Below are 55,186 nucleotides of genomic sequence, written 5' to 3' on the forward strand. Positions count from 1 at the left end.
TTACTAGCCGCAGTCCACTATCCTTATTCCACAGGTCTATCACTCTCCGAGAATACTCGCCTCGCCTCTTTATCAGTAGCATCTTAGTTGTTTAAGCTCAACGAATACACAGAGTTCTACAACTCTATATTCTTCGTCATTTTCTTTTTTGTATGATAGACCGCTCATATATCTCTGGTCGGTGTATAAGATCGGCAGCGTCAGATGTGTATAAGAGGCGGCTGCCGCCCGAGCCGGTGATCGCGATGGGTGCGCCGTCGCCGGTTCATGGACGAACGGTGCCGGCTCACATGCTGGCGCCGGCGCACCCATCGCGATCACAGGCTCGGGCGGCAGCAGATGCTCGGCCAGGTCGAACCGTCCGGGCTGCGATTCGTCGGGCATGTCGAAGCCCAGGTCACGGACCGCGCGCAGCGGCTCGCGTGGCGGCGCATCGGGATGTGCGTCAGCCCGCCTTACACTCGGCACGCGCTCGATGGCCGGCGTTCCTCGCCGGATGAAGTCGGCCAGCGTGGAAAGGGCGAACCCCGCCAGCAGCGCGGTGCCGCATCCGGCACCCACCCCCAGGCACAGCCGCGCAGTAAAGCCGAGCGGCGGTTCGGCCGCGGGGATGAACGCGGCGATCCCGCTGCCCAGTATCAGCGGCTCGAGCCATCCGCTCGGCAGCAGCGCCGCAACCAGTGCGGCGAGCGTGCCGAACACGCCGGCGCCGATCAGCGCCGTATTCGGTGTTAGACGTTGGACAAGACTGTACGCGACCATGTTCCGTTCCCGCCACGCGTTGCGATCAAATCGTGGTAAACAGGTTCGTAGCGCGCAATGTTTGACGACCAGTTACGCTCGGTTTCGACAAATGCGCGCGCGCGTTCGCGCTGCGCCTCCCAAGCGTTGCGGTTCTCGAACGTCCTTGCGACGGCGTTCGCCAGCGCCTGCGGATCGTCCGGCGCGAACAGCGTGCCGGTCTCGCCGTCGCGGATCAGTTCGCGGTGCCCGCCGACGTCCGACGCCGCGACCAGCCGCCGCTGCGCCATCGCCTCGACCGGTTTGAGCGGCGTGACCAAGTCGGTCAGCCGCATATGCTTGCGTGGATAAACCAACAGGTCGATCACCGAATAATAGCGTTCGACCACCTCGTGCGGCACGCGCCCGACGAAGTGGATCGCGCTGGCGGCTGGTGAGGCAGCGGCTTGCGCGCGAAGCTGCTCCTCCATCGGACCGCCCCCCACCATCACCAGCTGCGCCTTGGGCCGCAGCGCCAGCAGCGCGGGCATCGCGGCGATCAGGTCGTCCAGCCCTTCATAATCGTAAAAGCTTCCGATGAACCCGATCGTGTCAGCTCCATCCAGGCCGAGTTGCGCCGCGATCTTTACGTCGCGTGGCGCTGGCTCGCCGAACAGATGCAGGTCGACGCCATTGGGCGAGATCATGATCTTTGCGCCATCGACCCCGCGCGCGATCAGGTCGCGTTTCAGCCCCTCGCAGATCACCGCCACCGCATCGGCCCGCTTGACTGCCCAGGTTTCCAGCGCGCGGGTCAGGCGATATTTCGCCGATCCCTCCCGTCCCGTGCCGTTGCCGACTGCGGCGTCCTCCCAAAAGGCGCGGATTTCGTAAAGGACCGGGATGTCGTGTTTTTTCGCGGCGCGCATCGCCGCGAGCGGGTCGATCACCGGCGAATGCGCATGAAGGATATCGGGGCGGAAACGCTGCACGACGGAATCGATCCGGCGCGCGAACGCGGCGATTTCGGCCGCCTCGCCGACCAGCGGCGGCAACCGGCGCATCTGCGGCGTGCGGTGAAAGTCGATGCCGTCGATCGTTTCGAACGGCGCGTCGCCGGTATGATAGCGTGGCCCGGTCACTCCCGCGACCGTCCACCCGCGCGCCATCTGCGCCTTCAGGATCGCGCGCGTGCGAAAGGTGTAGCCACTGTGCAGCGGCAGCGAATGGTCGAGAACGTGCAGGATGCGCATGACCTCTGTCGCCTAGCGCCAGAGCACTTAACGCCCCGTCAACCGGGGTGCATTTAGGAAGGCGGTGCCGGCCCGTCCCCCACCCGGCCACCCATCAGGATAGACTGGTCGGGGTGGCCGGGTGGGGGAACGGGCCGGCACCGCAACCCCAACAGAGGCGCAGGCCGTGATCGACAATCTGGTTCTCGGCCTGACGCACGGCTTGCTGCTGCTCACCGCCTGGCGGCTGATCAACCGGCCCGATCTCGATGACGAGCACGCGCCCCGGGATGCGAAGGACGGAAAGCCGCGATGGGGCCGCAAGCGTGCGTGACCTCGCCTTTATCGGTTTTCTCGCGGCGATCTTCGCGCTCGGCTTTCGCCGGCCGTTCATCTTCGTGCTGGCCTATGTCTATATCGACGTCGTCTCGCCGCAGCGGATGAGCTATTTCCTGCTCAACGCCTTTCCCATCTCGGCCATGGCGGTTGGCTTGGCGGTGCTCAGCTGGGCGGCGATGGACGACAAGAAGGACGTGCGGTTCGCGCCGCGGCAGGGCCTGATGCTGGCCCTCCTCGCCTGGTGCTTCTTCACCACGATACGCGCCGACTTTCCGATCGACGCCGCGTTCAAATGGGATTGGGTCTGGAAGGCGCTGGCCTTCGCGATCTTCCTGCCGCTGACTCTGCGCACCAAATTGCGGATCGAGGCGCTGCTCCTGTTCATGCTGCTCGCGGTGGCGACGATCATCATCGCGGGGGGTATGAAAACCGCGCTGGGTGGGGGTGGCTATGGCCAGCTCAAGCTCATCGTCGACAACAATAGCGGCCTGTTCGAAGGATCGATCATCTCGACCGTGGCGATCTGCATCATCCCGCTGATCCTGTGGTTCATGAAATTCGGCACGATCTTTCCGCCCGACTGGCGGGTGAAGCTGTTCGGCGCGGGGTTCATCCTGGGCTGTCTGCTGATGCCGATCGGGACGCAGGCGCGCACTGGCCTGGTCTGCGCCGGGTTGCTTGCGGTGCTGATGCTGCGCGACGTGAAACGACGGCTGGTCTATGTCGGTACCGCCGTCGCGTTGGGCGTTCTGGCGATCCCCTTCCTGCCGGCAAGCTTTACCGCGCGAATGGGTACGATCGGCACCTATCAGGCTGACGCGTCCGCCTCGACTCGGATCGAGGTCTGGAAATGGACTTGGCAGTACGTCAAGGATCACCCGCTCGGCGGCGGGTTCGAGGCCTATCGCCAGAACCAGATCAAGTACGACAAGATCGAAGTGGTCGGCGATGGCGCCAACCAGACCATTGTTCGTACACCCGAGATCGACAAGGCGCGCGCTTATCACTCCGCCTATTTCGAGATGCTGGGCGAACAGGGCTGGCCGGGCTTCATCCTCTGGGCGATGATCCACCTTGGCGGCATCTTCAGGATGGAGGTGCTGCGCCGGCGATATCGCAGGGCCGGGGATGAGCAGGCATGGATTGCGCCACTCGCCACCGCGCTACAGCATTCGCACATCGTGTATCTTTTCGGATCGACGTTCGTAGGCATCGCATTGAACCCCTTCTGCTACATGCTGGTCGGCGCGCAGATCGGGCTCGACACCTATCTCGGCCGAAAACGCGCGGAGGAGTCGCGCGTGCCGATGGGCAAGCGGCGCGGTTCGACCGAGCCTGTCGCGGTATGATCGGCTAGAGCGCACGCATGGCTGGCCTTTTCCTTGTCCGCAACGACGACCCGGCATTTGCCGCGCAGGCGCTCGGCGCAGCGCGCAGTGCCTTTACGATGCAGGGCTTCGCCTCGCCGATCGAGGCGGCGCTCCCTGGCTGGACGCTGCTCGCCTACCCGCATGTGATCGGCGGGCCGCAGGGCTGGCTGGACGATGGCAAGGTTCAAGTCGCGGCGGCAGGAACGCTGGCCGTCGACGGCCGGCTCGGGCGCGAGGCGCTGGCCGCGCTGGCGGGCATGGACCCGCTGGCGCTCGACTGGACACGGATCGCCGGACAGTTCGTCGCGCTGGTACGGCGGGATGGCCGCACCTTCCTGTTCGGCGACTATTTCTCGGCATTCCAGCTGTTCGGCGACACCCAGGATCGGGTCTTCTCGACCTCCTTGCTCGCTGCCACACAAGCATTGCCGCGGCTCAGCTTCGATCCCCAGGGCGTTTATGAGCTGGCGTTCAACGTCATGCCGATCGGCGACGATACGGTCTTCAACGAACTGAAGACGCTCCCGCCCGACAGGGTGGTCGAACTGACCGCAACCGGCGCGGTTCGGCACGCAGTGCCCAAGCCGCTGCCCGGCAGCCCAAGCGACCTCCCGCTCGCGGAACGGATCAAACGGCATCGCGCACGGCTGTCGCATGTCGTGGGCGCGCATGTCCGCGCCTTTGACGGCAAGATCTTCTGCCCCCTGTCGGGCGGACTCGATTCGCGGCTGGTGCTCGCCGCGCTGCGGGAACAGGGCGTCTCCCCGCACATCTATGTCTATGGCAATCCGGGCGATCCGGATGTCGAGATCGCGCAGGCGATCGGCGCGGCGTGCGGCTTCGCGATCGATTGGGTCGACAAGGACGAGGGCGATGTCGCACCGGACGCCTTTGCCGAATTGGTCGAGTGCAACTTCCATCAGTTCGACGGGCTGCCCACCTTCGGCAACATCTTCGACAATGGCGTGCACGGCGCGGCGCAGCTGGCGCGTCACGCCGGCGGGGCAATGGCGGTGTCGGGCGGCTGCGGCGAGATCTACCGCAACTTTTTCTACCTGCCCGACCGCCGCTTCACGGCCGCCGACATCGCCAGCACTTTCTTCGCGCGCTTCGACCAGGCCGATGCGACCGCTGCGTTCGATCCAGCCGCGTTCATGGCGGCGCTAACCGCCAAGATCAGCACCGCGATCGAGCCGCCTGCCGCCGATGGTCCGCTCGACCGGTCCCGGGTCGAGCATATCTACCCGCGCATCCGCTGCCGCGCGCTGTTCGGGCGAGAGATCAGCCTGGAAGGGCGGCTCAGCCCCTATCTCATGCCCTTCCTCGATCATCAGGTCGTGGCCGAAGCCATGACGCTGCCGCTCGCGCTCAAACATGCCGGGCGGTTCGAGGCGGCGTTGCTCAACGCGATCGATCCCGAACTCGCGCGCCAGCCTTCGGCCTATGGCCATGACTTCTCAGGGCCACCCAGCTTTCGCCACCGCTTCGGCGAATGGCAGAGCCGCATCCGCCCTGTCTGGTTGCGGCGGCGCAGCTATGCGCTGCGGCGAAGGCTGGGCGCGGTCGGCGACGAGCATGGCGGACTGCTGACTCCCGATTACATGAACCGTGTGATCGACCCCGACTTTCCGATCATGCGCCGCTTCTTTGCGGTCGATCACATCGTCGACCGCAGCCTGTGGCGGCGCGTCGCGAACCTCGAATATCTGGCGCAAAAGCTCGGTTCGAAGCTCGTCTAGCCCTCGAACAGGCTTTCCTGCGATCCCGCGGGCGGATTGAGCCCGAGATGCTTCCACCCCGCCGCGTTGAGGCAGCGGCCGCGCGCGGTACGAGCGATCAGGCCGAGCTGGATTAGATACGGCTCGATCACTTCCTCGATCGTGTCGCGCGGCTCGGACAGACCTGCGGCCAGCGTCTCCACGCCAACCGGGCCGCCACGGTAGATATCGGCGATCATCATGAGGTAGCGCCGGTCCATCGCGTCCAGGCCGAGCGCATCGACCTCAAGGCGGGTCAGCGCCGCGTCGGCTGCCTTGGCATGCACCGTCGTCTCGCCCAGCACATTGGCGAAATCGCGCACCCGCCGCAGCAGGCGGCCTGCGATACGCGGCGTGCCCCGTGAACGGCGCGCGATCTCCTGCGCACCATCGGGCGCGATGTGCAGGTCGAGCAGGTTCGCGGCGCGCGTCACGACGCGAGTGAGTTCCTCGACCGTGTAGAATTGCAGCCGCACCGGAATGCCGAAGCGGTCGCGCAGCGGCGTGGTCAACAGCCCCTGCCGCGTCGTCGCGCCGACCAGCGTGAAGCGCGGCAAGTCGATGCGCACGCTGCGCGCCGACGGCCCCTCCCCGATCATCAGGTCCAGCGCGCGATCCTCCATCGCGGGATACAGCACTTCCTCGACCGCCGGATTGAGGCGGTGGATCTCGTCGATGAACAGGACGTCGCCGTCTTCCAGATTGGTCAGCAGCGCGGCAAGATCGCCCGACTTGACGATCACCGGGCCGGATGTGGCGCGAAACCCCACGCCCATTTCCTTCGCGATGATCTGCGCCAGCGTCGTCTTGCCAAGACCCGGCGGACCGAAGAACAGCACATGGTCGAGTGCATCGCCCCGCTGCCGCGCGGCATCGATGAACACGCGCAGATTGTCGCGCGCCGCTCGTTGTCCGACAAACTCGTCCAGCGACTTGGGGCGCAGCGCCGCATCCACGTCCTCGGGGCGCCGCGCTGCGGTAAGGATGCGCTCGTCGCTCACTTCGCCGCCTTTCGCAGCGCCAGCCGGACGAGCGCGTCAAGCGTCGCGCCTGCCCCCAACTCGTCGTTGGCCGCATTCACCGCCGCGCTCGCCTCGGCCGGCTTGAAGCCCAGGTTGAGCAGCGCCGAAACCGCATCGTTCGCCGCGCCGGCAGCCGGCATCGGCACAGCCCCGCCGCCCAGCGCCACGCCGCCGGCCTTGTCCTTCAGTTCGTTGACGATGCGCTGCGCCAGCTTCGGCCCCACGCCGTTCGCGCGCGCGATCATCGCGGCGTCGCCCTTGGCAACGGCCGTCTGTACTTCGGCGGGCGAAAGGATCGACAGGATCGCCAGTGCGACCTTGGCCCCCACCCCCTGCACCCCGGTCAGCAGGCGGAACCAGTCCCGCTCGTCGGCCGAGGCAAAGCCCATCAGCCGCATCGAATCTTCGCTGACCAGCATTTCGGTGTGGATCGTGACGAACTCGCCCGGCGCGCCCAATGCCGCCAGCGTCTTGGCCGACACGCCGACCAGATAGCCGACGCCGTTCACGTCGATCACCGCATGGTCGATGCCAGTCGCGGCAAGATGGCCGTTCAGATGCGCAATCATCGGCGGTACATAAGCGGAACGGTCGGCTGGAGGAAAGCGAAAACGGCTAACGCTGCCGGCGCGCCAGCGATCGTGCGCTCGCCAGATGATGCGCGTGCGTGATCGCGACGGCCAGCGCATCGGCTGCGTCCGGCCCACTCAGTTTCACGCCCGGCAACAGGACGCCGACCATCGCCTGGATCTGCCGTTTTTCGGCCCCGCCGGTGCCGACAACCGCCTTCTTGACCGTGCTCGGGTGATACTCGCCGATGACCAGTCCTGCGGTGGCGGCGGCGAGCAGCACGACGCCGCGCGCCTGCCCCAGCTTCAGCGTCGATTGCGCGTTGCTGTTGCCCAGCACTTCCTCGGCCGCCGCCGTGTCGGGCCGTTCGGCCCGGATCACTTCGCCCAGCGCTTCATACAGGTTCGAGAGGCGGCGCGGCAGCGGCATCGCCGGTTCGGTCTTGATCTGCCCGTTGGCAAGGTGACGCAGCCGGTTGCCCTCGGCCGCGATGATCCCCCAGCCGGTGGTGCCCAACCCGGGGTCGAGGCCTAGGATGATCAACTTCCCTCTCCCATCGGGAGAGGGAGGGAGCCGCGAAGCGGCGGAAGGGTGAGGGCGAAGCGCGGATCGCCCTCACCCTTCCCACTCGCTGCGCGAGCAGGCCCCTCCCCTCTCCCAATGGGAGAGGGTACTGAGTTCAACCCAGCTTCTCCATGACCGCATCGGACACTTCGTAATTGCCCCACACGGTCTGCACGTCATCATCGTCGTCCAGTGCGTCGATCAGCTTGAACAGCGTCGCGGCATCGTCCTCGCTCACCTCGACCATCGTCTGCGGCTTCCAGGCGAGCTTTGCGCCCTCTGCCTCGCCCAGCACGGGCTCCAGCGCCTTGGCGACTTCATGCAGGTCGGCGGCAGCGGTCCAGATCTCGTGCCCGTCCTCGCTCGACGTCACGTCCTCGGCGCCCGCTTCCAGCGCCGCCTCGAACACCTTGTCGGCATCGCCCGCGCTGGCGGGATAGTTGATCAGGCCAACCCGGTCGAAGCCATGGCTGACCGATCCGCTCGCGCCCAGGTTGCCGCCATTCTTGCTGACGGCAGTGCGCACGTTGGTGGCGGTGCGGTTGCGATTGTCGGACAGCGCCTCGATGATCAGGCTGACGCCGCCGGGGCCGAAGCCTTCGTAGCGGATTTCCTCGTAATTCTCCGCATCGCCCTTGCTCGCCTTGTCGATCGCGCGGGCGATATTATCCTTGGGCATCGACTGCGCCTTGGCGGCATTGACCGCGGCGCGCAGACGCGGGTTCATGTCGGGATCGGGGCTGCCCATCTTGGCCGCGACGGTGATTTCGCGGCTGAGCTTTGAGAACATGCCCGAGCGCTTCTTATCCTGCGCGCCCTTGCGGTGCATGATGTTCTTGAATTTGGAATGGCCTGCCATCGGTCTTCTCTGTCGAGTTGCGTGGCGGCGTCTCTAGGCGAGTGAGGGCTTTTCGCGCAAGCCGTCACCCCGGCGTTGCCGGGGCGACCGGGCCGCGCAGTCTTACTGCATGCCCAATGCGGCGCGATAGGTTTCGAGCAGCGCATCCTGTTCGTCGAGCTGGTGCTTCTCCATCTTCCGCAGGCGGATGATGGTGCGCATGATCTTGGCGTCGAACCCGGTCGCCTTGGCCTCGCCATAGACGTCCTTGATGTCGTCGCTGATGCCCTTCTTCTCTTCTTCCAGCCGCTCGATCCGCTCGATCAGAAGACGCAGCTGCTCGGCCGAAATCGAGTCGCTCATGATGTGCTCCAAAGATGGTGCCAGAAATTGGTGAACGGGCGCCTCTAGGGCGTGTCCACCGGCCGCGCAACGGGCGCGCGGCACCATCTTGTGGATAGCTGTCTTTGCCGGCTCTGCGGGCAGGCGGTACCAGCCCGCTCCCCCACCCGGCCACCCATCGTCAGGATATTCTGGAATGGGTGGCCGGCTGGGGGAGCGGGCTGGTACTGACCAGACAATCAGCGCCGCCGTTCCATCGATCCGCTCGGCTTGTGTGCGTCGGACAGCTCCTCCGCCTCCGCCGGCGCGACGCCTTCGCGCGTCAGCGCTTCGACCAGCGCGCGTTCGGGCGCGACCGCGACGTCCGGCTTGACCCCGCTTCCCTCCCAGCCCTCGCCGCCCGGAAAATAGCTCCGGCCAAAGGGGATGAAGGCCGAATAGCCGCCGGGCAGTGGCGCATGCCCGCCATAATGGCCCGCGCCGGCGGTCGTCGCGCCGATCAGCGTCGCGCGCCCGGTCCCCTTGAACGTCGAGGCAAGGTGCTCGGCCGCTGAGGCCGTGCGCGGCGAAGTCAGATAGTAGATCCGCGCCTTGGTCCAGGGCGATGCGGGCGTGGCCGGCACCACCCGGTGTTCGGAGCGGAAGAATTCGGCCGGCGCATCGACCTTGACCAGGCTCTTGAACGGCAGCGGCCCGCCCTGCTCGGCGACCGAGGCGCGCGTGTCCATCACCATCGCCACGGTTGCCTTATCGAAGATGCGGGGGAACAGCACGTCCATCTCGTCCAGCCCGCCGCCGCGATGCGTCCGCGCATCGATGATCAGCGCTTTCGCGCCGGCATGGCCGTCGAGAAAGGCGGTGAACGCCCTCAGCGTGTCCGGTTCACCCATGAAGGCGTTGAAGCGAACATAGGCGATGCCCGGCGCGATCCAGCCGGCCTGCTCCATCAGCGGCGGATAGGCCGAAGCCCCCGTTCGCCCGCCCGAAGGCCCGTTCAGGCACGAGGCGCTGGGCGGGATCATCTTGAGGTGCCCGTCGGGCGCCACGGCCTGAAGGTCGGCGGTGACCGCCTTGGCATAGGATTCCGCATCGCTCAGACCGTCATAGCCGCCAGCGGCAAGCTTGGCACGCAGTGCCGCCGCATAGCGCTTTGCGACATCGGGAAAGACGAAATCCTTTTCGAGCTGATCGGCCAGTGCGCTGGTGGCTTGCTTGGCTTGCGTCAGGTCGAATGCCGCCGCGCTCGCTTGTACCGTCGCATCCGGTGGATTCGTCTGCGCCATCGCCAATGGCGTTGCACCCGCCAGGATAATCGCCGCCATGACCTTGCTCATTCCCATGCATCCCACGCTTGAACGGTCGGAGTGTTATACTTGAATAACACGCCTTTTGCAGCTTTTGTGAGGCCGCTATGCAACGAAAATCGGCAATGGCGGGGTGCGGCATGCGAATCATGGGCAAGCTCGATCGGTTTGACGCGCAATTGCTCAACCTGCTGCAGCAAGACGCGCTCGCAACCGCGGAGACGCTGGCGGCCAGCGTGCCGCTGTCAGCCTCGGCGATCACGCGCCGCGTCCGGCGGCTGCGCAGCGAAGGCTGGATCGCCGCCGATGTCGCGCTGCTCGCGCCCAGGCTGACCGCACGGCGCCTGCGCGCGCTGGTCACGGTTCAGGTGCACGAGCATGACGAGACGCGCGGCATCGCGGCGCTGCGCGAGCGGCTGGCGGCGGCGGACGAAGTGCAGATGATCCTGGACATCGCCGGCGCGGACGATCTGGCGGTGCTGGTCTGCGCGCGCGACATGGGGCACTATAACGAACTGGCCGAACGGCTTTTTCAGAACAATCCGGCGGTACGGCGCTACCAGACGAGCTTCGTCAAACGCGTGCACAAGCAAAGCGCGGCGACGATGCTGGATGGGGATGATGTCCGGGTTGAATGACCGCCACCCATGTGAGGGGGTGGCGCGAGTGACGGGGCTCGAACCCGCGACCTCCGGCGTGACAGGCCGGCGCTCTAACCAACTGAGCTACACCCGCTTGAACCCTGGCGAAGCGCCAATTCCCTTGCGAGAGCGCGGCACCTAGACGGGCCGTTTGGGGCTGTCAACCGCTCGTTTCGCGTTCCTGCATCGGACGCGGCGGCGGCGGCGCACCGCCCGCCACCAGCGTACCGTGCTCGAACAGGAAACCGGCGATGTCGGGCTTGCCCGCGGCGTTCAGCACGGTCTGGATGATGATGAGCAGCGGTACCGCCAGCAGCGCGCCTGGCGTGCCCCACACCCATCCCCAGAACGACAGGGAGACGAGGATCATGATCGGGTTGATCGTCAGGCGCCGCCCGACGACCAGCGGGGTCACCACGTTCGCCTCGATGAGATGCAGCCCGGCCATGATCGCAGCCGGGATCAGCGCGGTCCACACATCCTGGAACGTCATCAGCCCGCCGACCGCCAGCATCAGCGCGGCAAAGATCGGGCCGAGATAAGGGATATAGTTCAACAGCGCGACGATCCCGCCCCACATCAGCGGCGTGGGCATGTCGACCGCCCACAATGCTGCTGCGACCAGCAGACCGAGCGTCATATTGATCAGCGTGATGGTGCCAAGATAGGCCGAGGTGTCGTCGACGACGTCCTGGATCACCCGCGCGGTCGCCATCGCCCCGCCGAAACTGGTGCGACTGGTGATCGCGCGCCGCCGCAACCGGGTCCAGCCCGACAGGAAGAAATAGATGACGAGGACTGCGAACAGCATCTCGATGATCGCGGTCGGGGCAGACGTGGCGGCGAACTCCAGGATCGATCGTGGCGGCGTCGTCGCGGCAGCCTGCGCCGGACGGATCGGCCGCGACTGGGCGAGTTCCTCGATCGTGTGATTCACGAACCGCTCGAAATTCGCATAGAAGTCGATCAGCGGCTTTACGTTGGACTGGATGTTGTCGATCCGCTCCGGGATCGCGCTGACCCAGTCCCAGGCGGGCACGACGATCGACGCCAGCGCGACGTTCGCGGCGAGCAGGAACAGCAGCACGCAGATCAGCGAGGCGAGCGCCGCCGGTACGCCGCGCCGCTCGAGCCATTCCAGCACGGGCACCAGCGCGATGGCGATGACGATCGCGGCGGTCAGCGGCAGGAAGAAGGGCGAGGCTTCACGCAGCGCGAACGGTAGCGCAAGCACCAGCCCGACGCCGATCATCAGCGTCAGCCCGGCGAGCAGGCGGTCGCGGCGGTTCTCCGCCTCGCTCTCCTGCGGCAACGGTGTCACCATCGGGGCAGGCGGCGGCGACGGGTGCGACACCGCGCCCTGCCCGCTCCCCTCAATGTCGCCGATCCCGTCCACACGCCCGCCTTTCACCGCAAAGCCTAGCGCGATTTGCGGGTCTTGTAATCCTCGCTAACGTGGTGGCCATGGCAGAGACGATCCTGGTCATCGACGAAGGCACGACCTCGACTCGCGCCATGCTGTTCGCGCGCGACGGCCGCTGCCTCGGCAGCCGCGCCGAAGACCTGACCCAGCATTATCCGCAACCCGGCTGGGTCGAGCATGACGCGGCCGAGATCTGGGCCAAGACCGCCCGCTGCGCGCAGGCCATGGTCGACCAGGCGGGCGGCGCGGATCGCATTGCGGCAATCGGCATTACCAACCAGCGCGAGACGATCGTCTTCTGGGACAAGACGACCGGCGAGCCGCTCGCGCCTGCGATCGTATGGCAGGACCGCCGCACCGCCGATCTGTGCCGCATCCTCAAGGACCGCGGCGAAGAGCCGGGCGTGCAGGCGCGCACCGGCCTGCTGCTCGACCCCTATTTCAGCGGCACCAAGATCGCCTGGGGAATGGCGAACTGGCCGCAACTGCGCGAGGCGGGCGAGCGGCTGGCGATCGGCACGATCGAAAGCTGGCTGGTATGGAAATTGACCGGGGGCCTTCACGTCACCGACGCCACCAACGCCTCACGCACGCTGCTGATGGGGCTGGGCAGCGGCGGCTGGAGCGATGGGCTGATCGACCTCTTCGATGCGCCCCGCGACGCGCTGGCGACCATCGTCGATTGCGCCGGATCGTTCGGCGAGACGACGCTGTTCGGCGGCCGCATCCCCGTCTGCGGCCTCGCCGGCGATCAGCAGGCCGCGACGATCGGTCAGGCCTGCCTCACCCAGGGCGAGACCAAGGCGACTTACGGCACCGGAGCTTTCGTCCTCAGCAATGCCGGCAGCGCGCCGCCGACCTCGAAACACCGCCTGCTCTCGACCGTGCTGTGGCAACTGAATGGCCGGCGCACCTATGCGATCGAGGGATCGGTGTTCGTCGCGGGCAGCGTGGTCCAGTGGCTGCGCGATTCGCTCGGCCTGATCGCGCAGGCCGGCGAGACCGAGGCGCTGGCGCGGTCGGTTCCCGACAATGGCGGCGTCTATTTCGTGCCCGCACTGACCGGCCTCGGCGCCCCGTGGTGGGAACCGCAAGCGCGCGGCGCGATCAGCGGCCTCAGCCTTGCCAGCACCCGCGCGCATGTCGTCCGCGCCGCATTGGAGGCACAGGCGCATCAGAGCCACGACCTCAAGACCGCCTTCGCCGCCGATGGCTGTGACTGGGCGCGGCTGCGCGTCGATGGCGGCATGGTCGCCAATGACTGGATCGCGCAGGATCTGGCCGACATGCTGGCGCTTCCCGTCGAGCGCCCGGCGTTTACCGAAACGACGGCGCTGGGCGCGGCGATGCTGGCCGGGGTTGGCTGTGGCATGTTCGCCGACCTTTGCCAGGCGGCAACCGCGATGCGCGGCGAGGTACGGATGTTCGAACCGCAACTGGACGGCAACGCGCGTGAAGCCCGGCTGGCCGGTTGGCAGGCGGCGGTGAAGGCGGTGGCGGGTTAGGCCTATGCCACCCCGAACGGCACCACCCGGTTCAATGCGATATGGCCGATGCCCGATCGGCCAAGATAGGGCACGTCCATCTCGCGGCACCAACGGATGATGATCTGCTCGATCGATTCGCCGAATGGCACGTCGTTGTCGACCATGTCGGTCACCGCGCCGAGGCGCACGCCCGCGATCCCCTGCAGCTGAGTTGCATGCGCCATCTGGAACAGCATCCGGTCGATGCGGTACATCGGCTCGCCCACCTCCTCGATATGCAGGACATGGTCGGTAAGGTCGGGCAGCCACGGCGTGCCGATCATCGCGGTCAGGATGGCGAGGTTGAACGCCGCCGCGGGCCGCCCGTCCAGCGTCGGCTCCAGCCCGTCGCGCTTCCCGTCGATCAGCCAGCCGAGCACCCAGCCCGCATCGACGCCCTTGTCGTCGCGCCCGATCGCGCTCGCCATCGACCCGTGCGCCTGCCGCCCGATCCTGCGGGCATAAAGCGCGCCGAGCATGAAGCCCATGTCGCTATAGCCGATATAGGTCTTGTGCCGCGCCGCCGCCCCCAGCTGCGGCATCGCGCTTTCCAGAATGCGATTCGAGCCATAGCCCCCGCGTGCGAACCAGATCGCATCGAACGCGGCATCGTTGGCGAACTCCAGGAACGCGGCGGCGCGCACCTCGTCCGGCCCGGCGAAATGCCCCTCGGTCAAAAAGCATTGCGGGTGGAAGACGATCTCATGACGCGGCCAGGTCAGCGCCATGAATGCCTTCATCCGCGCGGCCGATTCCTCGCTGACTGTTCGTGCCGGTGCGACGACGCCGATCCGCATAACCCTAGCTTTGCTCCTTTGGACCGCCCCGGCCCGCGACCGGTTCGGCTTGCCGAACCGCGATCAAACGTCGATAGCCCGCCGCGATGCACAACGGCAAACCTCATTTTTTCGTTGGGATCGGCGGCAGCGGCATGATGCCGCTGGCGATGATCCTGGCCGGCCAAGGCGCGAAGGTTGCAGGGTCCGACCGCAGCCTCGATTCGGGCCGCCTGCCCGCCAAGTTCGACGCCCTGCGTGCGCTGGGGATCGACATGTTCGCGCAGGACGGCAGCGGCATCGTCTCGCCGGAGCAAGTCGTCGTCGCCTCCGCTGCAGTCGAGGCAAGCGTGCCCGACATGGTTCGCGCCGCCGACCTTGGCTGCCCGCGCCTCACCCGCGCCGAGCTGAACGCCCGGCTGTTCAACGCCGCGCGCATGTCGATCGGCATTGCCGGGACGAGCGGCAAGTCGACCGTTACCGGCATGATCGCCTGGATCCTGCATTCGCTCGGTCGCGATCCCACGGTGATGAACGGCGCGGTGATGAAGAATTTCGCGTCCCCGGACGCGCCCTTCGCCAGCGCGCTGGTCGGTGGCGACGAACTCTATGTCAGCGAGGTGGACGAGAGCGACGGCTCGATCGCGCTCTATTCGCCGCATGTCGCGGTGCTCAACAATATCAGCCTCGACCACAAGAGCCTTGACGAGCTGCGCGCGCTGTTCGGCGACTTCGCGGCAAAGGCGCGGGCCACCATCGTCAATGTCGGCGACGCCGAAAGCGCGGCGCTCGCCACGGCGCTGGACCGCAGTCGCACCACGACCTTCGCGGTCGAGGGCGAGGCCGATCTGTCCGCCCGCAACCTGTCGCCGGAAGCCTTTGCCATGCGCTTCGACCTCGTGACCGCCGACGCGACCCTGCCTGTTCGCCTCGCGGTGCCCGGCGCGCACAATGTCGCCAATGCGCTGGCGGCAATCGGTGCAGTCACCGCCGCCGGCATCGCCCTTCCCGACGCGGTGCGCGCGATCGAAGGCTTTACCGGGCTGCGCCGCCGCTTCGAATGGGTCGGGGAAGCGGGCGGCGTCGCGGTGATCGACGATTTCGGGCACAACCCGGACAAGATCGGCGCCACGCTCGACACGCTCCATGCCTTTCCTGGCCGCGTCCTCGCTTTCTTCCAGCCCCATGGCTTCGGCCCGCTCAAGGTCATGCGCCGCGAAATGGTCGAGATGTTCGTGAACAAGCTGCGGCCTGACGACCGGCTCGTCCTGTCCGACCCGGTCTATCAGGGCGGCACCGTCAACCGCGAGGTGACGAGCGGCGACATCGTTACCGACATTGCCGCATCGGGCCGCAACGCTCGCCACATTCCCGACCGCGACGCCGCGGCCGCGCATCTTGTCGCACAGGCGCAACCGGGCGACCGTATCGTGGTCATGGGCGCTCGCGACGACACGTTGAGTCAGCTGGCAGCCAGCATGTTGAGCCTATTGGAGCGCCGATGACTCGCGGATCTTCATGGCTGGCGACCGGCGCGCGTATCCTGTTCTGGGCCGCGCTGCTCTTCGCGCTCGTCATGTCGCTGCTGCCGCAGCCGCCGGTCCTGCCGATGCAACCGACCGACAAGGTGCAGCACATGCTTGCCTTTGGCACGTTGACGTTGCTGCTCAGCATCGGCTGGCCGCGCCTTGCCTGGTGGAGCACGGCGATTGTCATGGGCATCTTCGGCGCGCTGATCGAGGCTGCGCAATGGGCCCTGCCGACGCTAAACCGCGTTGCCGATGTTCAGGACTGGTATGCCGACATGATCGCCGTGGGCGCGGTGCTGCTGGTCCTCGGCCTGATCCGCTCCGGCCGCAACCGGCGCGACCCCGAACCAGCCGAATAGCCCCGCTTCCCTGCGGATTGCGGGCACCACGCTCGCAGCTCCGGACCCCAGCTTTCGCCGGGAGTCCGGAACCCGCCGGATAACTCAGCCGATCGTCTGGCCGGTCTTCGCCCAGTCGGCCATGAACGCGTCGATCCCCTTGTCGGTCAGCGGGTGCTTGACCAGCTGGCGGATCACGGCCGGCGGCGCGGTCATCACGTCCGCGCCCAGCTTCGCGCTTTCCAGGATGTGGATCGGGTGGCGCACGGACGCCACCAGGATCTGCGTCGCAAAATCGTAATTGTCATAGATCAGGCGGATGTCGCTGATCAGGTTCATCCCGTCATAGCCGGTGTCGTCGTGCCGGCCCACGAACGGCGAGATGAACGTCGCGCCGGCCTTCGCCGCCAGCAGCGCCTGGTTGGCCGAAAAGCACAGCGTGACATTCACCATCGTGCCGTCGTCGGTCAGCGCCTTGCAGGTCTTGAGGCCATCGATCGTCAGCGGCACCTTGACCGCGACATTGTCGGCGATCTTCCGTACGATCTCGGCCTCGCGCATCATGCCTTCATGATCGAGTGCAACGACCTCGGCCGATACCGGCATCCCCGGCACGATCTCGCAAATCTCGGCCACGACCTCCAGAAAGTTACGCCCCGCCTTGTGGATCAGCGACGGGTTGGTCGTCACACCGTCCAGCAGCCCGGCATCGGCCAGCTCGCGAATGTCGTTGGTGTCGGCGGTGTCGGCAAAGAACTTCATGCGGGCTCGGCCTTTTCTGATTGTGGTAATTGCTGGGCGGCACGATAAAGCGCGCCGGTTCGTCGCGGCTCCTAGCACCGGATTGTCATGCGCTCCATCCTTCTCGTCCCGTTCCTGCTCTTGGCCGCGCCTGCTCTGGCGCAGCAGGAGGATTCGCAGATCTGGTTTCAGGCCAATGGGCAGGTGCCGCTGGACGACAATCTGCGCCTGACGCTGGAAGGCATCATGCGCTGGAGCGACCGGCAGGACGGGCTGTTCCACACTGAAATCGGCGGCATTGTCAGCACCAAGATTGCCGACAATGTCGAAATCGGCTTCGGCTATCGCCATGTCGGCGCGCACGGCGGCAGCACCGCGGACGACGAGGATCGGCTGCGCCAGCATATCGTCGTGACGCTCGGCCGGTTCACCACCCGGCTGCGCGTCGACGAACGCTTCCACCCCGACGGGGACGAGATCGGCTTCCGGATCCGTCCGCTGGTCCGCTACAGCCATCCCGTCGGCAGCAAGGGCTATGCGCTGTTCGCGGTGCACGAAAGCTTCTTCATGGCGAACGACACGGACTGGGGGCAGCGCGCCGGCTATGACCGGGTGCGCCATACGCTCGGCGTGACCGTGCCGATGGCCAAGGGCATCAGCGCGGATATCGGCTACCTCAACCAGTATCGCTTTGCCCGCAACGGCGGCCGCGCGCAGATGGATCACGCGTTCAGCTACCAGATCACCCTTGCGCTTGGCGGCGGCAAGAAGCCGAAGCCGGAAGAGGAATAGCGGCGCAAAGGCGCTTCCCTAGCGACTCGGGAATGCCGATATGGCGGTCATGTCCCGTGCCCGTGTCGTCGTCCTCAATGCAGCGCTCGGCCCGCTCGATTATCGCGTGCCGCACGGCATGGCGGTCGAGCCGGGTTCGATCGTCGTCGCGCCGTTGGGTCCGCGCCAGCTGATCGGCGTGGTGTGGGAAGCCGACCGGCTGCCGACGCAGGAAGTGGGCGACAACCGGCTGCGCAACCTGATGGGGGTCGCCGACGCGCCGCCGATCCCCGCGCCCCTTCGCCGGCTTATCGAGTGGACGGCGGATTATTACCTCGCCCCGCTCGCTTCGGTGCTGCGCATGGCGCTCGCTTCGACCTCGGCGCTGGAGGGCGGCAAGACAATCGTCGAATATCGCGCGACGGGACAGGTGCCGCCGCGCCTGACGCCGCAGCGCGAACAGGCGCTTGAACGGATCGACGACCGGCAGGGTCTGATTCGCGAACTGGCGACCATTGCCGACGTGTCCGACGGCGTGATCCGCGGGCTGGTCAAGGCCGGCGCGATCGAAAGCGTGACGGTCGCGCTCGACACGCCCTACCCCCTGCCGGACCCGACCTTCGCGCCGCCTGAGCTGTCGCAGGTGCAATCCGATGTGGCCGCGATCCTGCGTCAGGCTGTCGGTGCCGGATCGTTTCAGCCGTTCCTTCTCGACGGCGTCACCGGCTCAGGCAAGACCGAGGTCTATTTCGAAGCCGTCGCTTCGGCGATTTCACAGCAGAAACAAAGCCTTGTGCTGCTCCCCGAGATTGCCCTGACCGAACCCTTCCTCAAACGCTTCCACGCTCGTTTCGGGGTCGAACCGATCGCCTGGCACTCGGGCCTGCGCCAATCGCAGCGCCGCCGCGCCTGGCGCGCGATCGCGACCGGTGAGGCGCTGGTGACCGTGGGTGCGCGATCTTCGCTATTTTTGCCCTATGCCAACCTCGGCCTGATCGTGGTCGACGAGGCACACGAAACCAGCTTCAAGCAGGAAGAGGGCGTCCACTACCATGCCCGCGACGTCGCGGTGATGCGCGGCCATTTCGAGCACTGCCCGGTCATCCTAGCCAGCGCGACGCCGGCGATCGAGACCCGCCAGCAAGTCGCACTCGGCCGCTATCGGGAACTCAAGCTGCCCGGCCGCTATGGCGCGGCGGAAATGCCGGCGATCGAGGCGATCGACCTGCTCGCCGAACAACCGCCACGCGGCCGCTGGCTCGCCCCGCGGCTGGTGAACGCGATCGAGGAAACGCTCGGGCGTAACGAGCAGGCGCTGCTGTTCCTCAACCGCCGCGGCTACGCCCCACTGACCCTTTGCCGCACCTGCAGTCATCGCTTTCAGTGTCCCAACTGCACCGCCTGGATGGTCGAGCACCGCCTGATCGCGCGCCTTGCCTGTCACCATTGCGGGCATACCGTGCCCACGCCGCGCGCCTGTCCGGAATGCGACAGCGAGGACAGCCTGGTCGCCTGCGGCCCCGGCGTCGAGCGCATCGCTGACGAGGTCGCGGCGCTGTTCCCGGAGGCGAAGACCGCCGTCGTCACCAGCGACACGATCTGGTCGCCCGCCAAGGCGGCCGAATTCGTCAACCGGATGGAGACGGGCGACATCGACATCGTCGTCGGCACGCAGCTGGTAACCAAGGGCTATCACTTTCCTAACCTGACGCTGGTCGGCGTGGTCGATGCCGATTTGGGGCTTGAGGGCGGCGACCTTCGAGCGGCCGAGCGCAGCTTCCAGCAGATCTGCCAGGTTGCCGGCCGCGCCGGCCGCGGCGAGAAGCCCGGAACCGTGCTCATCCAGACCCACAGCCCCAAGGCGCCGGTGATGCGCGCGCTGGTGAGCGGCGACGCGGAAAGTTTCTACGCCGCCGAAACCGACGCCCGGCGCGAGGCTGGCGCGCCGCCGTTCGGCCGTTTTGCCGCGATCATCGTGTCGAGCGAGGAGAAGGATGCCGCGCTCGAGACCGCCCGCGCCATCGGCCGCGCCGCGCCGCAGGTCGAGGCGATGCAGGTATTCGGCCCCGCCCCCGCGCCGCTCGCCATGCTGCGCGGCCGCCACCGCTTCCGCCTGCTGGTCCACGCCCGCCGCGCACTCGATGTGCAGGACGTGATCCGCGACTGGCTGGGTGGCCTGGACTGGCCGGCAAAGGTCCGCGTCGTCGTGGATATCGATCCTTACAACTTCCTGTGAACGCACGACGGCGCGCTTGCGCTTCGCTGCCGCTTTGGCGAATGAGGCCATGCGGAGGTGCTGCGTGATACGATTGCTGCTGGGACTGGCGATGCTGCTGGCGTGGGTCGCCCCGGCACGGGCCGACGACATCTCGGCGGCCGGTCGCGGCGTAGTGCGCGTCGTGACGATTGCCATCGTGGATGGCGAAGTCGTCGGCTTCGGCCACGGCAGCGGTTTTGCCGTCGCGCCAAATCGCATCGTGACCAACGCCCATGTGGTCGAGGCGGCGGAACGCTACCCCGGCAACGTGCTGATCGGCGTGGTGCCGTCGGAAGGCGACAAAAGCTATCAGGGCCGCCTTATCGCGGTGGATGCGGATCGCGACCTGGCCTTGATAGAGTTCAGCGGGATCCGCCTGCCCTCGCTCACCTTCTACAACGGCCCGGTGAACGAAGGCGATGCGATGATCGCGCTCGGCTATCCCGGCAATGTCGATCTGGCGACGGCTCGTTCATCCGCGGACTTCATCACGCCGCTCTCGCCCGTTCGATCGCAGGGTGTCTTCTCCGGCCGTCGCAATCTTCAGGGCGTCAGCGTATTGCTGCACACCGCCGGCATCGCGCGCGGCAATAGCGGCGGCCCACTGCTCGATGGCTGTGGGCGGGTACTCGGCGTCAACTCGGCGATCACGCGCGCCGACGATGGTGACGCAAGCTTCGGCTTTGCCATCGGCAATGACGAGGTCGCGGCCTTCCTGCGCGAGGCGAGGCAGCCGATGCCGGTCAACGGCGTCGCCTGCACCAGCATCGCCGATCGGCTGGCGGCAGACCGCAGCGAGGCCGAACAGTCTCGCGCCGCCGAAGAGGCGCGTCAGCGCGAGGCCGCAGCCAAGGCGGCGGCAGAGCGCGAGAATGCGATGGACCAGGCGCTGGTCGACAATTTCGCGATGCGCGAGAATTACCTGGGCGCGGCGGCGCTGTTGCTCGTGCTGGGGGCGCTCGGCCTGGGCGCGGGCGGCCTGTTCTACAGCCGCGGGCAGCAGCGCGAGGCGGTCTGGGCAGCGGCCGGCGGCGGGGTGCTGATCGTGGGCGCATTCGTCACCTTCTTCACCCGCCCGGCGTTCGATCCTGGCGCGATTGAGGGCGCGGCGCGAGTCGTCGTGCCGCCGCCAGCTGCCGTTGCAGGCGGTATCGGCAAGATGATCTGTACAATCGACCCAGCCCGCTCGCGCGTCACAGTGTCGAGTACGCAAGATGTCGCCATCGATGTCAGCCCCGAGGGCTGCGTCAACGGGCGCACGCAATATGCCGAGACGAGCCAACAGAACTGGCAGCGCATCCTGGTGCCGGACGAGGAGCAGACGGTCTCCGTGCTGGAATATGCGCCGGCGACACGCACCTATTCGACCACTCGCTACCTGCTTTCCGCGTCGCAGATGGACGCGGCACGCAAGCTGCGCGCGCAAGTTAAGATCAAGGCCTGCTCGACCGATCCGGCGTCACGCGCCAACCTGGCGCAGACTCAGCAAGCCATCCGCACCGCATTGCCGCAGGTGTTCAACGAGCGGCTGGTCTATCGCTGCAAGCCGGGCGGATGAGTATGGGCGAATGGCGCCCGATGCTCACGGCGGACCTGCCGGCTGTCACTGCGCTTTCCGCTGCCGTGCATGGCGTCTACGCCGAGCCACAAGCAGTCTATACCGAGCGGCTGACGCTCTTTCCGGCGGGCTGTTTCACATGGGTTCGTGATGACAGCATCGACGGCTTTCTGGTCACGCATCCGTGGCGCGGCGACGAACCGCCGGCGCTCGGTGCCATGCTGGGTTCGATCCCGCGAAACCCCGATCGCTATTATCTGCACGACATCGCCCTTGCCGCAACGGCGCGGAATACGGGTGCCGGCCGGGCTGCCATCGCGCTGGTCGATGATCTGGCTCGGCAAGCCGGCCTGCGTCAAGTGACGCTCGTAGCAGTCAATGGTGCCGATCGTTACTGGGCAGCCAATGGCTTCAGCTACGTGCCCGGCCAGAGCGGCAGCTACGGCGCGGGCAGCTTCGCGATGCGTCGCGAAATCGGCTGATCCTCCACCCCCTCGCGCTGGCGCAGCACCACCTTGCGATCGAGCCCATAGGCATAGCCACCCATGCTGCCATCACTGCGCTGCGCGCGGTGGCAGGGGATGGCGATCGCAACCTGGTTCGCGCCGCACGCGGTGCCAGCGGCCCGCACGGCACGCGGATTGCCGGCGGCGATGGCCAATTGCGCATAGCTGCGGGTCTCACCTGGCGGAATGGAACGGAGTGCCTGCCACACCGCCTCCTGGAACGCCGTCCCGCGCACATCGAGCGGCAGGTCGGTGTGGCGACCCGGCTGCTCGACTTCGGCGACCACTCGCGCGGCAAGGTCGGCCAGCGCAGCCCCGCCACGCACGATCTCGGCACGGGGAAAACGCGCGGCGAGGCTGAGGCTGTCTTCATCGAAGGCGACGCGGCACAGCCCCTTATCGGTCGCGGCGATCAGCAGCGGGCCCAGGCTGGTGGATGCGACGGTCCAGCGGATCGTCACCCCCGCACCGCCGTCGCGCCAGGCGCTGGGCGTCATGCCGAGCCGCGCGTTGCTCGTTTCGTAGAAGCGGCTGGGCGCGGAATATCCTGCCTCATAGATCGCGTCGGTCACCTTTTCCTCCTCGGTCAGCGCGGCGGCGGCGCGGCTCGCTCGGCGTCCGCGCGCATAAGCGGCGGGAGTCACGCCGGTGGCGCGCTTGAACAGCCGCTGGAAATGATGCGGCGCGTAGCCGACTTGCGCCGCAAGCCAGGTCAGGCCTAGCGCTTCGTCGGCCGCGTCCAGCAACGCGATCGCCCGCGCCACGGCGACTCGCTCGCGGCCGATCTCGTCCGGCTTGCAGCGCAGGCAGGCGCGCAGCCCCGTAGCCCGGGCACTGCCGGCATCGAAAAAAAAGACGACATTGGTGCGCTTGGGATGCCGCGCCGGACAACTCGGCTTGCAATAGATGCCGGTGGTCAGCACGCCGGCGATCACTCGCCCGTCATAAGCGCCATCGCGCCGCTCGAACGCGGCCCAGGCTTCCTCGTCAGAGATCGCATCGGTCATGAGGCGGATATAGACGCTTCGCATGCGCTTCGCTTCCCGCCTTTTGTGGTCAAAGCTTGCTGGACGGGGCGGCGCTGACTAGGGACGCCTTTCCTGCGGCAACGGGACGGAAAATGGCGGACTTACCTCTGGTCGGCATCATCATGGGCAGCACCTCCGATTGGGAGACGATGCGCCATGCCGTCGATGTGCTCGCCGAACTGGGCGTGCCGTACGAAACGCGCGTCGTTTCGGCCCATCGTACGCCGCAACGGCTGTACGATTACGCTACCGGTGCAGCGGATCGGGGCCTCAAGGTCCTTATTGCCGGCGCTGGCGGCGCGGCTCATCTGCCGGGCATGGCGGCTTCGATGACGCACCTGCCGGTGCTGGGCGTGCCCGTCGAATCGAAGGCGCTGAAGGGCATGGATAGCCTGCTTTCGATCGTGCAGATGCCGGGCGGCATTCCGGTCGGGACGCTGGCGATCGGCAAGGCCGGCGCCATTAATGCCGGGTTGCTCGCCGCCGCGATCCTGGCGACATCGGATAGGCCGCTGGCCGAGCGGCTGAAGGCGTGGCGCGCGGCTCAGACCGACAGCGTCGCGCAAATGCCCGAATGAGCGCATGGGCATGATCGCGCCCGGCAGTACGCTCGGCATTCTGGGCAGCGGCCAGCTCGGCCGCATGCTGGCGATAGCGGCCGCGCAGCTCGGCTATCGCTGCCATATCTACGCTCCCGAAAGCGGGCCGGCCTGCGATGTGGCAGCAGCGTTTACCAGCGGCGCCTATGACGACGCGGCGGCGCTGGCAGCGTTCGCCCAAGGCTGCGCGGCGGTTACCTACGAGTTCGAGAATATCGATCCCGCGGCGATCGATGTCGTTGCCCGCCACGCTCGCGTCGCGCCGAGGCGCAAGTCGCTCGAAACCGCCGCGCATCGGGCGAGGGAAAAGGCGTTGGCAGAGGCGTGCGGCGGACGGCCCGCGCCATGGCGGACGGTGACGTCACTTGCCATGCTCGAGACCGCGCTGAACGAGATCGGCACGCCCGCCATCTTGAAGACCGCGACCGAAGGTTATGACGGCAAGGGCCAGATCCGCCTGACAGCGGCGCATGAGGCGAGTGCTGCCTGGGCAGCCATCGGCGAGCGCGAATGCGTGCTGGAGGCCATGGTGGCATTCGAGCATGAATTCTCGATCCTGCTCGTTCGCGGAATCGACGGATCGAGCGTTGCTTACCCGCCGCCGCTCAACGAACATCGCGACGGCATTCTCGCCCGTTCCAGCGTGCCGGCGCCCGACGCGATCGAAGCGCAGGCGCAGGCGGCAACTGCGTTGGCGCGGCGGCTTGCGGATGAACTCGATCACGTGGGCGTGCTGACGTGCGAGTTCTTTGCGACGGCCGACGGTCCCGTGTTCAACGAAATGGCGCCTCGCGTGCACAATAGCGGCCACTGGACGATCGAAGGCGCGGTAACCTCGCAGTTCGAAAATCATGTCCGCGCGGTACTCGGCCTGCCGCTCGGCTCGACCGCGCTGACAGGCACGGCGGCTGAAATGGTCAATTTGATCGGCGAGGACGCCGCTATCTGGCCATCCCTGCTCGCCGAACCAGGTGCGCATCTGCACCTCTACGGCAAGGACGAAGCGCGTCCCGGGCGCAAGATGGGGCATGTGACCCGCGTCACGCGCTGAACGTCCTGTTCAACTCGACTGTCAATCCTGATGTCCGCTCGTCGTCTAAGTAACTGAAAGCATAGCAGCGGTCGCCCGATTGATGCGCCCGCGTAAGGAACTAATCTGGATTAATCCTGTTCATCATCACCAAGTTGCCGGGAGCCAAGCTCCCCCCAAAAAGGTGAGAAATTGCGATGATCAAGGGCAGAACGATCCTGATTGTCGAGGACGAGCCGCTCGTCGCGCTCGACCTGGCCGACCTGGTCGAGCATCAAGGCGGCAACGTCGTCGGACCGGTTCATACCGTTCGTGAAGGTCTGGCACTGGCGGACAGCAACGACGCGGCCGGTGCGATCCTCGACGCCAATCTGGAAGACAGCGACGTTACCCAGCTCGCCTTGGCGCTGATCGAGAAAGGCACGCCGTTCGTGATCTACACGGGCACGGGCCTCCCCGACGCGCCCGCTCGGTTGCACCCCGATCTGCCGGTCGTCATGAAGCCCGCGCAGACGCGCGTGGTGCTGGATGCGCTCGATCAGCGGATCGAGATGGACAACAAGGTGAGGTAGGAACCGGCCTGCCTCACCCCCTCGACGCTTGCTCCCTCTCCCACCGGGAGAGGGAAGCTTGCTCAGGCCCGCGTGCCTTCCAGTGGAAAGCTGCCGAACGCGCCGGCCGTAACCGTGCCCTTGATGCTATCACCATCGACCGTCGCTTCGCAGGTCAGCGTCATCGGCATCGGCACGGTGATGTCGATCGTCCACATCAGCGTGTCGCCATCGACCTTGCCATTTTGAACTTCGGTCGAACCGAGCGCGCCGGAATAGCTTCCGGTGAAGCTATCGCCCGCGATGTTGACCGTCAGCGTCGCCTGCTGATCGCCCATCGGCGTGTGGGCGACCGTGTTCCAGCTGCCATCGACATTCGCCATCTTACTCTCTCCAGTCACTTCGCGGCCGTTTTGGGGGCAGCGGCCGCCGGGGCTGCGGGCACGACTTCGACAGGCAGGCCAAGGCTGTCAAGCTGGGGCCGAACCTTACCGGCATCGCCGACGACGACCCAGACGAAACGGTTGGGGTCGATCGCCGCGCGTGCCGCAGCGTCAACCTGTGCCGGCGTGAGGGCGCGATATTTTTTCGCAAGCTCGTCCTGCCACTCGTCCGGACGGCGCATGAAGTCGTTCGACTGCATGGCGCCCAGCACCGCGCCGGCCGTTTCGTACTGGCCCGACATCTTGCGAATCGCACTCGTCACCGAACGGTCGAACTCGGCCTTCGTCACGCCCCTGGTGGACAGATAGTCGCGAACCTCCTTTTGCAGCTCCAGGATCGCAGGCCCGGTCTTGTCAGCCTGAACCGGTGCCGAAATCGTGTACGGCACGGCATGTTCCAGGCGGCTCAGGCTGTTGCGCACGCCATAGGACCAGCTCTTGTCCTCACGCAGGTTCATGTTGATGCGCGAGAGGAAGTCCCCGCCCAGCACCTCGCTCGCGGTGGCGAGCGGAAGGGGGGCGCCGAATGGATCGACCGGCGTCATCTGCGCGGCATAGATGATCGACTGCGGCGAATCCGGGCGATCGATCAGCACGATGCGCGGGGTGGCCTGTTGCGGGCGCGCCGCAAAGGTCTTGGTTCCGGCCGGCCCCTCGCCCTTCCAGTCGCCAAAGCGTGCATCGAACGCTGCCTTGATCTCGGCGAGCGGGCGATCCGAAACGACGAAGATCTTCGCCTTTTCCGGGCGGATCCACGCCTTGTAATAGTTCATTAGATCATCGCGAGTCAGCCGGCGTACCGCCGCCTCACCGCCACCGATCGCGGCCAGCTTCGCATAGGGCGAATCCTTGCCATACAGCAGCGGCGGCATCGCCATCTGCGCCAGACCATTGGGGTTCGACTTGACCTGCGCGATCTGCGCGAGCGTCTGGTTGCGCACGCGCTCAAGCTCGGCCGGCGGAAAGGCCGGATTGCGCGTAATATCCGCCATCAGCTCCAGCGAGCCGGCAAGGTTCGGGCTTGGCGTCTGCATCGAGACATAAGCGCGATCCGGGCTGCTGCCCGCACCGATGCCCGCGCCCAGCCGCTCCTGCGCCTCGGCGATCGCGATGGAGTTGCGGGTCTTCGTCCCCTCCTCCATCAGCGACAGCGTCATGTTCTCGGTGCCGAGGGCGGTCGGCACATCCGATGCGACGCCCGCATCGAAGCTGATGACCGCCTGCGTAACCGGCACTGCATCGCGCTGGGCATAGATCAGCTCGATACCGTTGGAGAGCTTCGTGCGGGTAACCGTCGGGAAGTCGATGTCCTTGACCTCCGCCACCGGCGGCAGCGGCCCGCGCGTACCCTTCACCGCCGTTTCCGGCGCCTTGGCCACCGGCTTGGCGGCCGCCGTCGCCGCCGCTTCGGCATAGGCGGCGCGCTGGCCTGGCTCGATCGTCAGCGAATAAACCGGGCGCGACAGCCATTTGGCGGTGACCGCGCGCGCCTGCTCCGGCGTCACGGCGGCGAGCCGCGCGAGGTCCTTCTTATACGCACCGGGATCGTTCATGTAGAGCGCGCCCGAAGCGAGCGTCACGGCCTTGCCGCCGAACCCGCCAACCGATTCCAGTCCGCGAATGCGCGAAGCTGCGGTGCGCGTCTTGTAGCGCTCCAGCTCGTCCTTGGTCGGGCCGTTCTTCATATAGTCGGCGACGATCTCGTCGAGCCGCTTGCCGACCAGCGCCGGATCAACGCCCGGCCGCACATCGGCTGACAGCGCCACCACACCCACCTGCGAATAGCTCTGGTTGAACGCGCCGACGCTGACTGCCAGCTTCTCCTTGCGCACCAGCGCATTGTCGAGCCGTGAGCTGGACAGGCCGCCCAGCACGCCCATCGATGCATCGAGCACGGTCGAGTCCGCATCGCGCATGCCCGGCACCGCCCACATGCGATAGATGCGCGTGACCGCGACCCGGTCCTTCATCACCTCGACCTTCGGCGCTGCGAGCGTCGGCACGACCACCTTGGGCTCCGCCGTTTTGGGGCCGGCCTTGATCGCACCGAAATATTTCTCGACCAACGGACGCGCAGTCGCGGCGTCGATGTCGCCCGCCAGCACCAGCACGGCGTTGTTCGGACCGTAATATTGGCGGAACCAGTTCTTGACGTCCTCAAGGCTGGCGGCATCCAGATCGGCCATCGAGCCGATCGTCGAGTGATGATAAGGATGCCCTTCCGGGAACAGCCCCTCCATCATGCGATAGCGCAGCAGACCATAGGGCTGATTGTCGCCCTGACGCTTTTCGTTCTGAACGACGCCGCGCTGCTCGTCGAGCTTCGCCTGCGTCACCGCGCCGAGCAGGTAGCCCATGCGGTCGCTTTCCAGGAACAGCGCGCGTTCCAGCGCGGCGCGCGGCACGGTCTGGAAATAGTTGGTGCGGTCGGCGCTGGTGGTGCCGTTATAGTCGGTGGCGCCGACTTCCTTGAGCGGCTCGAAGAACTCGCCCGGCGAATTCTCGCTGCCGTTGAACATCAGATGCTCGAACAGATGCGCAAAGCCGGTCTTGCCCTTGGGCTCGTGCTTCGATCCGACGTCATACCAGACGGCGACGCCGACGATCGGCGCTTTGCGATCGGTATGGACAACGACGCGCAAGCCATTGGCAAGGCGGAACTCTTCATAGGGAATGTCGACTCGCTTGACGAGTTCGGCGACCGGCACCGGCGCAGGTGCCTGCTGTGCATTGGCAGGGGCGGCGAGCACGACCGCGACCGCGGTCAGGCTGGCGAGATGCGATTTCATGAGGGGAGCGGTTCCGGAACTGATTACGACCGCGACAACATAGGCGGGACAGTTTCATGTGCAACGGACTTGTCACGCATCCTCACCGCGTTACGCTCCCCGATTGATAGGGGAATCAACGCATGCGACTGATGATCGCCGCGGGGCTGCTGCTCGCGGCCGCGGCACCGACCTTGGCACAGGATGCCGAGCCACGTTTCTCGCCTGATCGCGTGCGCGCTGACGTCCAGTTCCTGGCCGACGACCTGCTTGAAGGACGCGACGCGGGTACGCGCGGCTATGACATTGCGGCATTGTATGTCGCGTCACGGTTCGAAGCGCTTGGTCTCAGGCCGGGCGGGACCAGCGGGTGGTATCAGCCGATCGATTTCGCCCGCGCCCGGTTCAAGGACGGCGCGCCCGCCACATTGACCATCGGCGGCAAGCGCTTTGCCAATGGCGGAGACGTCATGATGACGGCAAATGCTCGCTATCCCGATCAGCTGGTGTCGGGCGGCGCGGTCTTTGTGGGGTATGGCCTCGATGCGCCAGACAAGGGCTTCGACGATTATTCGGGGCTGGACGTGCGCGGCAAGTTCGTCGTGATGCTGGAAGGCCTGCCCGAAGGGCGCGCGACGGGTGAGATCGCGGCTCATCTTGCGCAACAGAAGGCGTCCATGGCGCAGCGGCGCGGCGCGATCGGCACGATCACCATACCCACGCGACGCAGCCTGGCGGCAACACCCTGGTCGCGGACGGTGCGCTACGCCGCATCGACGCGGCTGGTCTGGGTCGATACGGACGGTCGTCCATGGTCATCGACGCCGGGTATCCAGATCGGCGGCTATGCCAACGGGCCGGCGGCCGAAGCGCTCTTCACGGGATCGCGCGGCTCGCTCAAGCGCGTGCTCGACCAGGCGGCGGTCAAAGGTGCGATGCCGCAAGGCTTCCCGCTCGCCGCGCCGATCCGGGCCGAGCGGCACAGCGTGGTCGAGCGGATGCTCAGTTCCAATGTCGTTGGCATGATCCCCGGCAGCGATCCGGCGCTGGCGAAGGAAGTCGTGATGATCACCGCGCATCTCGACCATGACGGCGTCAATCCCAAGCTGGATGGCGATCGGATCTTCAATGGCGCGATGGACAACGCCGCCGGCATCGCGACCATGCTGGAGGTTGCGCGCGCGTTCGCGATCACGGGGCAGGCGCCCCGGCGCACCGTGATGTTCGCGGCTGTGACGGCGGAAGAGGATGGGCTGCTCGGCTCGCAATATCTGGCCAAGCATCCGCTCGCCCCGGCGGGCGGCAGGGTGGTCGGCGTCGTCAACCTCGACATGCCGGTGCTGACCTATGATTTCACCGACGTAATCGCGTTCGGTGCCGAACATTCAACGCTGGGGCCGATCGCCGAGCGCGCGCTGACCAGCGCGGGGATCAAGGTATCGCCCGACCCGATGCCCGAACAGGGCATCTTCACCCGATCGGATCATTACAGCTTCGTGGTGGAGGGCGTGCCGTCGATCATGCTGGCGACAGGCTTCGCCGGCGAGGGCCGCGACAAGTTCACTACCTTCCTGGCCAAGACCTATCACCGGCCGAACGACGACCTCAGCCAAGCCTTCAACTGGCAGGCGGGCGCCAAGTTCGCGCGCGTTAACTACCTGATCGCACGGGCTGTGGCGAACGCGACCGAAGCGCCGCGATGGAATCCTGGCAATTTCTTCGGTGAGACGTTCGGCAGGAAGACAGCACCGGCGGTTCCCTCAACGCGAGAACGTAAATCACGTCGTAAATAGTCGTTACGGCCCTTGTGTTGCTGAAATACCACACCATCTTTCCGGCAAGACTGGACAGGGGCTGACATGAACCTCGAGAAATTTACCGATCGCGCCAAGGGCTTCCTGCAATCGGCGCAAACCGTGGCGATCCGCATGAACCATCAGCGGATCTCGCCCGAGCATCTGCTGAAGGCACTGCTGGAGGACGAGCAAGGCATGGCCGCCGGGCTTATCCAGGCGGCCGGCGGCGACGCCCGTGCGGCGGTCCGCGAAGTCGATGCGGCGCTCGCGCGCATTCCGGCCGTGACCGGCGGCGGCGCGCAGCAGGCGCCGGGCCTGGACAATGACAGCGTGCGCCTGCTCGATTCCGCTGAACAGATCGCGCAAAAGGCCGGCGATAGCTTCGTTTCCGTCCAGCGTATGTTGCAGGCGCTCCTGCTGGCAAGCACCACTGCCGCCGGCCGTGCGCTGGCGACTGCGGGCGTGAAGCCCGATGCACTCAACACCGCGATCAACCAGCTGACCGGCGGGCGCAGCGCGGATACGGCGGGCGCCGAGGATCGCTATGACGCATTGAAGAAGTTCGCACGCGACCTGACTGAGGCGGCAAAAGCCGGTAAGCTCGATCCGGTGATCGGCCGCGACGAGGAAATCCGTCGCACGATCCAGATCCTGGCGCGGCGCACCAAGAACAATCCCGTGCTGATCGGTGATCCCGGCGTTGGCAAGACCGCGATCGCCGAAGGCCTGGCGCTGCGCATCGCCAATGGCGACGTGCCCGATACGCTGAAGGACCGCACGCTCATGTCGCTCGACATGGGCAGCCTGATCGCCGGCGCGAAATATCGCGGCGAGTTCGAGGAGCGGCTGAAAGGCGTGCTGGACGAGGTGAAAGCCGCGGAAGGCCATATCATCCTCTTCATCGACGAGATGCACACGCTGATCGGAGCGGGCAAGTCGGAAGGCGCGATGGACGCGGGGAATCTGCTGAAGCCCGCCTTGGCGCGCGGCGAGCTGCATTGCATCGGCGCGACGACGCTCGACGAATATCGCAAGCATGTCGAAAAGGACCCCGCGCTGCAGCGGCGGTTCCAGCCGGTGTTCGTCGGCGAGCCGACGGTCGAGGATACCATCTCGATCCTGCGCGGGCTGAAGGAGAAATATGAGCTGCACCATGGCGTGCGGATCACGGACGGCGCGTTGGTCTCGGCGGCGACGCTGTCCAACCGCTACATCTCCGACCGCTTCCTGCCCGACAAGGCGATCGACCTGATGGACGAGGCAGCGAGCCGGATCCGTATGGAGGTGGAAAGCAAGCCCGAGGAAATCGAAAATCTCGACCGCCGCATCATGCAGCTGCAGATCGAGCGCGAGGCGCTGCGCAAGGAAAGCGATCAGGCGTCGAAAGATCGCCTCGCGAACCTGGAGGCCGAACTTGCCAACCTGCAGCAGCAGTCGAGCGAATTGACGCAGCGTTGGCAGGCCGAAAAGGACAAGATTGCGGGCGAAGCGAAGATCAAGGAACAGCTTGACGCCGCGCGGCTTGAGCTCGAGCAGGCGCAGCGCGCCGGCGATCTCGCGAAGATGGCCGAGCTGAACTACGGCACGATCCCCTCGCTCACCAAGCAGTTGGAGGAGGCGCAGGCCGCAGCCGGCCCGGCGATGCTGCGCGAGGAAGTCACCGCCGACGACATCGCCGCCGTGGTCAGCCGCTGGACGGGCATTCCGGTGGACCGGATGCTGGAGGGCGAGCGCGAGAAGCTGCTCGCGATGGAAGAAAAGCTTGGCGAGCGCGTCATCGGTCAGGCGGCGGCGGTGAAGGCCGTCGCGACCGCCGTGCGGCGCTCGCGCGCCGGGCTGCAGGACCCCAACCGCCCGCTCGGCTCGTTCCTGTTTCTTGGCCCCACGGGTGTCGGCAAGACCGAGCTGACGAAAGCGCTCGCCGGCTTCCTGTTCGACGATGACGCCGCGATGGTTCGCATCGACATGAGCGAATTCATGGAGAAGCATTCGGTCGCACGGCTGATCGGCGCGCCCCCGGGCTATGTCGGCTATGAGGAAGGCGGCGTGCTGACCGAAGCGGTGCGGCGGCGGCCCTATCAGGTCGTGCTGTTCGACGAGGTCGAGAAGGCGCATGGCGACGTGTTCAACATCCTGCTTCAGGTGCTGGACGATGGCCGCCTGACCGATGGTCAGGGCCGCACGGTCGATTTCACCAACACGATCATCGTGCTGACGTCGAACCTGGGCAGCCAGTTCCTGACGCAACTGGACGAAGGGCAGGACGTCGCCACCGTCGAGCCGCAGGTGATGGAGATCGTCCGCGCGCATTTCCGGCCGGAATTCCTCAACCGGCTGGACGAGATCGTGCTGTTCCACCGCCTGGGGCGCAGCGAGATGGCGCCGATCGTGGATATTCAGGTCGCGCGCTTGGGCAAGCTGCTCAAGGATCGCAAGATCACGCTCGACCTGACGCCGGAGGCGCGCGCGTGGCTCGGCCGCGTCGGCTACGACCCGGTCTATGGCGCACGGCCGCTGAAGCGTGCGGTGCAGCGTTACCTGCAGGACCCACTCGCCGACGCGATCCTGCGCGGCGACGTCAAGGATGGTTCCACGGTCAAGGTCGGCGAGGGCGACGGCGCGCTGACGTTAAGCCCCGCTTGACGCGTTCTGCCCGCACCCATCCCAACGCCTAACAGCGGCGAGCCCCTTCCCTCTCCCGTCGGGAGAGGGAGGGAGGCGCGTAGCGCCGGAAGGGTGAGGGCAGAACCTTAGTCGGTCTCGATCCGCGCCACGCCCAGCCGCGGAATTTCGATCGCCGGGCAACGGTCCATTACGACCTTCAGCCCCGCCGCCTCGGCGCGCGCGGCGGCTTCGTCGTTGATGACGCCTAGTTGCATCCACACTGCCTTCGCGCCGACCGCGATTGCCTCATCCACCGCTTCGCCGGCAGCTTGGGGCCGGCGAAAGATGTCTACGATGTCGATCGGCTCACCGATCTGCGCCAGTTCGCGGAACACGAACTCGCCATGAACATGCTCGCCGGTGATCTGCGGATTGACCGGAATTACGCGGTAGCCATGGCCCTGCAACATTCGCATGACGCCATAGCTCGGCCGGTCGGGGCGGTCGGATGCGCCGACCATCGCAATGGTGCGCGCGCTTTCCAGCAGCGCCTTGATCTCGTCTCCGCTGGTGAGCGGCATGTCAGCCTCCGTTCGAGTCGAGCCAATCCTTCCCCTGGCCCGCCAGCGAAATGAACGCTGCGCCTTCCGCCCCGTTCCCCGCCGCCGGCGGCGTGCCCGCATCCGATGCGGTTCGAATCGCGATGTCGAGCGGGATACGACCCAGGAACGGGATGCCGAGCTTGCCCGCCGCCGCCTCTGCCCCGCCCTGCCCGAACGGATCCGACACCTCGCCGCAATGCGGGCAGGCATAGCCCGACATATTCTCGACGATGCCGATGATCGGCACGCCTGCTTTCTGGAACAGGTCGATCGCGCGGGCCGCGTCGATCAGCGCCAAGTCCTGCGGCGTCGAAACGATCACCGCGCCGGCCGGGCGATGCTTCTGGATCATGGTCAGCTGCACGTCGCCCGTGCCTGGCGGCAAATCCAGGATCAACGTGTCGGCCGCGCCCCAATTGGCATCGACCAACTGCCCCAGCGCACCCGCCGCCATTGGGCCACGCCACGCGATCGCCTGCCCCTCGGCGACCAGGCCGCCCATGGACAGCAACGGCACGCCGTGCGGCGTCGCGAGCGGCACCAGCTTGCTGTCATGCGCCTCCGGCTTGCGGCCTTCGATGCCCATGATCTTGGGCTGTGAAGGCCCGTAGATATCAGCGTCGACCAGCCCCACGCGCCGGCCCGTGCGCGCCAGCGCAATCGCCAGGTTGGCCGAGACGGTGGACTTGCCCACTCCACCCTTTCCACTCGCAACCGCGATTAGCTTGCGCTCGATCCGCTGTGCCGTGCGGGCGATGCGAATCTCGTCGATCCCTGGCAGCGATGCGGCGCGAATATCCGCTTCCAGCGCGTCCTGCGCAGCGGGCGGCAGGCCGGTGACATCCAGGATGATGCTGGCCCGCCGCCCGTCGACCCGGGCGGTGGCACGCCCCGCGGCGAGCGGGGCAAGAAGGGCTTCGATCGCAGCTTTGTCGGTCATGAGCGGGCACATAGGCCGGCTTTTACGCCACGCCACTGTAAATCCCGCGCGCGGCCCCTATAAAGACGGATATGGCAAGAATGAGTGGCTGGATTTCGCGCGTCCCCGGTTTGGGCAACGTGCTGTCGAACGAGAATAAGGGACCCCAAAGCCCCTGGGGCGGTGGCGGTGCCGGCGGCGATGGTGACGGGGACAAACCCGGCAACGGCGGCCCGCGCAATCCCTGGTCCTTTCCCCCCGAGGGTCGCCGTGGCGGCAAGAGCGGCGTGACCAGCCTGGACGATTTCCTGAAGCGCGCGCGCAAGGGGTCGGGCGGCGGAGGCGGAGGCTTCGGCGGCGGACTGCCGACGGGCATGCCGGGCAAGCCGGTGATCGTCGCCGGCGTGGCCGTGCTGATCCTGCTCTGGATCGCCTTCACCAGCTTCCATGTCATCGCGCCGGAGCAGCGCGGTGTGGTCGCCTTCTTCGGCAAATATTCCGGCACGATGGAACCGGGCGTCCGATTTACCCTGCCCGCGCCGATCGCCAGCGTGAAGAAGATCGACGTGCAGGCGATCCGGACCGAGGATTTCCCGGCCACGGCGGGTGAGAATCTGATGCTGACTCAGGATCAGAATATCGTCGACCTCGCCTATTCGGTGCGCTGGGACATTCAGAATCCGGAGGATTTCGCCTTTCAGATCGCCAACCCCGAACAGACGGTGCGCGCGACGGCCGAGAGCGCGATGCGCGCCGCGGTCGCCGGCGTGAACCTAAACGACGCGATCGGCCCCGGCCGCACCGTGATCGAGGCGCGCGTGCAGCAATCCACTCAGGCGATCCTGGACGAATATAATTCCGGCATCCGCATCCAGAGCGTCGCGATCCGCAATGCGTCGGCACCGGGCGCGGTGGACGAGGCGTTCAAGCAGGTGACCGCCGCGCAGCAGGAATCGGAAGGCGCGCGCAATCAGGCCCGCGCCTATGCCCAGCAGATCATCGCATTGGCGCAGGGTGAAGCCGCGCAGTTCGACAAGATCTATGAACAGTACAGGCTGGCGCCGGACGTGACTCGCCGCCGCCTCTACTATGAAACGATGGAGGCCGTGCTGGCCAAGTCAAACAAGACGATCGTGGAGACGCCCGGCGTCACCTCCTACCTCCCCCTGCCGGTCGCGCGCGGCAATCCGCAGAGCGCCCAGCCTCAGACTCAGGCCCAGCAAGCGACCAATCAGGGAGGCGGGCAATGAACGGCGTCATGACTCGTCCGATGTGGTTCGGCGCCGCTGCGCTGGTTATCTTGTTCCTGCTGCTCAACACGGTCTCGATCGTGCCGGAGACCAAGCAGGCGGTGATCCTGCAGCTGGAACAGCCGGTGCGCACGATCAACCAGTGGCAGCGCGGCGAACAATTCGGCCGCACCACCGGCGCGGGCCTGATCGCCAAGGTGCCGTTCCTTCAGCGCATTGTCTGGGTCGACAAGCGCGTGCTGGACATTGAGCTTGAGAACCAGCCGGTGCTCTCGACCGATCAGCTGCGGCTTGAAGTCGATGCCTTCGCCCGGTTCCGTGTCATCGATCCGCTGCGCATGGTGGTGACCGCCGGTACCGAGCAGCGCGTCGCCGATCAGTTGAAGCCACTGTTCGGGTCGGCCCTGCGCGCCGAGCTCGGCAAGCGCCCCTTCGCCTCGCTGCTCAGCCCCGAGCGGACGGCGGTGATGGACAATATCCAGAACGGCCTGCAGCGCTATGCCAGCCAATATGGCGTTCAGATCGTCGACGTGCGCATCAAGCATGCCGACCTGCCCGACGGCAGCCCGCTTGAATCCGCGCTGCAACGGATGCGCACCGCGCGCCAGCAGGAAGCGACTACGATCCGGGCCAACGGACAGAAGGATGCTCAGATCATCCGCGCCGAGGCGGACGCCCGCGCGGCGCAGATTTATGCGCAAAGCTTCAATAAGGACCCGCAGTTCTACGATTTCTGGCGGGCGATGCAGTCGTATCGGACGACGTTCATCGGCGATCCCAACCAGAAGCAGGGCGATACCTCGATCATCCTTTCGCCGGACAATGACTATCTGCGGGAATTCAGGGGGAAGAGCAGATAAGCACGGCGGATCGACTGGCCTTGCGCTTCGTTCATATTCAATCGCCGTTCAGGTAACTTAGGCGAGCAATACACCATCACTTGACCCCTCCTTGCGGCAAAGGTTTCATGAACAAAGGAAAAACCCCCGTGCGTTACGCCTATGCGATCACTTCCGCGCTGCTGGTCGGCGGCGCGAGCGCGGCGCTGGTGCTTCAGAACCCCGCCGGCGCACAGACCGCGCAAAACGAACCGGGCGCCATCGCTGCCACGGTGCCGCGCACCGGAGCGCCGATGAGCTTTGCCGACATGGTCGCAAAGCTTCAGCCCGCTGTCGTCAACATCTCGACGACGCAGCGTGTTCAGGTGCAGAGTAACCCGTTCGCGGGCACGCCGTTCGGCGATCTGTTCGGTGGCCAGCAGGGCGGTGGCCGCCCGGTAACGCGCCAGGCTGAATCGCTCGGCTCGGGCTTTATCATTTCGGCGGACGGCTATGTCGTCACCAACAACCATGTGATCAGCGCAGGCCAGCGCGGCGCGGTGGTCGAATCGATCAAGGTGACGCTGGCCGACCGCCGCGAATATACCGCCAAGCTGATCGGGCGTGACGTCGCGACCGACCTTGCGGTGCTGAAGATCGAGGGCGCAAACCTGCCGTTCGTGCGGCTGGGCGATTCAGATCGCTCGCGCGTCGGCGACTGGGTCGTGGCGATCGGCAACCCGTTCGGGCTTGGCGGATCGGTGACGGCGGGCATCATCTCGGCGCTGCATCGTGCGACTGGACAGGGCGGCCCGCTCGACCGCTTCATCCAGACCGATGCCTCGATCAACCGGGGCAACTCGGGCGGCCCGCTGTTCGACCTGAACGGCAACGTCATCGGCATCAACTCGCAGATTCTCTCGCCCACTGGCGGCAATGTCGGCATCGGCCTCGCCATCCCATCGACCGAGGCGCGGCCGATCATCGACCGGCTGATGAAGGGTCAGCCGATCCAGCGCGGCTATCTGGGGGTCGGCATCCAGCCGCTGACCGAGGACCTGGCACGTTCGTTCGGCGTGCCCAAGGGGCGCGGCGAGTTGATCTCGCGTGTCGAACCGGGCGAGGCGGCGGCCAGGGCCGGGATCAAGCAGGGCGACATCATCGTGCGGATCGGCGGCAAGGACGTGACGCCGGATCAGACGCTGTCCTATCTCGCCGCCAACCTCGCGCCGGGCGCACGTGTGCCGGTGGAGCTGATCCGCGACGGCAAGCCGGTGACGGTTCAGCTGACCATGGGCACTCGTCCGCCTGAAGATCAGATCGCCGGCTTCGACCCGGACGCTGACGAAGGTGCCCCGGGCGGCAACCAGGGTGCGCAGAGCGTATCGGCCGGCCTCAGCGTCGCCGCGCTGACGCCGCAGATTGCGCGCACGGTCGGCGTCGATCCCGCAACGCAGGGCGTGGTCGTGGTGGGCGTCGATCCCTCCAGTGACGCCGCGGCCAAGCAGATCGCGCGCGGCTTCGTCATCACCTCGGTCAATCGCCAGCCGGTAACGTCGCCGGCAGCGTTCAACGCGGCGATCGCGGCCGCCAAGCGCTCGGGATCGAACCAGGTCGTGCTGTACGTCCTCCGTCGCGGCGGCGTTGGCGGCTATATCGCGGTCGATATCGGTAGCTGATTTTCCGCTGACATAGGTTGGTTACCCGCTATGCTGCGGCCCTGTAGTTCAGGAGCGTGGCATGGCGGGTGACGGCGAACTCTTCATCGGTGCGGGCGCGGGCGGCGCGCAACCGCAGGCGCTGGTCCTCAGGCGCGCCAACCGCCACGGACTGATCGCGGGCGCGACCGGCACTGGCAAGACGGTGACGTTGCAGGGCCTTGCCGAAAGCTTCAGCCGCGCCGGCGTGCCGGTGTTCGCGGCTGATGTTAAGGGCGACCTGTCCGGCCTCGGCATGCCTGGCTCACCCACCGCAAAAACGCACGAGATCTTCGCCGCGCGGGCGGCCGAAATCGGCGACACCGACTGGAAATATGCCGCTGCGCCGGTGCAGTTCTGGGACCTGTTCGGCGAACAGGGTCACCCGATCCGCACCACGGTGAGCGAGATGGGTCCGCTGCTGCTCGCGCGCCTGCTCGGCCTCAACGACGTGCAGGAAGGCGTGTTGGCGATCGCGTTCCAGGTCGCCGACGATGACGGGCTGCTGCTGCTCGACCTTGACGATTTGCAGGCGATGCTCGCGCATTGCAGCGAGCGCGCGGACGAACTGACCGCACGCTATGGCAACGTCGCCAAGACGAGCGTCGGCGCAATCCAGCGCCAGCTGCTCCAGTTGCGCGCGCAGGGCGGCACGCATTTCTTCGGCGAACCCGCGCTCGACATTCACGACTTCATCAAGACGGACGAGAATGGCGCGGGCATCGTGAACGTGCTCGCCGCCGACAAGCTGATGGCCTCGCCCCAGCTTTACGCCACCTTCCTGCTCTGGCTGCTGTCGGAGCTGTTCGAGACGCTTCCCGAAGTCGGCGACCCCGACAAGCCGAAGCTCGTCTTCTTCTTCGACGAGGCGCATCTGCTGTTCGACGAAGCGCCCAAGGCGCTGCTCGACAAGGTGGAGCAGGTCGTGCGCTTGATCCGGTCGAAGGGCGTCGGCGTCTATTTCGTGACCCAGAACCCGATCGACATTCCCGAGGATATTGCCGGCCAGCTTGGCAACCGCGTCCAGCACGCGCTTCGCGCCTTCACTCCGCGCGAGCAGAAGGCGATCAAATCCGCCGCAGAGACCTTCCGCGCCAACCCCGGCGTGGATGTCGCAACGGCAATCACGCAGTTGAAGGTCGGTGAGGCGCTGGTCTCGCTGCTTCAGGCGGACGGTGCCCCCTCCCCGGTCGAACGCACGCTCATCAAACCGCCCATGTCGCGAACCGGTCCGGTCACCGCCGAAGAGCGCAAGGTGCTGATTCAAACCGATGCCGTCGGCAGCAAATATGACGAGCTGGTCGATCGTGAATCGGCCGAAGAGTTGCTGAGCGCCAAGGCGAGCGAGGCGGCCGCTGCCGCAGCCGAAGCCAAGGCGGCAAGCGAGGCGGAAAAGACCGCGGCGGCCCAGGCGAAGGAGAACGCACGGCTGGCCAAGGAGGCCGAACGTCAGCGGCTAGCAGCCCAGCGGGAGGCCGATCGCCAGGCACGGCTCGAGGCACAGGCGCAGCGGCAGGCCGAGCGCGAGGCCGCGAAAAACCCCTGGAACCGCGCGATCAAGTCAGCGACTCAGTCGGCATCCTCCGCCGCCGGGCGCGCCGTCGCCGGCGAGGTATCGAAAGCGATCTTTGGCAAGAAGAGCAGCGCCGGCGCTGGCATCGTCGGCGGCATCGTTCGCGGCATCCTGGGCGGGCTGTTCAAGGGCTAGGCGCCCGCCCCATCGAACTTCGCCTACATCACTCCCAGCAGCGACTTGATCGACACGAACGCGAACGCGACCGAGCTGTCCGCCACCCCATAGGGAATGAACAGCTTGTCGCCGTGCCGCAGCGCGCCGCACGAATAAACGACGTTGGGTACATAGCCTTCGCGATCCTGATCCGCTGCCGCCAGGATCGGCTGCGACGTCCGGCCGATCACTTTGGACGGATCGTTCTTGTCCAGCAGCGCCGCGCCGATCGAATATTTGCGCATCGCGCCGACGCCATGGGTCAGCATCAGCCAGCCTTCGTCCAGTTCGATCGGCGGACCGCAATTGCCCATCTGCACCAGCTCCCACGGGTATTTCGGCGTGATCAGCTTCACGCCCTCGTCCCAATGGGTCAGGCTGTCGGATTCGATCAGGAAGATGTTCTCGCCGTCTTGTCGGCCGATCATCATATACTTGCCGTTCACCTTGCGCGGGAACAGGCCCATGCCCTTGTTGCGCGCCGCGCTGCCGGTCATCGGCACCAGGTCGAACTCGCGCCAGTCGCGCGTGCGCAGCATTTCCGACTGGATCACCGATCCGTTATAGGCCGTATAGGTGCCGAGCCATTCCGCACTCCCATCGTCATGGGTGAAGTGCGTCAGCCGCATGTCCTCCAGCCCGTTCGACTGGGCCTTGGTGATCGGGAACAACAGCGTGCCGGACAGGGTGGAGTCGCGGTGGCGATAGACGGTCACCGCGCCTTCCGGCATCTCCAGCTCGTCGCCGATCGCATCGGCGGCGGTGCAGAAGGGCGGCTCGGGCGCGAGCACCAGATCGTTGGTGTCGGTGATGATGCCTTCGCGAAACGCGACGGACGAGATGTGCCCCTCCCCCACCGCGCGCAGGCTCATCAGGATGCGCATGCTGCCCTTGGGCATCCCCGATTGGTCATGGTGCGGCACGGCGCTGGGATTCATGAGCGCCGCGGCGGCATAGCTGTATTCGTGGCAGAAATAGGCGCCGATCAGCTGCCGCTTCTCGTCCCCGATCTGGCTGCCATCGAGGCCCATCTGCGCCTCGATCTCGTCATAGCGCGTCATGAAAACGCGCCGCGTCTGCCAGTGGCGCGCCTCGAAATCCTTGAGCACGATCGCCAGCTGAGCGCGCGTCTCGGCGGGCGAAAGTTCCAGCACGGCCTTCACCAGCCGCTCGGTGCGACTGGGCATCCCGTTCACCGCCTGCCAGGCAATATGGAACGGACGCACCACGACGCGCGACGGATCGGCATGCAGCCGCATCGGGTGGTTGAACAGGTCGAGCATTCGGCCCCCAGGCAGGTGTGAAAGGGCCGTCGCGGCGCGTGAAGCTATGCGACGGCTTGTTTCGGTCCTGCCACGATTTGCGCGCGCTTTGAAAGAGCCGAAATTGCGCAATTCGCCAGTTGCAGCGCCAGGATCGACTCCGCCCCCTGGTTGCGGTTGAGCCCGGCCGGGGTCAGGCCGTCGAAACAGCCGCCATCCTGCGCGCTGGCAAGCGGCAGGCTCAGATCGTTCTGGCCGAGATACCAGCGATAGGCACGCTCGGCCTCCAGCGCCCAGCGCTCGTCCGCCGTCACGTCATAAGCGGCGACGCACGCATCGACCGTGGCCTGCGCCTCCAGCGGCTGCTGGTCGAACTGCATCGGCGCGGCATATTCGCGGCCGAAGCTTTCGGAACCGACCGCGCGGAACTTGCCCTCGGGCGAGGTCTGCTGCGCCACGATCCAGTCCAGAGTCTTGAGTCCGCACTCGATGAAATCCCGGCGGCCCAGCGCACGACCGGCGCGAAGCAGCGCTTCGGGCAAACGGGCATTGTCGTACGCCAGCACGATCTCGAACCATTCCCACTCGGGACGGCGAGCCTCTTCGAGCAGGCTCAGCAACTCGTCGCCGAACCGCTCCAGGATCTGCAGCGAGACGGCATGGCCAGGATGCGCCTCGAGCATCGCTGCGGCTCCCAGCATGGCAAAGCCCATTGCGCGCGGCGACCCGAATTCGAAGCTGATCGCGGCCGTTTCATCGAACAGCACGCGCGCCCAGTCGCGATATTTGCGTTCGCGCGCCTCCGACGCGGTGACGCCCAGCGCCCACAGCGCGCGCCCGTTCGAATCTTCGGACCCGACATCCTCGCACCAGCTGCGGTCGAAGCGCATGAAGTTGCGGAAACGGCGCTCGTCCGGGTTCCAGGCGAACTGCACGAACGCAGCGTAGATGCTGGTCCACTTGTCGCGTTCATCGTCGCTTAGCGGATCGATGCGGTGCATCAGGATCAGCGCGCGAGCGTTGTCGTCGATGCAATAGCCGTGGCGACGGTCCGGCACGGCATAGATCGAATGCTGGAGCATGCCGGTCGCGTCGCTCATCCGCTCGACCGCGCGGAAATCGGGCTGCAGTGGCTCGAGCGCCTGCGGACGATCGGGTGCGATACTGCGCGGCCGCGCGCCGCGGATCGCGCCGAACTGCGCCATCGCCGCTTCGGCCGTGCGCTCCCACAACATGGTACGGCCGCGTGCATAGGCTTTGGCGGCAAGCTGGCCGCGCCGCTCATCGCTGTTCAACAGACCGTTGATGTGGCGCGCAAACGCGTCGCTGTCGCCGAAATCGACCAGCACGCCATGGCCATCCGCCAGGATCTCGGTTGCGTGAACATAGGGTGTCGAGATGACCGGCTTGCCCATCGCGACGGCATAGGACAGCGTGCCCGACGTGATCTGCGCCGCACCGGGATAGGGCGTGGCATAGATGTCCGCCGCCTGCAGGTAATCCAGCAGTTCGTCCTGCTCAACGAACCCGTCGATGAACTGGACATTGTCCGCAACGCCAAGCTCGGCGGTCAGCGCCTGAAGCCGCTCGCGATAAGCTTCGCCCTCATGCGCGACCAGGTTGGGATGCGACGCGCCGAGTACGACGTACAGCGCATTCGGGTGCCGCTCGACCACCGCCGGCATCGCGCGGATGACCGTCTCGATCCCCTTGCTGGGCGCGAGCAGGCCAAAGGTCAGAACGACGTCGCGTCCCTGCCAGCCAAAGCGCGGCTTGAAGGCCTCGGTTTGCGCCAAAGCCCGGTCGGGCACGCCGTGCGGGATCATCACGACCTTGCGGTCGTCGACGCCGTGTACGCGGCGCAGGATCTGCCGCCCCTTCTGCGCCATCACGATCACGCGCGACGCGCGGCGCAGCAGCGCCTCCATCACGCGGCGCTCGTCGGCGCTGGGATTTTCCAGGATGGTATGAAGCGTCGCGATGACCGGCAGCGTCGTGCGGTCGAGCAGCGCGATCAGGTGTTCGCCAGCCGCGCCGCCATAGATGCCATATTCGTGCTGAACCCAGATCGCCTGCGCGCCCGATGCCTCGATGGTGCGGGCCGCGTCGAGATAGGCGGCACGTTCGTGCTGCGGGATGGTGCCGGTGACTTCGGCCGGATAGTCGTAGCTGCCCGGGCGGTCGTCCATGGCGTAGACGTCGACCTGCGTGTCCGGAAAGCGCGCCTTGAACGCGTTGAACGTGTGGGTGGTGAATGTCGCGAGGCCGCATTTGCGCGGCAGGAAATTGCCGATCAGCGCCAGGTGTTCGATTTGAGCAGGCAGCGCCGCGCCACGTGTCATTCCCAACTCCTTCGCAAAAGCAACATGTATCAGCTGATAGCAGCGTCGGAACGCCGCCTACGCACCTCCAAACGACAGTAAATCAATATGGTTGCATCGATGCTGCACTGCAACATCGAACTTTTGCGCCAAAGCGAAATTAATCTGCCGTTCAGCCGCGCCCGCGATAGCCGGGCACGTCCTGCGCAGGGATCCAGACGCCCGCCGGCGGTTCGCCCGATTGCCAGAACACATCGATCGGAATGCCCCCGCGCGGATACCAGTAACCGCCGATCCGCAGCCATTTCGGGCGCATTTCGTCGAACAGGCGCTGGCCGATGCCGACCGTGCAATCTTCATGGAACGCGCCATGGTTGCGAAAGCTGCCGAGGAACAGCTTCAGCGACTTGGACTCCACGATCGTCTCGCCCGGCACATAATCGATGACCAGATGCGCGAAGTCGGGCGCGCCAGTGATCGGGCAGAGCGAGGTGAATTCCGGCGCGGCAAAGCGGACCAGATAGTCGGTTCCGGCCCGCGGATTGGGAACATAGTCGAGGCTCGCCGCTTCCGGCGATGTCGGCAGCGCGCTTTGCTGGCCAAGGTGCATGGGTGTCATCGCCGCGATGTAGGGGAGCTTGCCCGAATTTGAAACCGCCAGCCCCCACGCTGATCCCGCTGCTCGGCGACCAGCTGTCGCCGGCCATTTCGTCGATGCGCGACGCCGATCCAGACGAAACGATCATCCTGATGATGGAGGTGGACGAAGAAGCGACCTACGTCCGCCATCACCGCAAGAAGATCGCCTTCCTCTTTTCCGCCATGCGCCATCATGCCGTCGCGCTTTGCCAGGCCGGCTGGCGCGTCGATTATGTCCGGCTGGACGATCCCGAAAACAGCGGCAGCTTCACTGGCGAGGTAGCGCGCGCGATCGAGCGGCACGCACCTGCCCGGATCGTCGCGACCGAACCGGGCGAGTGGCGCGTCCGCCACGCGATGGAGCTGTGGCGCGACAAGTTCGACGTGCCGGTCGAGCTGCGTGAAGACGATCGTTTCCTCGCCAGCCATGCCGAATTCGACGCCTGGGCCGACGAGCGCAAGCAGCTGCGCATGGAGTTCTTCTATCGCGAAATGCGGCGCAAGAGCACGCTGCTGCTGGACGAGACGGGCAGGCCCGAGGGTGGGCAATGGAATTTCGACAAGCAGAACCGCAAGCCCGCGCAGCACGACTTGCTGATGCCGCGCCCCCTGTCGTTCGCGCCCGACCAGATCACGAGCGAGGTGATCGCGCTGGTCGCGGATCGCTTCGCCGATCACCCGGGAACGGTCGACGGCTTCGACTTCGCCGTGACGGCGACGGATGCCGATCGGCAGCAGCGGCATTTCCTCAAGCACGCGCTCCCCGGCTTCGGCGACTATCAGGACGCGATGCTCACGGACGAGCCGTTCCTGTGGCACTCGATCCTCTCGCCCTACATCAATTGCGGGCTGCTCGATCCTCTCGAGCTATGCCGGCTGGCCGAAGCCGAATATCGCGCCGGCCGAGCGCCGTTGAACGCGGTCGAGGGCTTCATCCGCCAGATCATCGGGTGGCGCGAGTTCGTGCGCGGCATCTATTGGCGCGAGGGGCCGGACTATACCTCCCGCAACTTCCTGGACGCGACGCGCCCCCTGCCCGGCTTCTACTGGACGGGCCAGACCGACATGCACTGCCTGGCCCAGGCGATCGGCGAGACGCTTGCCAACGCCTATGCGCACCACATTCAGCGGCTGATGGTCACCGGCAATTTCGCGCTGCTGATCGGTGCTGACCCAGCAGAAGTCCAGCGCTGGTATCTTGAAGTCTATGCCGACGCCTATGAATGGGTCGAGGCGCCCAATACCCTCGGCATGAGCCAGTTCGGCGACGGCGGGCTGTTGGGGTCCAAGCCCTATGCCTCGTCCGGGGCCTATATCGACCGCATGTCCGATTATTGCGGGCATTGCCGCTACGACGTGAAGCAGCGCGTCGGGCCGGATGCCTGCCCGTTCAATTCGCTCTACTGGGACTTTCTGGCGCGAAACCAGCGCAAGCTCGGCTCCAACCAGCGCCTCGCCATGGCCTATCGCAACTGGGACCGGATGGACGAACCCGTGCAACGATCGTTGCGCGGACAGGCAAAAGCGTTCCTCGACGCGCTCGAACGCGACCGTTACGAATAGCGCCATGGACTCGCTCGTTTCGACGCAATGGCTCGCCGACCAGCTCGGCTCGCCCGGCCTCCGCATTCTGGATGCTACCTGGTTCCTGCCCGACGCCGGGCGCGACGCTCGCGCGGAGTTCGAGGACGGGCATATCCCCGGCGCGATGTTCTTCGATATCGACTTGATGTCGGACAAGACCAGCACGCTGCCGACGATGCTGCCCCCCGCCGTGCAGTTCGCTGCGCAACTTGGCGCGCTCGGCATGAACGATGGCGACCGCATCGTGCTGTACGACAACGCCGCGCATCACACCGCCGCCCGCGCATGGTGGATGCTACGCAGCATCGGCGTTGACGCCGCGCTGCTTGACGGCGGGTTGGCCAAGTGGACGGCGGAAGGTCGCCAGGTCGAGCGGGGAACACAACCAGTCGAGCCGGGCCAGGTCACGCCGCGCTTCAATCCCGCCCTTGTGCGGTCGCTCGATCAGGTTCGCGCGAACCTCATCAGTCATGCCGAACAGCTGGTCGACGCCCGCTCACCCGCGCGCTTCACCGGCCAGGAGCCGGAAACGCGCCCCGGCCTGGCCAGCGGACACATCCCCGGCAGCGCCAACGTGCCTTACTCAAGCTTCTTCAACCCCGACGGCACGTGGAAGCACACCGCCTCACTTCGCCTCGTGCTGGAGGATGAGGGGGTCGAGATCGAGCGTCCGGTGATCGCGACCTGCGGCTCTGGAATCAGTGCGGCTGTGGTCGTTTTCGCGCTCCATCTGCTCGGCCACCCCGCTGCGCTGTACGACGGCAGCTGGACCGAATGGGGCGCGGACCCCACGACGCCCAAGGCAACCGGCGCGGCATGAGCGAATCGAACGAGGACAAGGGCGACGGTACCCGCGTTGTCGGCGCCGGCCGGCGACCGGAATGGACTCAGGGCATCGTCAACCCGCCGGTGTGGCGCGCATCGACGATCCTCTATGACAGCGTCGCCGACCTTCGCGCCAATGCGCGGCCCGATACGCACCACAAGCTGTTCTATGGTCGGCGCGGCACCCCGACGCAGTGGAGCCTCGCCGATGCGCTCACCCAGCTGGAACCGGGTGCAGAGGCGACCTTTCTCTATCCGTCGGGCGTTGCCGCGGTGTCGGCGGCGCTGCTGTCGGTGCTTTCGCCCGGCGACGAACTGCTGCTGGCCGACAGCGTCTACGATCCGACGCGCAGCTTCGCGACCGGCTTCCTCAAGCGCTTCGGCGTCGCAACCCGCTTCTACGATCCGATGATCGGCGGCGGCATCGCCGACCTGATCGGCGAACGGACCCGCGCAATCTTCATGGAGACACCCGGCAGCCTGACGTTCGAGGTGCAGGACGTGCCAGCCATCGTCGCGGCGGCGAAGGCGCGCGGCGTGACCACGTTGCTCGACAATACCTGGGCGACGCCGCTGCTGTTTCCCGCCATCGAAAAGGGGATCGACCTCTCGATCCTGGCCTGCACCAAATATGTCGTCGGCCATAGCGACGTGATGCTTGGGTCGGTTACCGCCGCCCAGTCCCATTGGGCCAGGCTGCGCGATACCAGCTATGCGCTCGGCCAGACCGCCAGCCCCGACGACGCCTGGCTCGGCTCGCGCGGGCTGCGTACCATGGCGCTGCGGCTTCGGCAGCATGGCGAGGCGGCACTGGAAATCGCCCGCTGGCTGCAGACCCGGCCCGAAATCGCGCGCGTGATCCACCCCGCTTTGCCCGATTGCCCCGGCCACGCGCTGTTCCTGCGCGACTTCAAGGGGCCGGCCGGCCTGTTCAGCTTCGTTCTTGCCGGCGGTGGCGAAACCGAACGCGCCACGCTGATCGACAACCTCCAGCTGTTCGGCATCGGCTACAGCTGGGGCGGGTTCGAGAGCCTGGCGATACCGATCGACCCGGACCGCATCCGCACCGTCATGCCCTGGCGCGCCGAAGGCCCCGCGATACGCCTGCAGATCGGGCTTGAGGATCCGGCCGATCTGATCGCCGACCTGGCACAGGCGCTCGACCGCGTTCGGGGCGCATCATGATCTCGCCGACGCTGGCGGCATGGCTGGCGCAATATGGCGTGGACCTGCCCTCGCGCGCCCATGCGATCGAGGGCGCTATCGCCGGCGCGCTCGCCATTGCGATGCTCGCGGTGGGCTGGGTCGCCGGCCGCTATGCCGGAACCACGCTCGCTTCGCTCTGGGAACGGCTGGCTGGCAGCCATGCCGAGGGCTTGGCGTATCGCATGCACAACATCGTGCGGCACGGGGTCGCGGCATTGCTGCTGGCAATTCTGGTCAATGCCTGGCCCTGGCATGGCCTTGCTGCCCTGCTGCTCGGCATCGCACTTGGCGCGGCAACCGCAATGTTCGTGCTGACGGTGCTGCGCGGGCTGCACCTGCCCCGCTGGATGGGGTGGCTGGCGGCAGGGGTGGTCTTCGTCGCGATTCTGAGCGACGGCATCGGCGGGTTCAATGTCATCACCGACACGCTCGACCGGATCGGCATGGACGTCGGGCGGCGGCGCATCTCGCTGCTGGCGATCGTCACCGTGCTGGTCACGGCGACGGCGCTTTATGCCGCCGCGCGGCTCGCCAATCGCGTCATCGGCCATTCGGTCCAGCAGGCGAAGGGCTTCGATCCCACGCAAAAGCTGCTGGTCCAAAAGCTCGCGAGCATCGCGGTCGTCATCGTCGTCTTCTTCTTCGGGATCGACCTGCTCGGCATCGACCTGACCAGCTTTGCCGTCTTCTCCGGCGCGCTTGGCCTGGCCGTCGGCTTCGGCCTGCAAAAGACCGTCGGCAACCTGATCGCGGGCATCATCCTGCTGATGGACCGCTCGATCAAACCGGGCGACGTGATCGTGGTCGGCGACAGCTTCGGCTGGGTGAACAAGATCGGCGTGCGCGCCGTCAGCGTCATCACGCGCGACGGCAAGGAGCATCTGATCCCCAACGAAAATCTGATGACTCAGGAGGTTGAGAACTGGTCGTTCTCCGACCGGAACGTGCGCGTGCGCATCCCGGTCGGCGTGGGTTATGAAACCGACTTGAAGCTTGCCCAGGAACTGATGCTGAAAGCTGCCGTGGAAAGCCCGCGCGTGCTCGCCAGTCCCAAGCCCAATGTCTGGCTGACGAGCTTCGGCGACTATGCGGTGGAGCACGAGATTCTCGCCTGGATCAGCGATCCCGAAGGCGGCGTCGGCAATGTGAAGAGCGACGTGCTCAACCGGCTGTGGCTATTGTTCAAGGAGAACGGCATCGCCATTCCCGTGCCGCGACGCGAGATCATGGTGAAGAGCTGGCCCGATGCGCCGCAGCCGGTTCAAAACACCACCGGCGCGCCTACATAGCGCGCGTGCCCACCCCCATCACCGCCCGCATCGCCGAAGGTGTGACGTCGATTTCCGCGGCGCAGTGGGATGCCTGTGCAGGCACGGCCAACCCGTTCGTCAGCCACGCCTTTCTCGCCGCGCTGGAGGAATCCGGATCGGCCACCGTCCGGACCGGCTGGCAACCGCTGCCGATCGTGATTGAGGGCACGGACGGCCTGCCTGCCGCAATCGCGCCCGCTTACGGCAAGAGCCACAGTCAGGGCGAATATGTCTTCGACCATGGCTGGGCCGATGCATGGGAGCGTGCGGGCGGCCGCTATTACCCCAAGCTTCAGGTTGCCGCTCCCTTCAGCCCCGTGCCGGGCCCGCGCCTACTGCTGCGCGACCCTGCGCTCGCCCCGGGACTGATCGCCGGGATCGAAGCGGTAGTGGACCAGAACCAGCTGTCCTCGGCCCATGCGACCTTTGTCGAGGATGCACAGCGTCCGCTGTTCGAGCAGGCCGGCTGGCTCGTTCGCGCGGGCACCCAGTTCCACTGGCACAATGACGGCTATTCAAGCTTCGACGACTTCCTAGCCGCCTTGTCCTCGCGCAAGCGCAAGGCGATCCGCAAGGAACGCGAACGCGCGATCGAGGGGTTGGTGATCCGGCATCTGCAGGGCGCCGAGATTACGGAAGCGCATTGGGACGCTTTCTGGGTGTTCTATCAGGATACCGGCAGCCGCAAATGGGGCCGCCCCTATCTCACCCGCCCCTTCTTCTCGCTGCTCGGCGAGCGGATGGGCGACAAGGTGCTGCTGATGCTCGCGACACGCGATGGGCAGCCGATCGCCGGCGCGCTCAACCTGATCGGGGGGGACGCGCTCTACGGCCGCTATTGGGGCTGTAGCGAGGACGTCCCCTTCCTGCATTTCGAGCTGTGCTATTATCAGGCGATCGAGGCCGCAATCGCGCGCGGCCTGCCGCGGGTCGAGGCGGGCGCCCAGGGCGAGCATAAACTCGCCCGCGGCTATGTGCCGGTGACGACCTGGTCGGCGCACTACCTGCCCGACGCCGGCTTCCGCCGCGCCGTGGCCGAGTATCTGGAGCGCGAGAAGGCCGCAGTCACGAACGAACAGGAATATCTGGGCGAGTTGACACCGTTCAAGAAAGGCTAGCTCAAGCCTTCTTCTGCGCCGCCGCCCAGGCCTCCATCTGCCGTTCCTTGTCGCGCTTGATGAAGTCCCGGATTCGCTCGATCTGCTCGCGATAGGGACCCAGGTCGCCGGGGTTGAGCTGCACCGCCGGCACATCATGGTCGATCTTGAACAGCGCGCTACGCGTTTTCGGATCGCGCCACACCGGGATCAGGCCGCGCTCCAGCCGCTTGTCATAGGGTGGCGGACTGATGACCCACAGATAATCATAGGCGTGGCGCGGAAAGCGAACCAGGCTGACCGCGACCGGCCGCCACCATTCGCGCGGACATTGCGTGTGGGTCACGATCTGGGAAGGATCGTGGCTGAACCCGCGCGCCTGCTTGTAGCGCACCGTCAGCAGCTGCCCGCCGGCCATCGACCATTGATCGTTGGTGTAGGCAAAGCGCCGCACCATCGCCATGCCCGGCAGGTGCTGAAGCCGCGTCATCGTCCATTCGTTATAGCAGGTTTCGCCGACGAAGCTCAGCAGCCGCGCCCCCACCGGCACGTGCTTCAGCGCCTGCAGTTCGCGGTCATAGGACCGGTCGTACAGCACGCCGCTCCACGTCGTCGCGGCGATGCGGATCAGGAAGAAGGCCAGCCCTGCCGCCGCCAGCGCGCGCTCGCCGCGGATCGAAAGGCCGGGCTTGGGTCGCAGGCCGATCAGGGCGATCGCGATCATGTACGGCGCCAGACGCATATCGGCATAGGCCGATCCGAAGACGACGCGCGGCAGCAGGATGAACACCGCGATCAGGAACAGCGCCGACAGGCCCAGGTGCCGCGAATACTGGATGTTGGGGTCGCGCACGCCCTTCAGCAGGATCAGATAGAGTACACCCATCGACGCGATGTCGAACAGCTGCCAGCGGTCGCGCAGGACCATCAGCACCCACCAGATCTTCTGCTGCCAGTTGAACCAGTCGGTCGTCACGCCGCCGACATGCCCGCCGCTGCGCCACGCCAGCATCATGAGCGCGGGCGGTACCAGCACCAGGCAGTGGATGCCCGCCAGGATCCACGGCACGATCCAGCGCCGCACGAACTCGTCCTGCCAGCGCTCGCCATGGCTTGGCTGCTTGTCGTGCTGGCGGATCAGCTCGGCGGCAAAGCACATCACGCCCAGCATGCCCCAGCCGAAAGTATGCGTGATCCAGATCAGCATCCCGATCGGCACGAACAGCATGGCGCGCAGCCCGATTCGCCCCAGCCGCGCCAGCCGCAGCCACAGCGCAAAGGCGTTGAGCGCCAGCGCCATCGACAGCGCGAAGTTCACGAAGCCGAAGTGGAAGGCGTAATTGTATGCGATCGGCAACGCGAACAGCGCGGTTGCCGGAATGCGCCCATGCACCTCGCGCGCGATCCACAGCAGGCCGGTGACGGTCAGCACCGGGATCGCGATGACCAGCAGCTTGACGGTCAGTTCCAGGCCAAAGATCGGCTCTAGCGGGATGATCAACAGATCGATCCCCAGATTGCCCATCAGGCTCCAGTCGAAATTGTACCAGTCACGGAGCCACGGCACCTGGTCATAGCTCAGCTGCACGCGATAGCGCGCCATGTGCCCGGGCAGGTCGACGGTCGGGGGAATGTCGGGCCACAACAGCGGCACGGCCGCCATCACTGCGGCGAACAGGACGAACCAGCGCGTCTGCCACCAGCGTGGCGTGTCGGAAATGCCGGAGCCCCCTTGCATCGCGCGCTATTACTGCGCGCGCCGGTCCTCCGGCAAGCGGATAGCGCCTATCCGGGCACGCGTTCCACCGCATAGAGTGCCGACACGCCGTTCGACCACACCAGCCGGACATCGCGCGCCAAGCGCCGCCGGGCCGGAAAGTCGATCGTCCAGACATGGGTGAAGGTGCCGCGGTCGAACTCGCGCAGCGCGGTCGCAAAGTCCGTCGTGCGATACTCGCACTTGGCCGGATAGACGAGTTGCGCCGGGTCGGTCGTATAGGGATCGGCCTGCGGATGGCGATGGCGCAACAGCTGTTGCCCGCCAAGCGTCCACTGGCTGTTTTCGAAAATGTCGCGTCGTGCGGTCGCGACGCCGGCGATATGGCCGAGCCGGCGGCTCACCCATTGCGACGAGCAGGGTTCGTTGACCAGCACCAGCACCGCCGCGCCGCGCGGGATGTGCGGCGTCACTTCCAGCGCCTGCTGCTGCGGCATGGCCGCAAATGCCATGGCGAAGGTCGATGTAGTCGTCCGCAGCGCAAGGAACGCGACGGCTGCCAGCGCCAGGCGGTGCTCGAACCGCTCGTTGCCCGGTCTCACGTGGATCGCGACCAGCGCCAGCGCGACTGCGGGTGCGAGCAGGCGCATGTCGACATAAGACCCGCCGAGCGCGAGGCGCGGCATGGCGAGAAAGGCGACGAACGCGATCAGCCCCGCACCGCCCGTAACGGGCTCGAACCGCAGCCGCCGGTCGCGGATCGCCATCCACAGCACGCTGAACAGCACGATTGCGCATACGACGTCGTACAGTTTCCAGCGTTCGCGAAGCAGCGACGGAAACCAGCCGGCCTTTGCCTTGAACCCCCATTCGACCGGCTCGCCGTTTGCTGTGCCGCTCACCATCCAGATCAGCGGCAGCGCGAGGGGAAGACAGGCAAGGCCAGCCTGGAACAACGCCGCCAGCCAGCCACACCCAGTCCGGCGCAATCGCACTGCCTCGGTTGCAAAGGCGAGCAGTCCGAACAACCCCCATCCAGAGCTGTGCGCAATCCACAAGATCCATGAAATCGGCACGAACAGGCCGGTGCGCAGCGCGATCCGGTTTCGGCTGCCAAGCCATATCCACAGCGCCAGCGCATGCAACGCCAGTCCGGCCGAAAGCATGAAGTTGACAAAGCCGAACTGGAACGGAAACGAATAGGCCAGCGGAAAGGCGAACGCCGCCGCCGGGGACAGCCGCCGGCCCGACGCGATCGAAACCAGAACCAGCCCGCTCACGAAAAGCGGGGGGATCGCCATGACGACGATCCGCGCACCAAGCTCGACGCCCAGGAAAGGCGTCAGCGCGTGGACCAGCAAGTCGACACCCAGATTGCCGATCAGGGCCCATTCGACTTGCCAGTGCCGCGCCAGCTCGGGCGAGGCATCGATCGCACTGGCGATATGATAGCGCCCGATATGGCCGGGCAGGTCGGCAAGCGGCGGCAATGCCGGCCACAGCAGCGGCACGACGGCAAGCACCACCGCCGCAGCCATGAACAAGCGCGATTCCCACCAGCGATTGGCGCTCGCGTTCATCGCCCCCGTTCGATCCGGTAAAGCACGCTCGTGCCGTCGCGCCAGATCGGCCTCATCCCCGCGAGCAGGCTCGGGTCATGCGCGGGCGGATCGATCAGCCACAGATAGTCGAAAGCGCCACGCGGGATCGCGGCGAGCGCATCATCGACCTGCCGCTTCTCGATGCTGTGGCAACCATTCGGCAGCACCATCTGCGATGGATCGTTAGCGAACGGCTGCACGTCGCGGGCCGTAACGGTGAGCAGCGCCGATCCGTCGATCCGCCACTGGTCGTTGGCGAAGGCAGCGCGCCGCGCAAGCGCGATCGCCGGCAGGTGGATAAGGCGGCTGCGCGACCACGGCATCGCGCACGGCTCCCCCACCAGCGACACCATGCGCGCACCACGCGGCATGTGATTCAACGCCGCCAGTTGCCGCTGCCAGTCGCGGTCATACTGCCAATAGCTGACGGCGCTTCCAGCGGTGCGCGCAAGGAAGAAGGACAGGGCCAGCAACGCGAACGTCGCGCCAATGCGCGGCGGCATCGCTTCGCCCGGCCGCATCGCGACCAGCGCGAACAGCAGCACGAATGGCGCCAGCCGCATATCGGCATAGGCCGAATTCAGCAGCACGAACGGCAGCAGCAGATAGGCGAGCGCGAACAAGCCTGCGACCGCCGTCAGCATCCACGACCGCGCGACATGCCGATCCCGGCTGCCCACCGCGATCAAGCCGATCAGCAGCACGCCGCTGGCGATATCGAATGACCGCCATCGGTCGCGCAGCACCGTGATCAGCCAGTCGGGCTTGCGCTCGAAATACCGCCCCGTCGCGCCACTGCCGCTGTCCGAACGCCAGGCGATCAGCAGCACCAGCGGGAGGCCGAGCGGCAGGCAGCCCATGCCGCCACGAAACACCGCCTCGACCCAGCTCCGCCCCGTCGCGCGCTGCCGTGCGACTTCGGCGGGGAAGACCATCAGGCACAGCGCCGCCCAGCCCATCAGGTGGGCGACCCACACGATGCAGGCGATCGGCACGAACAGCGCCGCACGCAGCCCGATCCGTCCCTGCCGCCCCAATCTCAGCCACAGCGCAAAGGCGTTGAGCGCCAGCGCCATCGCCAGCCAATAGTTCACGAACCCGAATTGAAGGGGGAAGGCATAGGCCAGCGGGAGCGCGAACCAGGCGAACGGCGTCACCTGCCCATGCACCTCGTGGCTCACCCACAGGATGCCGCCCGCGAACAGCGCCACCGTTGCGACGATGGCCAGCTTCACCGCCGGCTCAAGCCCGATCACCGGCGCGATGGCATAGACGATCAGGTCGATGCCCAGATTGCCGACCAGCCGCCACTCGAACCGATACCATTGCCCCAGCACGTCGGCATCGGTGCCGAGCATGACGCGGTACCGCCCGATATGCCCAGGCAGGTCGGTCAGCGGCGGGATCTGCGGCCACAGCAGCGGCACGATCGAGAGTAGCACGGCCAGCCACAGCATCGCGGGCCGCTGCCACCATTCACGCACTCCGCTCACCGGCGCGGCTCCAGCACGACCAAGCCGGCCGAGCGATGCGTAACGTCCGCCCAGTCTGGCACCCTGCCCTGCCCTGCCAGCGCGACGATCGATCCAGGCGCGGCTGCGCGGGCCAGATCGAGATCGTCGATCCAGCCGGGACAATAGGCGATGGCACGCAGCCGCGCCTGGAT

General features: G+C 66.2%; 47 protein-coding genes and 1 tRNA gene. 25 read left to right on the top strand and 23 right to left on the bottom strand.

What is annotated here, in order from left to right:
- Positions 1-72: 72 nt before the first annotated feature.
- On the bottom strand, positions 73-762 hold the full coding sequence (locus BFL28_RS08715; protein ID WP_069320201.1) for a small ribosomal subunit Rsm22 family protein: 690 nt from the start codon (positions 760-762) through the stop codon (positions 73-75).
- On the bottom strand, positions 732-1,973 hold the full coding sequence (locus BFL28_RS08720; RefSeq protein ID WP_069320202.1) for a TIGR04063 family PEP-CTERM/XrtA system glycosyltransferase: 1,242 nt from the start codon (positions 1,971-1,973) through the stop codon (positions 732-734). The genes BFL28_RS08715 and BFL28_RS08720 overlap by 31 nt, the downstream gene beginning before the upstream one ends.
- A 166-nt stretch (positions 1,974-2,139) precedes the next feature.
- Here BFL28_RS08720 and BFL28_RS21100 point away from each other — a divergent pair, with 166 nt between their 5' ends.
- From BFL28_RS21100 to BFL28_RS08735, 3 genes are read left to right on the top strand one after another with little or no spacing between them, the layout of a single operon-like run.
- Positions 2,140-2,286: a hypothetical protein gene (locus BFL28_RS21100; protein WP_173655714.1), complete on the top strand. Its 147-nt coding sequence runs from the start codon at positions 2,140-2,142 to the stop codon at positions 2,284-2,286.
- On the top strand, positions 2,279-3,640 hold the full coding sequence (locus BFL28_RS08730) for a DUF5935 domain-containing protein (RefSeq protein ID WP_069320204.1): 1,362 nt from the start codon (positions 2,279-2,281) through the stop codon (positions 3,638-3,640). The genes BFL28_RS21100 and BFL28_RS08730 overlap by 8 nt, the downstream gene beginning before the upstream one ends.
- Before the next feature lie 17 nt (positions 3,641-3,657).
- On the top strand, positions 3,658-5,400 hold the full coding sequence (locus BFL28_RS08735) for an asparagine synthetase B family protein (protein ID WP_069320205.1): 1,743 nt from the start codon (positions 3,658-3,660) through the stop codon (positions 5,398-5,400).
- Here BFL28_RS08735 and ruvB read toward each other — a convergent pair.
- The 6 genes from ruvB to BFL28_RS08765 all read right to left on the bottom strand — a co-directional run bounded on the left by ruvB (position 5,397) and on the right by BFL28_RS08765 (position 10,088).
- On the bottom strand, positions 5,397-6,419 hold the full coding sequence (gene ruvB, locus BFL28_RS08740; protein WP_069320206.1) for a Holliday junction branch migration DNA helicase RuvB: 1,023 nt from the start codon (positions 6,417-6,419) through the stop codon (positions 5,397-5,399). The genes BFL28_RS08735 and ruvB overlap by 4 nt on opposite strands.
- Positions 6,416-7,009 (bottom strand): Holliday junction branch migration protein RuvA, encoded by a 594-nt coding sequence (ruvA, locus tag BFL28_RS08745; RefSeq protein WP_069320207.1) that lies wholly within the window; start codon positions 7,007-7,009, stop codon positions 6,416-6,418. Before ruvA ends, ruvB begins: the two co-directional genes overlap by 4 nt.
- 46 nt (positions 7,010-7,055) lie before the next feature.
- Positions 7,056-7,553 carry a crossover junction endodeoxyribonuclease RuvC gene (ruvC, locus tag BFL28_RS08750; protein ID WP_069320208.1) on the bottom strand — a complete coding sequence of 166 codons (498 nt, stop codon included), beginning with the start codon at positions 7,551-7,553 and terminating at the stop codon, positions 7,056-7,058.
- Between the two features lie 136 nt (positions 7,554-7,689).
- The gene (locus tag BFL28_RS08755) at positions 7,690-8,433 is read right to left on the bottom strand and encodes a YebC/PmpR family DNA-binding transcriptional regulator (protein ID WP_069320209.1); all 744 of its coding nucleotides are present in this window, start codon (positions 8,431-8,433) and stop codon (positions 7,690-7,692) included.
- Between the two features lie 102 nt (positions 8,434-8,535).
- Positions 8,536-8,775, bottom strand: a complete 240-nt coding sequence (locus BFL28_RS08760; protein WP_066660091.1) for a DUF2312 domain-containing protein — start codon at positions 8,773-8,775, stop codon at positions 8,536-8,538.
- 218 nt (positions 8,776-8,993) lie between these two features.
- The gene (locus tag BFL28_RS08765; protein WP_069320210.1) at positions 8,994-10,088 is read right to left on the bottom strand and encodes a S41 family peptidase; all 1,095 of its coding nucleotides are present in this window, start codon (positions 10,086-10,088) and stop codon (positions 8,994-8,996) included.
- A gap of 110 nt (positions 10,089-10,198) precedes the next feature.
- Here BFL28_RS08765 and BFL28_RS20900 point away from each other — a divergent pair, with 110 nt between their 5' ends.
- A complete protein-coding gene (locus BFL28_RS20900) occupies positions 10,199-10,696 on the top strand; it encodes an Lrp/AsnC family transcriptional regulator (RefSeq protein ID WP_158011639.1) in 498 nt (165 codons plus the stop codon).
- A gap of 20 nt (positions 10,697-10,716) precedes the next feature.
- Here the strand turns inward: BFL28_RS20900 and BFL28_RS08775 are convergent.
- Positions 10,717-10,793: transfer RNA gene (locus BFL28_RS08775), tRNA-Asp, on the bottom strand.
- A gap of 66 nt (positions 10,794-10,859) precedes the next feature.
- Entirely contained in the window at positions 10,860-12,023 is a 1,164-nt protein-coding gene (locus BFL28_RS08780) for an AI-2E family transporter (protein WP_069320238.1), read from the bottom strand.
- A gap of 140 nt (positions 12,024-12,163) precedes the next feature.
- Between BFL28_RS08780 and BFL28_RS08785 the strand changes: the two genes are divergently transcribed.
- Complete coding sequence (locus tag BFL28_RS08785) at positions 12,164-13,627, top strand: FGGY family carbohydrate kinase (protein WP_069320212.1); 1,464 nt, start codon at positions 12,164-12,166, stop codon at positions 13,625-13,627.
- 2 nt (positions 13,628-13,629) lie between these two features.
- Here BFL28_RS08785 and BFL28_RS08790 read toward each other — a convergent pair whose 3' ends face one another.
- The gene (locus tag BFL28_RS08790; protein WP_069320213.1) at positions 13,630-14,445 is read right to left on the bottom strand and encodes an LD-carboxypeptidase; all 816 of its coding nucleotides are present in this window, start codon (positions 14,443-14,445) and stop codon (positions 13,630-13,632) included.
- A gap of 86 nt (positions 14,446-14,531) precedes the next feature.
- On the opposite strand from BFL28_RS08790, the gene BFL28_RS08795 reads away from it, so the two are divergent.
- Both BFL28_RS08795 and BFL28_RS08800 read left to right on the top strand, forming a co-directional pair.
- The gene (locus tag BFL28_RS08795) at positions 14,532-15,929 is read left to right on the top strand and encodes a UDP-N-acetylmuramate--L-alanine ligase (RefSeq protein ID WP_069320214.1); all 1,398 of its coding nucleotides are present in this window, start codon (positions 14,532-14,534) and stop codon (positions 15,927-15,929) included.
- A complete protein-coding gene (locus BFL28_RS08800) occupies positions 15,926-16,312 on the top strand; it encodes a VanZ family protein (RefSeq protein ID WP_069320215.1) in 387 nt (128 codons plus the stop codon). The genes BFL28_RS08795 and BFL28_RS08800 overlap by 4 nt, the downstream gene beginning before the upstream one ends.
- Before the next feature lie 84 nt (positions 16,313-16,396).
- Here BFL28_RS08800 and fsa read toward each other — a convergent pair whose 3' ends face one another.
- Positions 16,397-17,053, bottom strand: coding sequence for a fructose-6-phosphate aldolase (fsa, locus tag BFL28_RS08805; RefSeq protein WP_069320216.1), 657 nt, complete (start codon positions 17,051-17,053; stop codon positions 16,397-16,399).
- Positions 17,054-17,140: 87 nt separating this feature from the next.
- Here fsa and BFL28_RS08810 point away from each other — a divergent pair, with 87 nt between their 5' ends.
- The 4 genes from BFL28_RS08810 to BFL28_RS08825 all read left to right on the top strand — a co-directional run bounded on the left by BFL28_RS08810 (position 17,141) and on the right by BFL28_RS08825 (position 22,100).
- A complete protein-coding gene (locus tag BFL28_RS08810; RefSeq protein WP_069320217.1) occupies positions 17,141-17,824 on the top strand; it encodes a DUF2490 domain-containing protein in 684 nt (227 codons plus the stop codon).
- A gap of 49 nt (positions 17,825-17,873) precedes the next feature.
- Positions 17,874-20,039, top strand: coding sequence for a primosomal protein N' (locus BFL28_RS08815; protein WP_069320239.1), 2,166 nt, complete (start codon positions 17,874-17,876; stop codon positions 20,037-20,039).
- Between the two features lie 64 nt (positions 20,040-20,103).
- Positions 20,104-21,618 carry a S1C family serine protease gene (locus BFL28_RS08820; RefSeq protein WP_338152247.1) on the top strand — a complete coding sequence of 505 codons (1,515 nt, stop codon included), beginning with the start codon at positions 20,104-20,106 and terminating at the stop codon, positions 21,616-21,618.
- A 2-nt stretch (positions 21,619-21,620) separates the two neighbouring features.
- Positions 21,621-22,100, top strand: a complete 480-nt coding sequence (locus BFL28_RS08825; protein WP_241527273.1) for a GNAT family N-acetyltransferase — start codon at positions 21,621-21,623, stop codon at positions 22,098-22,100.
- On the opposite strand, the gene BFL28_RS08830 is transcribed toward BFL28_RS08825, so the two are convergent.
- On the bottom strand, positions 22,058-23,155 hold the full coding sequence (locus BFL28_RS08830; protein ID WP_241527274.1) for a bifunctional transcriptional activator/DNA repair enzyme AdaA: 1,098 nt from the start codon (positions 23,153-23,155) through the stop codon (positions 22,058-22,060). The two genes, BFL28_RS08825 and BFL28_RS08830, sit on opposite strands and share 43 nt — an antisense overlap.
- An 89-nt stretch (positions 23,156-23,244) precedes the next feature.
- Here BFL28_RS08830 and purE point away from each other — a divergent pair, with 89 nt between their 5' ends.
- The 3 genes from purE to BFL28_RS08845 all read left to right on the top strand — a co-directional run bounded on the left by purE (position 23,245) and on the right by BFL28_RS08845 (position 25,353).
- A complete protein-coding gene (gene purE / locus BFL28_RS08835; protein WP_069320219.1) occupies positions 23,245-23,730 on the top strand; it encodes a 5-(carboxyamino)imidazole ribonucleotide mutase in 486 nt (161 codons plus the stop codon).
- A 4-nt stretch (positions 23,731-23,734) separates the two neighbouring features.
- A complete protein-coding gene (locus BFL28_RS08840; RefSeq protein WP_069320220.1) occupies positions 23,735-24,802 on the top strand; it encodes a 5-(carboxyamino)imidazole ribonucleotide synthase in 1,068 nt (355 codons plus the stop codon).
- Between the two features lie 176 nt (positions 24,803-24,978).
- On the top strand, positions 24,979-25,353 hold the full coding sequence (locus tag BFL28_RS08845; RefSeq protein ID WP_079247037.1) for a response regulator: 375 nt from the start codon (positions 24,979-24,981) through the stop codon (positions 25,351-25,353).
- Between the two features lie 62 nt (positions 25,354-25,415).
- Here BFL28_RS08845 and BFL28_RS08850 read toward each other — a convergent pair whose 3' ends face one another.
- Both BFL28_RS08850 and BFL28_RS08855 read right to left on the bottom strand, forming a co-directional pair.
- Entirely contained in the window at positions 25,416-25,715 is a 300-nt protein-coding gene (locus BFL28_RS08850; RefSeq protein ID WP_069320221.1) for a hypothetical protein, read from the bottom strand.
- Positions 25,716-25,729: 14 nt separating this feature from the next.
- Positions 25,730-28,564 (bottom strand): M16 family metallopeptidase, encoded by a 2,835-nt coding sequence (locus tag BFL28_RS08855; RefSeq protein ID WP_069320222.1) that lies wholly within the window; start codon positions 28,562-28,564, stop codon positions 25,730-25,732.
- Between the two features lie 122 nt (positions 28,565-28,686).
- Here BFL28_RS08855 and BFL28_RS08860 point away from each other — a divergent pair, with 122 nt between their 5' ends.
- Both BFL28_RS08860 and clpB read left to right on the top strand, forming a co-directional pair.
- On the top strand, positions 28,687-30,336 hold the full coding sequence (locus tag BFL28_RS08860; RefSeq protein WP_069320223.1) for a M28 family metallopeptidase: 1,650 nt from the start codon (positions 28,687-28,689) through the stop codon (positions 30,334-30,336).
- Positions 30,337-30,402: 66 nt separating this feature from the next.
- On the top strand, positions 30,403-32,982 hold the full coding sequence (clpB, locus tag BFL28_RS08865; protein ID WP_069320224.1) for an ATP-dependent chaperone ClpB: 2,580 nt from the start codon (positions 30,403-30,405) through the stop codon (positions 32,980-32,982).
- Positions 32,983-33,089: 107 nt separating this feature from the next.
- Here the strand turns inward: clpB and BFL28_RS08870 are convergent, their stop codons facing one another.
- Both BFL28_RS08870 and BFL28_RS08875 read right to left on the bottom strand, forming a co-directional pair.
- Positions 33,090-33,524: a CoA-binding protein gene (locus BFL28_RS08870; RefSeq protein ID WP_069320225.1), complete on the bottom strand. Its 435-nt coding sequence runs from the start codon at positions 33,522-33,524 to the stop codon at positions 33,090-33,092.
- A 1-nt stretch (position 33,525) separates the two neighbouring features.
- Complete coding sequence (locus BFL28_RS08875) at positions 33,526-34,485, bottom strand: Mrp/NBP35 family ATP-binding protein (RefSeq protein WP_069320243.1); 960 nt, start codon at positions 34,483-34,485, stop codon at positions 33,526-33,528.
- Between the two features lie 71 nt (positions 34,486-34,556).
- Here BFL28_RS08875 and hflK point away from each other — a divergent pair, with 71 nt between their 5' ends.
- The 4 genes from hflK (at position 34,557) to BFL28_RS08895 (ending at position 39,937) form a co-directional block, all read left to right on the top strand.
- Complete coding sequence (gene hflK, locus BFL28_RS08880; protein WP_069320226.1) at positions 34,557-35,714, top strand: protease modulator HflK; 1,158 nt, start codon at positions 34,557-34,559, stop codon at positions 35,712-35,714.
- Positions 35,711-36,574 (top strand): protease modulator HflC, encoded by an 864-nt coding sequence (hflC, locus tag BFL28_RS08885; RefSeq protein WP_069320227.1) that lies wholly within the window; start codon positions 35,711-35,713, stop codon positions 36,572-36,574. The genes hflK and hflC overlap by 4 nt, the downstream gene beginning before the upstream one ends.
- 107 nt (positions 36,575-36,681) lie before the next feature.
- Positions 36,682-38,211, top strand: coding sequence for a Do family serine endopeptidase (locus BFL28_RS08890; protein ID WP_241527276.1), 1,530 nt, complete (start codon positions 36,682-36,684; stop codon positions 38,209-38,211).
- Positions 38,212-38,272: 61 nt separating this feature from the next.
- Positions 38,273-39,937 carry a helicase HerA-like domain-containing protein gene (locus tag BFL28_RS08895; RefSeq protein ID WP_069320228.1) on the top strand — a complete coding sequence of 555 codons (1,665 nt, stop codon included), beginning with the start codon at positions 38,273-38,275 and terminating at the stop codon, positions 39,935-39,937.
- A gap of 23 nt (positions 39,938-39,960) precedes the next feature.
- Here BFL28_RS08895 and BFL28_RS08900 read toward each other — a convergent pair whose 3' ends face one another.
- From BFL28_RS08900 to queF, 3 genes are all read right to left on the bottom strand, one after another.
- Complete coding sequence (locus BFL28_RS08900; RefSeq protein WP_069320229.1) at positions 39,961-41,241, bottom strand: glycoside hydrolase family 130 protein; 1,281 nt, start codon at positions 41,239-41,241, stop codon at positions 39,961-39,963.
- Between the two features lie 44 nt (positions 41,242-41,285).
- Positions 41,286-43,562: a glycosyltransferase family 4 protein gene (locus BFL28_RS08905; protein ID WP_069320230.1), complete on the bottom strand. Its 2,277-nt coding sequence runs from the start codon at positions 43,560-43,562 to the stop codon at positions 41,286-41,288.
- 151 nt (positions 43,563-43,713) lie between these two features.
- Positions 43,714-44,160, bottom strand: a complete 447-nt coding sequence (gene queF / locus BFL28_RS08910; protein ID WP_069320231.1) for a preQ(1) synthase — start codon at positions 44,158-44,160, stop codon at positions 43,714-43,716.
- A gap of 29 nt (positions 44,161-44,189) precedes the next feature.
- On the opposite strand from queF, the gene BFL28_RS08915 reads away from it, so the two are divergent.
- Genes BFL28_RS08915 through BFL28_RS08935 form a run of 5 tightly spaced genes read left to right on the top strand, consistent with a single transcriptional unit; the run spans position 44,190 to position 50,223 of the window.
- Positions 44,190-45,743: a cryptochrome/photolyase family protein gene (locus BFL28_RS08915; protein ID WP_069320232.1), complete on the top strand. Its 1,554-nt coding sequence runs from the start codon at positions 44,190-44,192 to the stop codon at positions 45,741-45,743.
- 4 nt (positions 45,744-45,747) lie between these two features.
- Positions 45,748-46,584: a 3-mercaptopyruvate sulfurtransferase gene (sseA, locus tag BFL28_RS08920; protein WP_069320233.1), complete on the top strand. Its 837-nt coding sequence runs from the start codon at positions 45,748-45,750 to the stop codon at positions 46,582-46,584.
- The gene (metC, locus tag BFL28_RS08925; protein ID WP_069320245.1) at positions 46,581-47,774 is read left to right on the top strand and encodes a cystathionine beta-lyase; all 1,194 of its coding nucleotides are present in this window, start codon (positions 46,581-46,583) and stop codon (positions 47,772-47,774) included. Before sseA ends, metC begins: the two co-directional genes overlap by 4 nt.
- Positions 47,771-49,084 carry a mechanosensitive ion channel family protein gene (locus tag BFL28_RS08930; RefSeq protein ID WP_069320234.1) on the top strand — a complete coding sequence of 438 codons (1,314 nt, stop codon included), beginning with the start codon at positions 47,771-47,773 and terminating at the stop codon, positions 49,082-49,084. Before metC ends, BFL28_RS08930 begins: the two co-directional genes overlap by 4 nt.
- A gap of 5 nt (positions 49,085-49,089) precedes the next feature.
- Complete coding sequence (locus BFL28_RS08935) at positions 49,090-50,223, top strand: GNAT family N-acetyltransferase (RefSeq protein WP_173655715.1); 1,134 nt, start codon at positions 49,090-49,092, stop codon at positions 50,221-50,223.
- Position 50,224: 1 nt separating this feature from the next.
- Here BFL28_RS08935 and BFL28_RS08940 read toward each other — a convergent pair whose 3' ends face one another.
- Genes BFL28_RS08940 through BFL28_RS08950 form a run of 3 tightly spaced genes read right to left on the bottom strand, consistent with a single transcriptional unit; the run spans position 50,225 to position 55,013 of the window.
- Positions 50,225-51,940, bottom strand: a complete 1,716-nt coding sequence (locus BFL28_RS08940) for a hypothetical protein (RefSeq protein WP_069320235.1) — start codon at positions 51,938-51,940, stop codon at positions 50,225-50,227.
- 47 nt (positions 51,941-51,987) lie between these two features.
- A complete protein-coding gene (locus tag BFL28_RS08945) occupies positions 51,988-53,499 on the bottom strand; it encodes a hypothetical protein (RefSeq protein ID WP_069320236.1) in 1,512 nt (503 codons plus the stop codon).
- Positions 53,496-55,013 (bottom strand): hypothetical protein, encoded by a 1,518-nt coding sequence (locus BFL28_RS08950; protein ID WP_069320237.1) that lies wholly within the window; start codon positions 55,011-55,013, stop codon positions 53,496-53,498. The genes BFL28_RS08945 and BFL28_RS08950 overlap by 4 nt, the downstream gene beginning before the upstream one ends.
- Positions 55,014-55,186 lie beyond the last annotated feature (173 nt).

The organism is Sphingomonas turrisvirgatae (assembly GCF_001721295.1).
Taxonomy (GTDB): Bacteria; Pseudomonadota; Alphaproteobacteria; order Sphingomonadales; family Sphingomonadaceae; genus Sphingomonas; species Sphingomonas turrisvirgatae.

What these genes read in the sequence shown, in the direction of transcription:
- BFL28_RS08825 (WP_241527273.1), top strand. Translation starts at nt 21,621, where the DNA reads ATGGGCGAATGGCGCCCGATGCTCACGGCGGACCTGCCGGCTGTCACT.
- purE (WP_069320219.1), top strand. Translation starts at nt 23,245, where the DNA reads ATGGCGGACTTACCTCTGGTCGGCATCATCATGGGCAGCACCTCCGAT.
- BFL28_RS08790 (WP_069320213.1), bottom strand. Translation starts at nt 14,445, where the DNA reads ATGCGGATCGGCGTCGTCGCACCGGCACGAACAGTCAGCGAGGAATCG.
- BFL28_RS08870 (WP_069320225.1), bottom strand. Translation starts at nt 33,524, where the DNA reads ATGCCGCTCACCAGCGGAGACGAGATCAAGGCGCTGCTGGAAAGCGCG.
- BFL28_RS08900 (WP_069320229.1), bottom strand. Translation starts at nt 41,241, where the DNA reads ATGCTCGACCTGTTCAACCACCCGATGCGGCTGCATGCCGATCCGTCG.
- BFL28_RS08760 (WP_066660091.1), bottom strand. Translation starts at nt 8,775, where the DNA reads ATGAGCGACTCGATTTCGGCCGAGCAGCTGCGTCTTCTGATCGAGCGG.
- metC (WP_069320245.1), top strand. Translation starts at nt 46,581, where the DNA reads ATGAGCGAATCGAACGAGGACAAGGGCGACGGTACCCGCGTTGTCGGC.
- BFL28_RS08810 (WP_069320217.1), top strand. Translation starts at nt 17,141, where the DNA reads ATGCGCTCCATCCTTCTCGTCCCGTTCCTGCTCTTGGCCGCGCCTGCT.
- BFL28_RS08780 (WP_069320238.1), bottom strand. Translation starts at nt 12,023, where the DNA reads ATGGTGACACCGTTGCCGCAGGAGAGCGAGGCGGAGAACCGCCGCGAC.
- fsa (WP_069320216.1), bottom strand. Translation starts at nt 17,053, where the DNA reads ATGAAGTTCTTTGCCGACACCGCCGACACCAACGACATTCGCGAGCTG.
- hflK (WP_069320226.1), top strand. Translation starts at nt 34,557, where the DNA reads ATGGCAAGAATGAGTGGCTGGATTTCGCGCGTCCCCGGTTTGGGCAAC.
- BFL28_RS08905 (WP_069320230.1), bottom strand. Translation starts at nt 43,562, where the DNA reads ATGACACGTGGCGCGGCGCTGCCTGCTCAAATCGAACACCTGGCGCTG.
- BFL28_RS08840 (WP_069320220.1), top strand. Translation starts at nt 23,735, where the DNA reads ATGGGCATGATCGCGCCCGGCAGTACGCTCGGCATTCTGGGCAGCGGC.
- BFL28_RS08850 (WP_069320221.1), bottom strand. Translation starts at nt 25,715, where the DNA reads ATGGCGAATGTCGATGGCAGCTGGAACACGGTCGCCCACACGCCGATG.
- BFL28_RS08735 (WP_069320205.1), top strand. Translation starts at nt 3,658, where the DNA reads ATGGCTGGCCTTTTCCTTGTCCGCAACGACGACCCGGCATTTGCCGCG.
- BFL28_RS08715 (WP_069320201.1), bottom strand. Translation starts at nt 762, where the DNA reads ATGGTCGCGTACAGTCTTGTCCAACGTCTAACACCGAATACGGCGCTG.
- BFL28_RS08890 (WP_241527276.1), top strand. Translation starts at nt 36,682, where the DNA reads ATGAACAAAGGAAAAACCCCCGTGCGTTACGCCTATGCGATCACTTCC.
- clpB (WP_069320224.1), top strand. Translation starts at nt 30,403, where the DNA reads ATGAACCTCGAGAAATTTACCGATCGCGCCAAGGGCTTCCTGCAATCG.
- sseA (WP_069320233.1), top strand. Translation starts at nt 45,748, where the DNA reads ATGGACTCGCTCGTTTCGACGCAATGGCTCGCCGACCAGCTCGGCTCG.
- BFL28_RS08875 (WP_069320243.1), bottom strand. Translation starts at nt 34,485, where the DNA reads ATGACCGACAAAGCTGCGATCGAAGCCCTTCTTGCCCCGCTCGCCGCG.
- BFL28_RS08855 (WP_069320222.1), bottom strand. Translation starts at nt 28,564, where the DNA reads ATGAAATCGCATCTCGCCAGCCTGACCGCGGTCGCGGTCGTGCTCGCC.
- BFL28_RS20900 (WP_158011639.1), top strand. Translation starts at nt 10,199, where the DNA reads ATGCGAATCATGGGCAAGCTCGATCGGTTTGACGCGCAATTGCTCAAC.
- BFL28_RS08830 (WP_241527274.1), bottom strand. Translation starts at nt 23,155, where the DNA reads ATGCGAAGCGTCTATATCCGCCTCATGACCGATGCGATCTCTGACGAG.
- BFL28_RS08795 (WP_069320214.1), top strand. Translation starts at nt 14,532, where the DNA reads ATGCACAACGGCAAACCTCATTTTTTCGTTGGGATCGGCGGCAGCGGC.
- ruvA (WP_069320207.1), bottom strand. Translation starts at nt 7,009, where the DNA reads ATGATTGCGCATCTGAACGGCCATCTTGCCGCGACTGGCATCGACCAT.
- BFL28_RS08895 (WP_069320228.1), top strand. Translation starts at nt 38,273, where the DNA reads ATGGCGGGTGACGGCGAACTCTTCATCGGTGCGGGCGCGGGCGGCGCG.
- BFL28_RS08860 (WP_069320223.1), top strand. Translation starts at nt 28,687, where the DNA reads ATGCGACTGATGATCGCCGCGGGGCTGCTGCTCGCGGCCGCGGCACCG.
- BFL28_RS08755 (WP_069320209.1), bottom strand. Translation starts at nt 8,433, where the DNA reads ATGGCAGGCCATTCCAAATTCAAGAACATCATGCACCGCAAGGGCGCG.
- BFL28_RS08785 (WP_069320212.1), top strand. Translation starts at nt 12,164, where the DNA reads ATGGCAGAGACGATCCTGGTCATCGACGAAGGCACGACCTCGACTCGC.
- hflC (WP_069320227.1), top strand. Translation starts at nt 35,711, where the DNA reads ATGAACGGCGTCATGACTCGTCCGATGTGGTTCGGCGCCGCTGCGCTG.
- BFL28_RS08720 (WP_069320202.1), bottom strand. Translation starts at nt 1,973, where the DNA reads ATGCGCATCCTGCACGTTCTCGACCATTCGCTGCCGCTGCACAGTGGC.
- BFL28_RS08845 (WP_079247037.1), top strand. Translation starts at nt 24,979, where the DNA reads ATGATCAAGGGCAGAACGATCCTGATTGTCGAGGACGAGCCGCTCGTC.
- BFL28_RS08930 (WP_069320234.1), top strand. Translation starts at nt 47,771, where the DNA reads ATGATCTCGCCGACGCTGGCGGCATGGCTGGCGCAATATGGCGTGGAC.
- BFL28_RS08765 (WP_069320210.1), bottom strand. Translation starts at nt 10,088, where the DNA reads ATGAGCAAGGTCATGGCGGCGATTATCCTGGCGGGTGCAACGCCATTG.
- BFL28_RS08815 (WP_069320239.1), top strand. Translation starts at nt 17,874, where the DNA reads ATGTCCCGTGCCCGTGTCGTCGTCCTCAATGCAGCGCTCGGCCCGCTC.
- BFL28_RS08800 (WP_069320215.1), top strand. Translation starts at nt 15,926, where the DNA reads ATGACTCGCGGATCTTCATGGCTGGCGACCGGCGCGCGTATCCTGTTC.
- BFL28_RS08945 (WP_069320236.1), bottom strand. Translation starts at nt 53,499, where the DNA reads ATGAACGCGAGCGCCAATCGCTGGTGGGAATCGCGCTTGTTCATGGCT.
- queF (WP_069320231.1), bottom strand. Translation starts at nt 44,160, where the DNA reads ATGACACCCATGCACCTTGGCCAGCAAAGCGCGCTGCCGACATCGCCG.
- BFL28_RS08940 (WP_069320235.1), bottom strand. Translation starts at nt 51,940, where the DNA reads ATGCAAGGGGGCTCCGGCATTTCCGACACGCCACGCTGGTGGCAGACG.